This is a genomic window from Butyricicoccus sp. AM78-15b2TA (assembly GCF_027665985.1).
Classification (GTDB): Bacteria; Bacillota; Clostridia; order Oscillospirales; family Butyricicoccaceae; genus Agathobaculum; species Agathobaculum butyriciproducens.
Window position 1 is genome coordinate 1 of record NZ_JAQEHY010000010.1, and the last position, 57,671, is coordinate 57,671.

General features: G+C 54.2%; 51 protein-coding genes, 1 tRNA gene and 1 riboswitch (1 of these 53 running past the window's edge). Of the genes, 32 read left to right on the forward strand and 20 right to left on the reverse strand.

Translation table 11 applies throughout. The features are described from left to right. Positions 1-628: 628 nt before the first annotated feature. Positions 629-4,777, forward strand: a complete 4,149-nt coding sequence (locus PGS25_RS10020) for a hemoblobin-interacting domain-containing protein (protein WP_270418530.1) — start codon at positions 629-631, stop codon at positions 4,775-4,777. 41 nt (positions 4,778-4,818) lie between these two features. On the opposite strand, the gene PGS25_RS10025 is transcribed toward PGS25_RS10020, so the two are convergent. From PGS25_RS10025 to PGS25_RS10045, 5 genes are all read right to left on the reverse strand, one after another. Then, on the reverse strand, positions 4,819-5,268 hold the full coding sequence (locus PGS25_RS10025; RefSeq protein WP_270418532.1) for a low molecular weight protein-tyrosine-phosphatase: 450 nt from the start codon (positions 5,266-5,268) through the stop codon (positions 4,819-4,821). Between the two features lie 483 nt (positions 5,269-5,751). Beyond that, on the reverse strand, positions 5,752-7,110 hold the full coding sequence (locus tag PGS25_RS10030) for an MATE family efflux transporter (protein WP_118646646.1): 1,359 nt from the start codon (positions 7,108-7,110) through the stop codon (positions 5,752-5,754). A 119-nt stretch (positions 7,111-7,229) separates the two neighbouring features. Further along, positions 7,230-8,720: a Na+/H+ antiporter NhaC family protein gene (locus tag PGS25_RS10035; RefSeq protein ID WP_118753692.1), complete on the reverse strand. Its 1,491-nt coding sequence runs from the start codon at positions 8,718-8,720 to the stop codon at positions 7,230-7,232. A 140-nt stretch (positions 8,721-8,860) separates the two neighbouring features. Next, complete coding sequence (locus tag PGS25_RS10040) at positions 8,861-10,246, reverse strand: alanine/glycine:cation symporter family protein (RefSeq protein ID WP_270418535.1); 1,386 nt, start codon at positions 10,244-10,246, stop codon at positions 8,861-8,863. Between the two features lie 144 nt (positions 10,247-10,390). Further along, the gene (locus PGS25_RS10045; protein ID WP_270418536.1) at positions 10,391-11,590 is read right to left on the reverse strand and encodes a nucleotide sugar dehydrogenase; all 1,200 of its coding nucleotides are present in this window, start codon (positions 11,588-11,590) and stop codon (positions 10,391-10,393) included. 97 nt (positions 11,591-11,687) lie between these two features. Here PGS25_RS10045 and epsC point away from each other — a divergent pair, with 97 nt between their 5' ends. From epsC to PGS25_RS10060, 3 genes are read left to right on the forward strand one after another with little or no spacing between them, the layout of a single operon-like run. Next, a complete protein-coding gene (gene epsC, locus PGS25_RS10050) occupies positions 11,688-12,464 on the forward strand; it encodes a serine O-acetyltransferase EpsC (protein ID WP_270418537.1) in 777 nt (258 codons plus the stop codon). 52 nt (positions 12,465-12,516) lie between these two features. Next, complete coding sequence (locus PGS25_RS10055) at positions 12,517-12,876, forward strand: sulfite exporter TauE/SafE family protein (protein ID WP_117750623.1); 360 nt, start codon at positions 12,517-12,519, stop codon at positions 12,874-12,876. Then, the gene (locus tag PGS25_RS10060; RefSeq protein WP_118761403.1) at positions 12,873-13,232 is read left to right on the forward strand and encodes a sulfite exporter TauE/SafE family protein; all 360 of its coding nucleotides are present in this window, start codon (positions 12,873-12,875) and stop codon (positions 13,230-13,232) included. The genes PGS25_RS10055 and PGS25_RS10060 overlap by 4 nt, the downstream gene beginning before the upstream one ends. Before the next feature lie 35 nt (positions 13,233-13,267). On the opposite strand, the gene rnhA is transcribed toward PGS25_RS10060, so the two are convergent. After that, positions 13,268-13,705 carry a ribonuclease HI gene (rnhA, locus tag PGS25_RS10065; protein WP_110435770.1) on the reverse strand — a complete coding sequence of 146 codons (438 nt, stop codon included), beginning with the start codon at positions 13,703-13,705 and terminating at the stop codon, positions 13,268-13,270. Positions 13,706-13,957: 252 nt separating this feature from the next. Further along, positions 13,958-15,358, reverse strand: coding sequence for a sodium-dependent transporter (locus PGS25_RS10070; RefSeq protein WP_118479704.1), 1,401 nt, complete (start codon positions 15,356-15,358; stop codon positions 13,958-13,960). A gap of 270 nt (positions 15,359-15,628) precedes the next feature. On the opposite strand from PGS25_RS10070, the gene proC reads away from it, so the two are divergent. The 4 genes from proC to PGS25_RS10090 all read left to right on the forward strand — a co-directional run bounded on the left by proC (position 15,629) and on the right by PGS25_RS10090 (position 18,661). Next, entirely contained in the window at positions 15,629-16,435 is an 807-nt protein-coding gene (gene proC, locus PGS25_RS10075) for a pyrroline-5-carboxylate reductase (RefSeq protein WP_118479706.1), read from the forward strand. 139 nt (positions 16,436-16,574) lie between these two features. Next, complete coding sequence (locus PGS25_RS10080; RefSeq protein ID WP_117750626.1) at positions 16,575-16,892, forward strand: hypothetical protein; 318 nt, start codon at positions 16,575-16,577, stop codon at positions 16,890-16,892. Positions 16,893-16,973: 81 nt separating this feature from the next. Further along, complete coding sequence (locus tag PGS25_RS10085) at positions 16,974-17,843, forward strand: radical SAM protein (RefSeq protein WP_442865270.1); 870 nt, start codon at positions 16,974-16,976, stop codon at positions 17,841-17,843. Between the two features lie 218 nt (positions 17,844-18,061). Next, positions 18,062-18,661, forward strand: coding sequence for a zinc dependent phospholipase C family protein (locus PGS25_RS10090; protein ID WP_118360546.1), 600 nt, complete (start codon positions 18,062-18,064; stop codon positions 18,659-18,661). 92 nt (positions 18,662-18,753) lie between these two features. On the opposite strand, the gene gyrA is transcribed toward PGS25_RS10090, so the two are convergent. The 8 genes from gyrA to dnaA form a co-directional block, all read right to left on the reverse strand. Next, a complete protein-coding gene (gyrA, locus tag PGS25_RS10095) occupies positions 18,754-21,327 on the reverse strand; it encodes a DNA gyrase subunit A (protein WP_118360547.1) in 2,574 nt (857 codons plus the stop codon). A 58-nt stretch (positions 21,328-21,385) separates the two neighbouring features. Further along, on the reverse strand, positions 21,386-22,408 hold the full coding sequence (locus tag PGS25_RS10100) for a threonine aldolase family protein (protein WP_270418539.1): 1,023 nt from the start codon (positions 22,406-22,408) through the stop codon (positions 21,386-21,388). A gap of 11 nt (positions 22,409-22,419) precedes the next feature. Further along, positions 22,420-24,360, reverse strand: coding sequence for a DNA topoisomerase (ATP-hydrolyzing) subunit B (gene gyrB / locus PGS25_RS10105; RefSeq protein ID WP_270385074.1), 1,941 nt, complete (start codon positions 24,358-24,360; stop codon positions 22,420-22,422). A gap of 154 nt (positions 24,361-24,514) precedes the next feature. Beyond that, positions 24,515-24,775 (reverse strand): extracellular matrix regulator RemB, encoded by a 261-nt coding sequence (gene remB, locus PGS25_RS10110; protein WP_110435761.1) that lies wholly within the window; start codon positions 24,773-24,775, stop codon positions 24,515-24,517. Between the two features lie 269 nt (positions 24,776-25,044). Continuing rightward, a complete protein-coding gene (recF, locus tag PGS25_RS10115; protein WP_118564345.1) occupies positions 25,045-26,157 on the reverse strand; it encodes a DNA replication/repair protein RecF in 1,113 nt (370 codons plus the stop codon). Positions 26,158-26,233: 76 nt separating this feature from the next. Continuing rightward, positions 26,234-26,440: a S4 domain-containing protein YaaA gene (gene yaaA / locus PGS25_RS10120; protein ID WP_118360550.1), complete on the reverse strand. Its 207-nt coding sequence runs from the start codon at positions 26,438-26,440 to the stop codon at positions 26,234-26,236. Further along, complete coding sequence (dnaN, locus tag PGS25_RS10125; RefSeq protein ID WP_188886075.1) at positions 26,433-27,542, reverse strand: DNA polymerase III subunit beta; 1,110 nt, start codon at positions 27,540-27,542, stop codon at positions 26,433-26,435. The genes yaaA and dnaN overlap by 8 nt, the downstream gene beginning before the upstream one ends. A 426-nt stretch (positions 27,543-27,968) precedes the next feature. Then, complete coding sequence (dnaA, locus tag PGS25_RS10130) at positions 27,969-29,246, reverse strand: chromosomal replication initiator protein DnaA (protein WP_243022633.1); 1,278 nt, start codon at positions 29,244-29,246, stop codon at positions 27,969-27,971. Between the two features lie 547 nt (positions 29,247-29,793). Between dnaA and rpmH the strand changes: the two genes are divergently transcribed. The 14 genes from rpmH to PGS25_RS10200 all read left to right on the forward strand — a co-directional run bounded on the left by rpmH (position 29,794) and on the right by PGS25_RS10200 (position 43,122). Then, positions 29,794-29,928 carry a 50S ribosomal protein L34 gene (rpmH, locus tag PGS25_RS10135; protein ID WP_110435757.1) on the forward strand — a complete coding sequence of 45 codons (135 nt, stop codon included), beginning with the start codon at positions 29,794-29,796 and terminating at the stop codon, positions 29,926-29,928. A 306-nt stretch (positions 29,929-30,234) separates the two neighbouring features. After that, positions 30,235-30,579: a ribonuclease P protein component gene (gene rnpA / locus PGS25_RS10140; protein ID WP_110435756.1), complete on the forward strand. Its 345-nt coding sequence runs from the start codon at positions 30,235-30,237 to the stop codon at positions 30,577-30,579. Next, entirely contained in the window at positions 30,576-30,788 is a 213-nt protein-coding gene (yidD, locus tag PGS25_RS10145) for a membrane protein insertion efficiency factor YidD (RefSeq protein WP_117491172.1), read from the forward strand. Before rnpA ends, yidD begins: the two co-directional genes overlap by 4 nt. A 254-nt stretch (positions 30,789-31,042) precedes the next feature. Beyond that, complete coding sequence (locus PGS25_RS10150; RefSeq protein ID WP_158578290.1) at positions 31,043-32,050, forward strand: YidC/Oxa1 family membrane protein insertase; 1,008 nt, start codon at positions 31,043-31,045, stop codon at positions 32,048-32,050. A 3-nt stretch (positions 32,051-32,053) separates the two neighbouring features. After that, a complete protein-coding gene (gene jag, locus PGS25_RS10155; protein ID WP_270418540.1) occupies positions 32,054-33,094 on the forward strand; it encodes an RNA-binding cell elongation regulator Jag/EloR in 1,041 nt (346 codons plus the stop codon). A 15-nt stretch (positions 33,095-33,109) separates the two neighbouring features. Further along, on the forward strand, positions 33,110-34,471 hold the full coding sequence (mnmE, locus tag PGS25_RS10160) for a tRNA uridine-5-carboxymethylaminomethyl(34) synthesis GTPase MnmE (RefSeq protein WP_110435752.1): 1,362 nt from the start codon (positions 33,110-33,112) through the stop codon (positions 34,469-34,471). A gap of 374 nt (positions 34,472-34,845) precedes the next feature. Next, complete coding sequence (gene mnmG / locus PGS25_RS10165) at positions 34,846-36,732, forward strand: tRNA uridine-5-carboxymethylaminomethyl(34) synthesis enzyme MnmG (RefSeq protein WP_270418541.1); 1,887 nt, start codon at positions 34,846-34,848, stop codon at positions 36,730-36,732. Continuing rightward, on the forward strand, positions 36,729-37,433 hold the full coding sequence (rsmG, locus tag PGS25_RS10170) for a 16S rRNA (guanine(527)-N(7))-methyltransferase RsmG (protein ID WP_270418542.1): 705 nt from the start codon (positions 36,729-36,731) through the stop codon (positions 37,431-37,433). Before mnmG ends, rsmG begins: the two co-directional genes overlap by 4 nt. A 263-nt stretch (positions 37,434-37,696) precedes the next feature. Next, on the forward strand, positions 37,697-38,530 hold the full coding sequence (locus PGS25_RS10175) for a ParB/RepB/Spo0J family partition protein (RefSeq protein ID WP_243022086.1): 834 nt from the start codon (positions 37,697-37,699) through the stop codon (positions 38,528-38,530). A 606-nt stretch (positions 38,531-39,136) separates the two neighbouring features. Then, positions 39,137-39,913: a ParA family protein gene (locus PGS25_RS10180; RefSeq protein WP_110435749.1), complete on the forward strand. Its 777-nt coding sequence runs from the start codon at positions 39,137-39,139 to the stop codon at positions 39,911-39,913. Beyond that, positions 39,913-40,788 (forward strand): ParB/RepB/Spo0J family partition protein, encoded by an 876-nt coding sequence (locus PGS25_RS10185; protein ID WP_188886080.1) that lies wholly within the window; start codon positions 39,913-39,915, stop codon positions 40,786-40,788. The genes PGS25_RS10180 and PGS25_RS10185 overlap by 1 nt, the downstream gene beginning before the upstream one ends. Before the next feature lie 12 nt (positions 40,789-40,800). Further along, positions 40,801-41,370, forward strand: a complete 570-nt coding sequence (locus PGS25_RS10190) for a hypothetical protein (protein ID WP_270418544.1) — start codon at positions 40,801-40,803, stop codon at positions 41,368-41,370. A gap of 33 nt (positions 41,371-41,403) precedes the next feature. Then, positions 41,404-42,696, forward strand: a complete 1,293-nt coding sequence (gene serS / locus PGS25_RS10195) for a serine--tRNA ligase (protein WP_116705073.1) — start codon at positions 41,404-41,406, stop codon at positions 42,694-42,696. A gap of 33 nt (positions 42,697-42,729) precedes the next feature. Beyond that, the gene (locus tag PGS25_RS10200) at positions 42,730-43,122 is read left to right on the forward strand and encodes a thioesterase family protein (RefSeq protein ID WP_270418545.1); all 393 of its coding nucleotides are present in this window, start codon (positions 42,730-42,732) and stop codon (positions 43,120-43,122) included. 49 nt (positions 43,123-43,171) lie between these two features. Here PGS25_RS10200 and PGS25_RS10205 read toward each other — a convergent pair. After that, positions 43,172-43,255 (reverse strand) — tRNA-Leu (locus PGS25_RS10205). 800 nt (positions 43,256-44,055) lie between these two features. On the opposite strand from PGS25_RS10205, the gene PGS25_RS10210 reads away from it, so the two are divergent. The 4 genes from PGS25_RS10210 (at position 44,056) to PGS25_RS10225 (ending at position 48,193) form a co-directional block, all read left to right on the forward strand. Next, positions 44,056-44,313 carry a heavy-metal-associated domain-containing protein gene (locus PGS25_RS10210; RefSeq protein WP_116705072.1) on the forward strand — a complete coding sequence of 86 codons (258 nt, stop codon included), beginning with the start codon at positions 44,056-44,058 and terminating at the stop codon, positions 44,311-44,313. Between the two features lie 95 nt (positions 44,314-44,408). Beyond that, positions 44,409-45,299, forward strand: a complete 891-nt coding sequence (locus PGS25_RS10215; RefSeq protein WP_270418546.1) for an AraC family transcriptional regulator — start codon at positions 44,409-44,411, stop codon at positions 45,297-45,299. A 264-nt stretch (positions 45,300-45,563) separates the two neighbouring features. Further along, positions 45,564-45,875: a DUF6110 family protein gene (locus PGS25_RS10220; protein ID WP_116705070.1), complete on the forward strand. Its 312-nt coding sequence runs from the start codon at positions 45,564-45,566 to the stop codon at positions 45,873-45,875. 209 nt (positions 45,876-46,084) lie between these two features. Next, positions 46,085-48,193 (forward strand): heavy metal translocating P-type ATPase, encoded by a 2,109-nt coding sequence (locus PGS25_RS10225; protein WP_116705069.1) that lies wholly within the window; start codon positions 46,085-46,087, stop codon positions 48,191-48,193. A gap of 11 nt (positions 48,194-48,204) precedes the next feature. On the opposite strand, the gene PGS25_RS10230 is transcribed toward PGS25_RS10225, so the two are convergent. The 4 genes from PGS25_RS10230 to PGS25_RS10245 form a co-directional block, all read right to left on the reverse strand. Next, the gene (locus PGS25_RS10230) at positions 48,205-48,594 is read right to left on the reverse strand and encodes a hypothetical protein (protein WP_270418547.1); all 390 of its coding nucleotides are present in this window, start codon (positions 48,592-48,594) and stop codon (positions 48,205-48,207) included. Next, positions 48,569-48,994, reverse strand: a complete 426-nt coding sequence (locus PGS25_RS10235) for a GNAT family N-acetyltransferase (protein ID WP_110435740.1) — start codon at positions 48,992-48,994, stop codon at positions 48,569-48,571. Before PGS25_RS10235 ends, PGS25_RS10230 begins: the two co-directional genes overlap by 26 nt. A 30-nt stretch (positions 48,995-49,024) precedes the next feature. Continuing rightward, a complete protein-coding gene (locus PGS25_RS10240) occupies positions 49,025-49,771 on the reverse strand; it encodes a hypothetical protein (protein WP_270418548.1) in 747 nt (248 codons plus the stop codon). 266 nt (positions 49,772-50,037) lie between these two features. Continuing rightward, a complete protein-coding gene (locus tag PGS25_RS10245) occupies positions 50,038-50,244 on the reverse strand; it encodes a hypothetical protein (RefSeq protein WP_270418549.1) in 207 nt (68 codons plus the stop codon). 161 nt (positions 50,245-50,405) lie between these two features. Here PGS25_RS10245 and PGS25_RS10250 point away from each other — a divergent pair, with 161 nt between their 5' ends. From PGS25_RS10250 to PGS25_RS10275, 6 genes are all read left to right on the forward strand, one after another. After that, on the forward strand, positions 50,406-51,758 hold the full coding sequence (locus PGS25_RS10250) for an MATE family efflux transporter (RefSeq protein WP_118729249.1): 1,353 nt from the start codon (positions 50,406-50,408) through the stop codon (positions 51,756-51,758). An 87-nt stretch (positions 51,759-51,845) separates the two neighbouring features. Continuing rightward, positions 51,846-52,206, forward strand: a riboswitch (cobalamin riboswitch). Positions 52,207-52,370: 164 nt separating this feature from the next. After that, on the forward strand, positions 52,371-53,384 hold the full coding sequence (locus PGS25_RS10255; RefSeq protein WP_270418550.1) for a sirohydrochlorin cobaltochelatase: 1,014 nt from the start codon (positions 52,371-52,373) through the stop codon (positions 53,382-53,384). Positions 53,385-53,730: 346 nt separating this feature from the next. Beyond that, positions 53,731-54,627, forward strand: a complete 897-nt coding sequence (locus PGS25_RS10260) for a hypothetical protein (RefSeq protein ID WP_270418551.1) — start codon at positions 53,731-53,733, stop codon at positions 54,625-54,627. Further along, positions 54,624-55,769, forward strand: coding sequence for an ABC transporter substrate-binding protein (locus tag PGS25_RS10265; RefSeq protein WP_270418552.1), 1,146 nt, complete (start codon positions 54,624-54,626; stop codon positions 55,767-55,769). The genes PGS25_RS10260 and PGS25_RS10265 overlap by 4 nt, the downstream gene beginning before the upstream one ends. 16 nt (positions 55,770-55,785) lie before the next feature. Beyond that, positions 55,786-56,799, forward strand: coding sequence for a FecCD family ABC transporter permease (locus tag PGS25_RS10270; protein WP_270418553.1), 1,014 nt, complete (start codon positions 55,786-55,788; stop codon positions 56,797-56,799). 716 nt (positions 56,800-57,515) lie between these two features. Next, on the forward strand, positions 57,516-57,671 hold the beginning of the coding sequence (locus PGS25_RS10275; protein WP_270418554.1) for an ABC transporter ATP-binding protein. Its footprint extends 966 nt past the window's final position; 156 of the gene's 1,122 nt are visible here — the first part of the coding sequence; it begins with the start codon at positions 57,516-57,518; its stop codon lies beyond the right edge, outside the window.

Here is a 57,671-nt window from a genome sequence, read left to right on the forward strand (position 1 = left end):
TTCGTTGTTCTTAACCGCTCATCAACAGCTTATTTAGTATACCGCAGTATACGCCTAATGTCAACACTTTTCTTCAACTTTTTCAAAAAAATATTTTACAGGAAATTTGTACACTCTATACATACCTATATAAATATGTCTCCCCTGTACAAATGCCCTGAAAATAAAACATCACCTGCCGCTGTACGCCGACAAGCACGGAAAATAATGCAGCGCACCATCTTCCCTATGATATTTCAATATTCAGTTGTAATCTTTATCGCATATTACTAACTTCTATACCGTATTTTTATCATTTCCACAGAAATTATGTGCTACTTTGTGCCTTTTCCGCTGTAAACAATATGTATCGCACATACAAAAAATTTTTCCTTTATCAAAAATCACATCCAGAGTTAGCTTCTCCTAACTCACTGCAGGATTTTGTGTACTTTTTGTGTTGTTTATGTGATGCGGGCGTTCTTTCCTGTAAATATCAGGATTTGACAACACAAAATCTTTATGATATTTTATTACCTACTTATGAGTTAGCGTATGATAACTCATTGTGATCACGCTCCTTTCCTATGGAAAGGAAATTTTTTACCGGTATGGTTAGCCCAGTCTAACAACAAGGAGGAAAATATACTTGAACAAAAAACGTACCCTTGCGATGCTTTTGGCAGGAGCTATGCTCCTGCCAGCGAATGCATTCGCTACCTCGCCTGAAGATTTTACCGATTTCCCAACCGACTGGTCCGCAGCTGGACTGCGCAGCGCTGTACAGAACGGCCTGCTGAACGGCTCAAACGGCCAGATTAACAGCTCCGGCCTGCTGATCCGTGCCCAGATGGCTGCTATCGTCAACCGTGCCTTTGCCGCTCGCAAAACATCTGATCTGTCGGTTTACAGCGATGCAAACACTTCCGCATGGTATTATAATGATCTCGAACTGGCCGTTGCCATGCGCACATTTCAGGGTGCAAACGGCAAACTGAATCCCGAAGCGCCGATCACCCGTGAAGAGGCTTTTGTTGTCCTCGCGCGTGCATTTGCACTTGAAAGCGGCGATACGTCCGTTCTGAACAATTACACCGATGGTGCTTCTGTCTCTGCATGGGCACGGAGCAGTGTAGCTGCATTGATTGAAAACGGCTATGTCAACGGTGCAAATGGTAAGCTGAACCCGAAAAACAGCATCACCCGTGCAGAATTCGCCAAGGTCATCAGTGAGATGGCCAGCACCTACGCCGATGCAGACGATTCTCTGTCTTCCACGGTGGACGGCAGCGTTATTGTGCGTGAAAACGGCGTTTCCCTGTCCGGCAAGACCATCAACGGCGACCTTATCATTGCAGACGGCGTCAGCAGAATCGACCTGACGGGTGTTACTGTCACCGGCCGCATTGTACTGCGCGGCGGCGAAAGCGGTGTAACCTTCAAGGACACCAAGGCCGGCAAGGGCATTATCGCCAATACCGACATTGCGGTTTCCGGCTCGGTTGACAGCATCACAGTCGCACAGGGTGCTGCCATTACCGTAAACAGCGGCGCGTCTGTCGGTTCCATCAACGTCAACGCAGAAGGCGCAAAGATTACCGGTGCAGGCAAGGTTGAAACCGTAAAGGCGAACGCCGATAACGTAACCGTTACCACCACCGGCACCAAGGTGACTGCCGCAAACGGCGTTTCCGGCGTCAAGGCAGGCAATAAATCGGTTGCCGCAGGCAAAACCGAGACGGTCGGCGCGGCAGCTTCCGGTGGTGGTTCCTCTTCCGGCGGCGGTTCGTCCTCCGGCGGCGGCTCCTCTTCCGGCGGCGGTTCATCCTCTGGTGGTTCGGTTGCACAGCAGAGTCTGGTCGTACCCGAGCAGACCAAGCTCATCGACATGAACACCGTTCAGCTCGGCGCACTGGGTCAGTTCGTTGTTGTCCGCTTTGAGGACGGCAACACGCTGGATAACTGCACACTGACCGTTGACGGCACCGAAATCAACGCCGGCTGCTCCAAGGTTTCCACCGACGGCAGCATTGTCAAGTGGCAGTCCACCGTACTCGACCCGAGCACGCTGACCGTTACCAATAAGACCACCGGCAAGACCCAGACCGTCAGCCTCGGCGGCAAGAACACGGTAAAGCCGACCGTTTCCGGTGTACCAGTCGATTACTACTTCCTTGCAAACGGTCCGGTTTACGTCTGGGATTATCACCAGACCAACAAGGACGCCGCCGGTAAGGTGCGCTATAATCCGACCCACACCACCATTGACCTGAAAACCGCCTCCAATTCGGTACGTTTCTACTCTCCGGACGCTGTTCTAAGCGAATCCGACGATAATCTCTATCAAGTTTCCGGCGAAGTACAGCTTATGTTCAACTATGCCAACGGCACCGACGCGGAAAAGGCGTTTGTGGACGGCATTACGAGCGTTGTACTCGTGCAGGACGATGAAAGTAACAGCGTGCTCAATAGCAATTTGAAGTGGAGCCTCAACAAGGCGCTGCCGCACGGTGTTGACGGCGCTACCGTTGCGTGCATCACTGTCCCGCTCGGTCAGTCGAACTTCTTCTCGAACGGTCGCTACAAGCTGCGCGTGGTATCGAACGGCAATGCCGAGCTGTTCCCGATCCATGTGGTAAACGAGAAAACGCCGTCTCTGGTGCTGAGCGATACCGGCGCATACAGCGGCGTGAACACGCATTTTACGGTGAAGGATATGCTGTACGGCATCACCCAGCCGATTTACCGCGTAGAACTGCAGTATGCGGGCGATTCCGAGGTACAGGTGCTCAATAAGTTTGACGACTGGTATCTCATCGGCGATACCTTCGTGCTGTATAACGATACTACCAACCATCTGACGCACAGCGGAAAGTATACGCTGACCATCTACGCGAACGGCTTCAAGTCGTTCTCCCAGACCTTCTATGCCTACGGTGCAGATAAGCAGTCGGTTTCTCCGGCGGCGCGTGCCGCAGCGGCAGGCGTAGACGCGCTTTCCGCAGCGACCAGCGGCGGCGGCGGTGCCTCCTCGGATTCCGGTTCTGAAGGCGGCAGCAACACCATGAACGCAAATCTGGTATTCAGCGCCGACCTGCTGACCAACGCGAAGATCGTGGAAAAACTGGGTCTGGACAACGCCAATGCAGCCGCTATCTCCGAGCGCTGGGACAATATGCTCCATGACGCGGTTTATTATGAAGGCGCAGATAAGGTTTACACCAGCGCAGGCTTCTTCGCTGCCGCAAACACCGCGCGCACCGAGGACAAGCTGCTCACCTTTGCGGAGTATGTCACCTCTGAGAACGCAGAAACCACACGCAACCGTCCGTATGCGGTAAAGAAGGTGCTGGAGGATAATCTGCTCGGCGAAACGACTTCGTTCAGCGAGGCGTCCTCTTCCGCAGCTCCTGACCTGACTCTGGTCAAGGAAGTGACCAAGGACGGTCAGACAAGCTACCAGTCCATCAGCGAAGTAAATGAGGGTAAGGACGCAGTTCTGCTCGTTTCCGGCAGCAAGGCAGCGGCATATCTGGAAAAGCTGAAAGAGGATAACAACAGCCAGCTTTACCTCAATACCACCTCGGCGCTGAGCAAGGACGTATACTCCATCGACACCGAGAAGAACACCATCACCATCAAGGCTGATAAGCTGAAACTGGGTGATAATGACCTGAAGCTTGTTGTAGAAAACTATCAGCCGGTTAAGCTGACGCTGACGGTAAATAAAGTACAGGAAACTGTTTCTCTGTCTGCACCGAAGTCGATTGAACTCGGCAATGATGTTACGATCACCTGCAACAGCGCAGACCATGTAGATGGCGTTTGCGATTTCTTCAAGTATCTGAATAAGAATACCGCTGTTCGCATGACCGGTCCTGATGGCACGACTCGCAATGTACTGCCGGATGGTCAGGAAGGCTCTAATCTTGGTTGGAAGGTCAACGGCAATACGCTGACGATTGGTGCAAACCTGTTTAAAGAGACGCAGTTTAACAATGCAACCGGTACCTACACGCTGACTCTGGCTCCGGATTATTACACTGAGCAGACCGTTTCCTTTGAAGTAAAGGCTAAGGATAACTCTGGTAATACTGAGGTCACCACTAAGGATGCACCGACTCCGACAAGTGCTGAAAAAGATTTCTCCCGTGATTTCAAGATTACCTTCGGCATGAATAATGACGATTACATGAAAGCCATTACTTCAATTAAAGTAAACTCAACTTCTTACACCTCTGGTTCTGTATGGAACAACAATAAGTATTTTATTGCAGTTACCGATGGCTTGATTTCTCTCGGTAACTCCGCTTTCACCGAGGACAACAATATCGTTACCATCACCGCTACCGGCTATAAGGAACTGACGGTTACCATCACCAAGGACGGCAATCTGGTTGACAATGATAACAGCAACTCCGGCAATAATTCCGGTAGCAATCCCGGTGGCAACGGTAACGCAGGCGAAACTACTCAAAAAGATTATCCCAGTAACATGGGTTTCAATTATGGTGGTACACTCTATTTCGATCAGGGCGGTTCTAATGCAGCCGCAGAGCCTTACCTTAACAGTATTACCAAAATTACGCTGAATGGTAAAACACTTTCTCCGATGGATAGTTCCAGTTGGTGGATTAAAACCGGAGAATATAATGTAAAATCAAGTTCTACCGATAAATACATCGAATTTTACTCGCAGGACTTTTCCGAATCCGAGAACATTCTGGTTATTTATGCCGATGGTTACAAAGATATGACGCTCAAAGTCAACAAGGGCGGCAGTAAAATCATCGAGTAACCCCCAACAAAAAAGGAAACCCACCCGGGTTTCCTTTTTTCTTACCTATATTCCCTCAGCAGCGCCTGACACCCTTCCAGTAAATCCTCCCATACAACATCAAAATCGCCGGTATACCACGGGTCAGCGACCTCTTTGCCCTGTCGGTCGGTAAAATCCAGCAGCAAATACAGCTTGCCGTCCGGATCGCCGCCGCAAATGCGCTGCATGGTGCGCAGATTGGACCGGTCCATGCCAATCAGCAAATCAAACCTATCATAATCTGCGCGCGTCATCTGCCGCGCCGCATGCTGCCCGCACGGGATTCCCTGCTCAAGCAGCTTGCGCCGCGCCGGCGGATACACCGGATTGCCGATCTCCTCACGGCTGACAGCCGCCGATTCAATCTCCCAGTCATCCGCGACGTCTTCTCGCTTTACCAATTCCTTCATGATATATTTTGCCATCGGACTGCGGCATATGTTGCCGTGGCAGATAAAAAGTATCCTCACCCAAACGCCTCCTGCTGTTTTTCTCCATCATATCACACAGAGTCGCAATCGTCACGCAATTTCAAAACCCCGGTGCTCCCACCATTCCTGTGAACGGCATGCGCGCCTCGTTTTTTCCGTGCAAAACAGTACCCCGCCGAATGGAATTATACTCGCTTTCCATCCGGCGGGGTACTCAATTATGAGGAGTTGTTCTTCATATTGCGGAAGTTGCGACCCTGCAATTCGCCAGCCGGTATCGAAGCCGTTACTCGACGGTGCTGTCCGCGCCTTCCGCGTTGTCTGCTGTGCTTATACCATAGCAGATTTTCGATCAGCCGGAACGTCTTTTTCACGAAATGCAGTTTTAGGGGAATGAAATGCAGAAAGGCCCTGCCCTAAAGCGAGAAATTGTCAGCCGTGTCGTTATGCAGATTCTTAATAAACAGGCATGAAAAAAGGTTTCCCGATGGGAAACCCTTTCATTTACAATTTTACGGCCGGTTAGAATGTAGGCAGATTCTTTTTCCATGCGCCGGACTTATAGAAGAACACCGACAGACCCGAGCCGAGGAACCAACCGATCGGCCAGCTGAGCCAGATACCGTGCTCATTGCCGACCACATAGAACAGTGCAATAGACAGCACCACGCGGATAATCAGGTCGGAGAACGTCGTTACCATGAACGGACGCATTGCGCCGGCGCCGCGCAGGACGCTGTCGCATACGAACTTGGTGCATACGACCAGATAGAACGGCACAACCGTGAACAGGTAGCCTCGTGCGACATCAATAACACCGGAGGCACTGCCCGCCGGAACGAACAGGCTGATGATCTTGTTCGCAAACGGCAGATAGATCGCCATAAACACCACGGACAGGCCGAGCGAATACACCGCACCCCATTTGAGACCCGGACCGATGCGGTCCATCTTGCGGGCGCCGATATTCTGCGCAACGTAGCTCGACAGACCCGAAGCGAACGACATGCAGCAGGTCAGCGCAAACTGGTTGACGCGGTTTGCCGCCGAGAAGCCCGCGATGACGGTCGCACCGCACAGGTTGATGTAATACTGGATGACAACATTGCCGACCGATACGAAGCTCTGCTGTGCGATAGACGGCACGGCGTAGTTGGTCAGGCGGCGCAGCATTTCAGGTGCGAACAGCACGAAATGGTTGCCCGTATCAAACGAGCGCACGCGGCGCAGCAGCAGCACAAACGCCAGAATACCGGACGCGCCCTGCGCAATAAATGTCGCCCATGCAACGCCTGCAACGCCCCAGTGCAGACCGGCAACAAATACCATATCCAGAATGACATTACCGACCGAGGACAGTACAAGCAGGATCAGCGGCGTTCGGCTGTCGCCCATGGCATTGAAGATACCCGTACACACGTTATAGATAAACAGGAACAGCAGACCAAACACATACACGCGCAGATACAGTGAGCCGTCCGCAAAGATATTCTCCGGCGTGGACAGCGCATTCATAATGCCCGTCGTGCCGACAGCGCCGATCAGCGTCAGCAGCAGCGCTACCGCCGTAGTGGTGAGCAGTGCGGTCGAGATGGCGGTCTTCATGCGCAGATAACGCTTTGCGCCGAACAGCTGCGAGACGAGCACGCCAGTACCGATGTTGATACCGGTTGCGACCGCAACGAACAGCTGTGTGATCGGATAGCTGGCGCCGACGGCGGCCAGCGCCAGCTCACCGGCTTCTACAGTTTCGGCAAAACGGCCTACGATGATGGAGTCAGCCATCTGGTACAACTGCTGGAACGCGACGCTGAGCAGCAGCGGAATCGAGAACCAGAACAGCTTCTGTGACGTTTTTCCGACGGTAAGGTCAGTGGTCAAACGGGATACCTTCTTTCGGGAGTCTGCTTATCCGGTTTTGGCCGGATAAAATGGTTTTTTTTGCAATTTTATGCTCTCCCCGAAGGGAGAGCATAATTTTACGACTTTAATTGACGTTGTTACGCCTTTTTCTTCTGCCGTGCGGTAATAACCGCAATAGTGAGCACCAACAGTACCGCACCTACGCCAAGCGCCAGAATGCCGTTTCCGGTCACACCGCCGACGAGGAAGCCGACAAAGCTCATCGCCGCGATCATCAGCGCGTACGGCATCTGCGTGGAAACGTGATCAATGTGGTTGCACTGTGCACCTGCGGATGCGAGGATGGTCGTATCCGAAATCGGCGAGATGTGGTCGCCGCAGACCGCACCGGACAGGCAGGCTGCCACGGTCATGACCAGCATGGTGGACGGTGCATCGCCGAATACCGCAATAGCAATCGGAATCAGGATGCTGAACGTGCCCCAGGAGGTACCGGTCGCAAAGGCCAGACCGAGCGCGATGAGGAAGAATACCGCCGGCATGAACATACCGATGGTGGATTCCGCATTCACCACAGAGGATACGAAGCCGCCGATGTTGAGGTACTCGTCGCGGCACACACCGGACAGCGTCCACGCGAGCGTCAGAATCAGGATGGCCGGAACCATTGCCTTGAAGCCCTCGGTAAACGCCTCGCAGAACTGACCGAAGGACAGAACCTTGCGCGGAATGTACAGCACAAAGGTGAACAGCAGCGTGAAGAACGAGCCGAGCACCAGTGCGGTGGAAGAATCGCAGTTTGCGAACGCCTCAACGATGTTCGCGCCTTCCAGAATGCCGCCGGTGTACAGCATGCCCGCAATGCAGAGCACGATCAGTACGCTGATCGGCAGGATCAGGTCGTAAACCTTGCCCGAGCCGGCTACAACGTGAGTCTCCTCAATCAGAGAGAGATCATCATCCTTATGCGCAAGCTCGTACTTTTTCATCGGGCCGAAGTCGAAATCAGCAGCCATCAGCCAGATGAGGAACGCCAGCGTGAGCAGCGCGTACAGGTTCAACGGGATGGTCTTGAGGAACAGCGAGAAGCCGTCCAGCGTGCTCGATTCCGGCAGGGACGAGCCGACCGCCGCCGCCCACGAGGAGATCGGCGCGATGATGCAGACCGGAGCCGCCGTTGCATCGATGATGTACGCCAGCTTTGCCCTGGAAATGCTGTACTTGTCCGTCACCGGGCGCATGACCGTGCCGACGGTGAGGCAGTTGAAGTAATCGTCCACGAAAATGAACATTCCGAGGAACGAGGTCGCAAACGACGCGCCGCGCCGGCTGCGAATGGTTTTGACCGCCCACTCACCGTATGCGCGTGATGCGCCCGATTTTGTGATCAGTGAAACCAGAATACCGAGCAATACAAGGAAGATACAAATATTGATATTATCTCCCAATTTACTGCCCATGATGGTGAAAGTCGTCTCGACGGCTTTCAGCGGATGGAAGCCCGTATAGAGCAGCGCACCCGAAAGAATACCGATCATCAGCGAGGAGTAAACCTCCTTCGTGATCAGTGCAAGCGCGATCGCGATGATCGGCGGCAGCAGTGTCCAAACAGTTGCCGTAACGTCCATTCCTTATTTCCCCCTTATACACAGACAAATCATGTCCGCAATTCCATTCTATTTTATATGGATTTAACCGGATTTACAAGTGCTAATCCTGTTTTTTCCGTCCGAAAGGATATTTTTGTGCAACTTGCAATGGTTTAACGTCATAAATCGTGTTTATAGCGACACCATTCCGCAATCACCTGCCGCCGAAGTGCCAGCACGCCCGCCAGATTAGGCAGCGCCATCAGGCCGTTGAACGTGTCGCTGAGCGCCCACACCGGCTCAAGCCGCATCATGCAGCCCGCTGCCGCCGCCAGAAGAAAGGCCGCCTTGTAGACCGGGATTACCCGCTCCCCCATCAAATAGGCCGCTGCACGCTGCCCGTAATACGACCAGCCGAGCAGGGTCGAGAATGCAAACAGCGCGAGCGACACCGCAACGAAGCCCCCGCCGAACCGTCCGAATACGGTTGAGAACGCCTCTGCGGTAAGCTGTGCACCGGTTGTCAGCTGAGAAAGCAAAGGCGTTCCGGACGCGAGCGCGTAGCGACTTACGTCGTATACCCCGCTCGTGAGAATGACGAACGCGGTGACACTGCACATCACAATCGTGTCGAAGAACACCTCAAAAACCGCCCACATCCCCTGTTCACACGGCTCTTTTGCGTCTGCGGCAGCATGCACCATGACGGACGAGCCCAGTCCGGCTTCATTTGAAAATACGCCGCGCGACACACCCGCCCGGACGGCCTGCGTCATGCCGTAACCGAGCACGCCGCCCGCGCCTGCCCTTGTATCGAACGCCATCGAGCAAATCTGCGCGAACGCCTGCGGCAGATTCGCTCGATGCACCCACAGCACAACGACCGCGCCGCCCATGTAGAACAGCGCCATGAACGGCACGAGTGTTTCCGTCACGCGGGACAGCCGTTTGAGGCCGCCGAGAAGCACCGCGCCGAGCAAAACCGCTGTCACCGCGCCGACGATCCCGCTCGGTATGCCGAACGAGCCGGAAAGTCCCTGCGCGATTGAGTTGCACTGGCTCATGTTGCCGATACCGAACGATGCCAGCACACAGAACAGCGCAAAGGCTCCCGCCAATAGCGGACTGCGCAGACCGTTTTTCAGGTACAGCATGGCTCCTCCGCGCCAGCTGCCGTCGCTTCCCTTTTCACGGTAGAGCATGCCGAGCGTGTTCTCTGCGAACGCGGTCATCATGCCGACAAATGCGCTTACCCACAGCCAGAATACCGCGCCCGGACCGCCGAGCGTCAGCGCGGTTGCCACACCGGCGATGTTGCCCGTGCCGACCGTCGCGGCAAGCGCAGTGCACATGGCCGCAAACGGAGAAACGCCGCCGCTTGTCCGTCTTGCAGCACCGGTAAAGCAGGAAAACAGTGTTTTCCGCAGCCAGAGCATGCAGTACCGCACCTGAAAAACTCCGGTCACCGCCGTGAAGTACAATCCGGTGCCAAGCAGCAGAATCAGCATGGGCGCGCCCCATATCAGGCCGCGCAGCCGCTCATTTACTTGTAAGATATCGTCCATCGGCATCCCACCTCTCCCCTGTTCCGCATTATATGAACCGGATTTCAGCGGCAGAACGCCCATAATGACTCATTTCTAACGACTAATTCCTACTTCAAACAACAGAAAGCCGCCCAGACAGGCGGCTTTCTGTTATTTGCGAAATTATTCCATCAGACCAACGCAGTCGAAGTACGGCTTCTCTGCGATCTTGTCCTTATTCTCCTTGAACAGCGTGTGACCGAGTGTGATGACCAGATAATCTGCCTTGAGAACCTCCTCGAACGATACGTTCGGGATGTTCTGCACATCAGTGTCCTTGGCAAACGGCTCGCACGCGATAACCTTTACGCCCTTTTCCTGCAGAATGTGGCACAGCTCGATGGACGGCGACTCACGCAGATCGTCAACGTCCGGCTTGTAGGACAAGCCAAGCACGCCGACCGTGTCGGTTACCTTCTTCATTCTGGCTACAACCTTGTCAGCGACGAAGTGCGGCTTGTTCTCGTTGCGCTCGCGTGCCGCAAGGATAACCTTAGCCTCCGCCGGGAACTGCTCATAGATAAACCACGGGTCAACTGCGATGCAGTGGCCGCCAACGCCGACACCCGGGGTCAGGATGTTAACGCGCGGATGGCAGTTTGCCAGCTTGATCAGCTCAAATACGTCAATGCCCATCTTGTCGCAGATAACGGACAGCTCGTTTGCGTAAGCGATATTGACATCACGGAAGGTATTCTCGGTCAGCTTGCACATTTCGGCGGTCAGGTCGTCGGTCTTGTGAACGACACCCTTCTCAAGCACCTTCTCGTAGATGGATGCCGCCATTTCAGCAGCCTCCGGCGTGCGGGCGCCGACGATGCGGTCATTGTTCTTCAGCTCGTACATCATGTTGCCCGGGATAACGCGTTCCGGACAATGTGCAACGTGAATCTCATTCATCGGAATGCCGGATTCCTCGCTCAGTACACGCGCGAGCATCTCGGAGGTGTGCGGCGGCACGGTGGACTCCAGAATGACCAGATTGGACGGCTCGAGCACCTTGCCTGCCATACGTCCTGCAGACTCTACAAAGCGCAAATCAGCCTTGTGGCTGCCGTTCTCGTCCTTAAAAAACGGCGTCGGCACCGAAATATAAAATACATCGGACTTGCCAAGCTCTTCGGAAAAATGCAGATGACCGTGTGCAACAGCCTTTTCAAAGGCTTCCTGCAGACCCGGCTCTACAATATGGATATGACCGCCCTGCAGGGTTTCGATGGTCTTTTTGTTTACGTCAAAGCCGCAGACCTCAAAACCTGCCTCAGCCAGCGTGATCGCCGTCGGCAGGCCGATATAACCCAGTCCCATGACAGTAATTTTCATAATTTTCGTACCTCGTTCAGCATAATCTTCTTACATTATACCACTTTTTTCACGGAATTCAACGTAGTGTTTGAATTTTCACCGAAAAGAGTCTATAATGATACTATCGTTCGTTTATGCAAGTATCATAAACGGCAATCGGAACCTTTTATCTTCCGATTGCATATACTGCTTTATACCCCTAAAGTTTGGAAGGGATACTATGATTTTTAAGGGATTGCTCGAGGATGCACGCTCGATCCGGGACCGTGACCCGGCAGCACGCACCACATTGGAAGTTGTTTTGCTCTATCAGGGCTTTCATGCCCTGTTTTACCACCGTCAGGCGCATTGGCTGTACACGCACAAGCATTTCTTTCTTGCGCGTGCACTGTCGCAGTTTGCACGGCATATGACCGGTATTGAGATCCACCCGGGCGCCAAGATCGGCAAACGCCTGTTTATTGACCACGGCATGGGCATCGTTATCGGTGAAACCGCCGAGATTGGTGATGACTGCACGATTTACCACGGTGTAACGCTCGGCGGTACCGGTCATGACACCGGCAAGCGTCATCCGACCATTGGCAACAACGTGCTCATTTCGACCGGCGCGAAGGTTCTCGGACCGTTCAAGGTGGGTGACAACAGCCGTATCGGCGCGAATGCTGTCGTACTGCAGGAGGTTCCGCCGGATTCCACGGTTGTCGGCATCAAAGCGCGCGTTGTCAAGATTGCCGGTCAGCGTGTCGGTCCGTCTCCGGCGTATGCACTCGACCAGGTCAATCTGCCGGATCCGCTTGCACAGGAGCTGTGCCGTCTGCAGAACCGTGTTTACGCCAACGAGCAGAAGCTCAAAAAGGAAGAGGAACGCGAGCGCGAAGCCGACAAATAATACACATAAAAACAAGCCCTTCGGTGCAAACTGTCACCGGAGGGTTTCTTTTATGAAAATTTCAGTGAAATATGCGGTCACAGGTGCACTTTCCGGTGCAGCAAACGGATTTTTCGGGGCGGGCGGCGGGTTATTTCTCGTACCGCTGCTGATTTCCTGGTGCGGCATGGAGCAGAAGCGCGCGTTTGCGACCTCAGTCGCGGTAATTTTCCCGCTGTGTGCGGTCTCGGCGGTCATTTACTGGCTGAAGGGTGGTCTGCCGATTGCGCAGGCGGTGCCGTATCTGCTCGGCGGCGCGGCAGGCGGCGTGCTGGCCGGAAAGCTATTCGGCAGGGTAAAGGCGGACTGGCTGCGCCGTGCATTCGGCGTGTTGATTCTCTATGGCGGCATCCGTGCCGTCCTGCTGCTGTGAGCGCGGTACTTGCGGTCGCAATCGGTCTGCTGACCGGTATTTTAAGCGGCTTTGGCATTGGCGGCGGCTCACTTTTGCTGCTGTATCTGACACTTTTTGAAGGGACAGGGCAGTATCAGGCGGGCGGCATCAACCTGCTGTATTTTCTCTCGTGTGCGCCTGCAGCGCTGATTTCGCACCGCAAAAACGGACTCATCGAAAGGGAAGCGGTCAAATGCTGCGTACCGGCAGGCGTGGTGACCTCGGTCCTTGCGGCGCTGCTTGCCGCAAGAGTGGACACCGATCTGCTGCGGCGTGCTTTCGGTGTAGTTTTACTCTATATCGGCGTAAAAGAGACCTTTTTACGCAAAAAATAACACCTTCCTCACCAAATGTGAAGAAGGTGTTGCTTTTACTTATACTTCTGATACTCGCCGACGGCAAGTTCGTCACAGCGGTTGTTATACGGATTATCCGCGTGACCCTTGACCCAATGGAACCGCACCTCGTGTTTATCCAGCAAATCGAGCAGACGACCCCAGAGTTCCGGATTTTTTGCGGGTTTCTTATCGCTTTTAACCCAGCCGCGCGCACGCCAACCCTTGGCCCAGCCTTTGGTAATGCCGTCAACAACATATTTGCTGTCCGAATACAGATCGACCGAGCACGGCTCCTTGAGGGTCTCGAGGGCGGTAATTACACCGAGCAACTCCATGCGGTTGTTCGTGGTGGACGGCTCGGAGCCGGAAAGCTCCTTTTCCGCCTTACCGTACTGCAGGATTGCACCCCAGCCGCCGGGACCCGGATTGCCCGAGCACGCGCCATCCGTGTAAATGGTTACAGTTTTCATTGGTTTTCTCCTGTGAGAGTGTTAGGCAATACCGCATAATTGAACAAGAGCGATTTGCGATCAAATTTTGCGTACTGATGAGGCGCGAATTTGCAGCAATACTTGCCGTATTGCAAGAAATCTCGGCAGCGCGGACGGAACTCGCGCAAGGAACCGAAGCCAAAATCAGGGCGCAAAATTTCCGCAAAGCGCCGCGGCAGCGCGACCGGAGCCTGCGCAAGGAGCCGCGGCTTTAATTGTGCGGTGTTGCCTTTAGATAGTGAAAAGGTGGAATACCTTTGTTGCCAACTCGGAGGCTAGGATCGCTGCCAGCATCACCGGAGCCACCCAGCGCACCATAACGCGGTGCAGCTTTTCGCGGTGGAACGAACCGGCGCCTTCCTTTACCTCGTTTGCGATGACCTTGGTGCCGACTACATGACCAATCAGGATGCAGGTGAGCAGCGCCACGATCGGCATGAGCACGGAGTTGGAAATAAAGTCAAAGAAGTCGAGGAACTGCATGCCAATAACGGTAATCGTTGCCCACGGACCATAGCCAAGACAGGACAGCATGCCAATGAGCAGGCAGCTTGCCGTAATAACGATGGTAGCCGTCTTGCGCTTCATGTGTGCCTTGTCCATCAGCACGGAAACCAGTGTTTCCATCAGCGAAATGGAGGAGGTCAGCGCCGCAAACAGCACAAGCAGGAAGAATACTGCGCCGATAATGGTGCCAAACTTCATGGAGTCGAATACCATCGGCAGAGTGATGAACATCAGACCCGGACCGCTGTTTACCTGAGACGGATCGCCGCCGTTAAACGCGATAACCGCCGGAATGATCATCAGACCGGCCACAAACGCGAACAGCGTGTCGAAAATCTCAATTTGGGTGACAGAGTGCTCAAGCAGATTTTCCTTCTGCATATAGGAGCCGTAGGTGATCATAATACCCATTGCCAGCGACATCGAGTAGAACATCTGTCCCATCGCGCCAAGCACGGTAGATACCGAAAACTGCGAGAAATCGGGCAGAATATAATATTTCAGACCCTGCAGTGCACCCGGAATGGTCAGCGAGTAGATTGCGATAACGATCGCCAGAATGGCGAGAATCGGCATCATGATACGGCTCGCCTTCTCGATACCCTTTTCAACACCGAAGATAACGACAATGGTGGTCGCCAGCACGAACAGGATGAACCACGGGGTCGGTCCATTTAAGCTGAAAATCGTCGAGGACAGCGAACCCGCATCGTAGCCAATGAAACTGCTGAAAAATCCGCCGTTGTCGGCCGCCTCCAGTGCGTTGCCGCTGATAAAGGTGAACAGGTATTTCATAACCCATCCGCCGATAACACAGTAATACGGCGTGATGATGAACGGCACGAACGCCGCCAGCCAGCCGAGGAATCCGAACCGCTTATCAAGCGCCTTGTACGCACCGATACAAGACAGACGGGTCTTTCGTCCGATGGCAATCTCGGTAATCATCAGCGAAAAGCCGAACGTCAGCGCGAGAATGAGATACACCAGCAGGAAAATACCGCCGCCGTACCGTGCCGCCAGATAGGGGAATCGCCAAAGGTTGCCCAGACCTACCGCCGAGCCTGCCGCCGCCAGCACGAAACCAATTCGGCTGGAGAAGCTGCTTCTCTTTTTTTGTTCCATGTTTTGTGTTTTACTCCCTTACATACAATATCTTTTAGCCTGTTCGAAATGACAGCCATAATGAAATAAAAGTATTTTTATTGTACCATATCCGAAAGTTTTTCACAAGCTGTTTGCAGGAAAAGTCCATTGTGCTATAATATCTTTTATCGGATATGATCGTTTTATCTGCCATAATTTGAAAGAAACGGCAGCATTCCCTCCGCAGAGCGGGCTGCTTTCTATCATTTAAGCATATATGAAAATAAACCATAAATGAGGTGTATTGACATGAAAAAATACAAATTCGGTGTTCTCGGTGCCGGCAACATGGGTACCGCCATCGCGGAAGGCGCAGTGCGCGCAGGCCGTTTCACGCCTGAGCAGGTTCTGATGTTCAACCGCAGCGAGGAAAAACGCGCCGCTCATGCAGCCAAGGGCTACGCCGTCACAGGTGACTATACCGAGGTCTACGCAGAAAGCGAGATCGTGCTGCTGGCCGTCAAGCCGCAGAATTTCGACGAAATCCTGCCGAATCTGGCGAAATTTGAAGGGGAAAAGCCGCTTGTCGTATCCATTGCCGCAGGCGTGACCTTCGCCAAGCTGGAGGGTGCGCTCGGCGCGGACACCGCAATGATCCGCGTGATGCCGAACACACCGCTTATGCTCGGCGAGGGCGCAACCCAGCTGGTTAAGAATGCGGCCGCAACCGACAAGCAGCTGTCCGAACTCTGCGAACTGTTCAACACCATGGGCGTTACCGTCACGTTTGAGCAGGAGAACATGCTCAACGAGGTCATTCCGTATGCCGGTTCGGCTCCGGCGTACCTGTATGCCTATGCGGACGCGTTTGTGCAGAGCGCGAAGCAGCACGGTATCAACGAGGACGACGCGCTGACGCTCATCTGTCAGACCATGATCGGCTCGGCCAAAATGCTGCTGCGCCGTGATAAGACGCCGGCAGAGCTGATCCGCGCGGTGTGCTCGCCCGGCGGCACCACCATTGAGGGTATGAAGGTGCTTGAGGACCGCGATCTGTACGGAATCGTGTCGGAAGCCTGCGATAAATGCATTAAGCGCGCCTATGAGCTCGGCTAAATGTGCCATTAGCATTGACTTTACCCCGTCCGTATGGTAAAGTATAGGCAAAGCACTTAATCGGCATTTACGCTGTATTTTGTTTAATTGATTTTTATTATGACAATAGTTCCGCATCATTTGAGAGGGAGTGGATACCGTGAAAAATTCTACCAAGGTGAAAGCAGGTCTGCTGCTGACCAGCCTTGCCTGTGCAGCCGGTGCTACCGCAGCGCTTGTCATGCTTCAGAAAAAGCGTGAAGAGGAAGTTTACCACGAGGCTGAACTGAAGGCCATGGATGAGCTGGAGGAAATGATGCGTGCCGAGTCCGACTGTGCCTCCTGCGCATGCGCAGAGGAGTGTGCGGATACTTCGGTATATCAGGACGCATTTGACGATGCGCCCAAGGCAGCTGAACCGGCGGCTGAGGAGCCGCAGGCTGAGGCCGAGGAAGAGCCGGAAGCCGAAGAGGACTAACCCAATGTTACCAGCAAACGGACGGAATACTCCGTCCGTTTTGTTTATCCAAATAGCTAAAATAAGGAGTTTTTACCCATGATTGAATACGAAGGCAGAGTTTTTCGTCCGCCCTCTGAGGCATACAGCCTGATTGTGCAGGTCACCATCGGCTGCAGCCATAACAAGTGCACCTTCTGCGATATGTACAAGGAAAAGCGTTTCCGCGTACGCAAGCTGGAGGAGGTCAAGGCTGATTTTGATGAAGCACGCCGCATGTACCGCCGTGTCGGCCGTATTTTTCTGGCAGACGGCGATGCGCTGATGTGCCGTCCCGAGCACATGGCCGAAATCCTGCGCTACATCAAGAAGGTATTTCCGGAGTGTGAGCGCGTTACCAGCTATGGCTCTCCGGCGTCCATTCTGTGCAAAAAGCAGGAAGATTTGAACATGCTGCACGATTTAGGTCTGGAGATGATCTATCTGGGTCTGGAATCCGGCTCGGATGAGGTACTGCGCCGCATCAACAAGGGCGAAACCGCCGATGAGATCGTTCGTGCGGGTTTGATGGTCAAGGAAGCCGGCATGAAGCTGTCCGTTACCTGCATTGCGGGTCTCGGCTCGCTGGAGCTGAGCGAGGAGCACGCCATCAAGACCGCAGAAGCACTCTCCCGCATGAAGCCGGAGTACATTGGCCTGCTGACCCTGCTGTTTGAGCTGCCGACACCGCTCATGCGCGACTGGCAGGAGGGCCGTTTCTACCTGATGAACCCGATTGAAATCGCGCACGAAACTCTCATCCTGCTCGAGCATATCGACTCTGAGGGCAGTGTTTTCCGTGCAAATCACGCGTCTAACTACGTTAATCTGGCGGGCACGCTCAATCAGGACAGGGAAGCCATGTGTGCACGTCTGCGCAAGGCACTTGAGGGCAAAATCAAATTCAAGAGCGAGCAATACCGGGCAAGATAACCAATTTAATGCAACTTAAATTGTGATAATCCGCAAAATTGTTAACATTCTGTGTTGTTTGCGTTACAATTTTCAAAAAAGCGAGACAATGTGCAAAAAGTGTGCTATACTAGCTTTAATCGTGAAAAGCGGAGAGGATGCTTTTCGGGTGTTAAGAAGTTGTTAATTTAATATTTACTGTTAGTATTAACATATGTTCCGTCTTGGAGGACTGATAAATGGATTCCGTATCCCACATTCGCGTTGCAAATCTGCTGATGGATTACGTTGAGCAGACCTGCGGCGTGACCTTTGATCAGAGCGGTTTTATTTACGGCAATCTGAAACCGGATCTGACCGGTACTTACCTCACCAAACGCCATAACCCGTCCATTATGATGGATGAGGTGATGGAAAAAATCCGCACTTTTACGCACAAGTATACCATCGGGCGTACCAACGGACGCGAGCTGTCGGTCGATCTCGGCGAAATCTGCCACTACATGACCGACTTTTTCACCTACCCGCACAACGACGATATCTACGAGCACAATCTGCTCGCACATTATGTTTATGAAAAGCGCGTTGCACTGGTAATTCGCCGCCGTATGACCGAAGATAAGTTTGAGAAATGGGCAAGTCCCATCATTCCGCCCACGACCGTGGACACACTCGTGAACCGCATTTCAACGATGCACGAGGCCTACCGCACTTCGACTAAGCCGCATGGCATCAACGACGATTTGCAGCATATCTGCATCGCTACCGCTACCGTGGTGCTGTCTATCATCAGCATCGTTTACGAGCAGGTCGAGGATACTGCAGTCGCTACCGCGTAAAACTGTATAAGTCAAAAAACCGCCTTTACAGGCGGTTTTTCTGTTTTTTCAGGCACAAAAAGACGAGTCCAAACGGACTCGTCTTTTGCTGTTTATTCTTCGGTGGACTCTGCGTTTTCAGCGGATTCAGAGGTTTCTTCCTCGGCTTCTGCCGGGTCTTCCTCCTCCTTGTCCGTGCGGGCAATCGAGATAACCTTCACGTCCTCACCGGTGCGCATTACGATAACGCCCTGCGAGCCGCGGCCGCATTCGCGGATCTCCTCAACGCCGGTACGGATGATAACGCCATCATCGGTGATGATCATAACGTCGTTTTCGCTGTCTACAACCGCGATGCCTGCCACCAGACCGGTCTTTTCGGTCAGGTTATGCAGCATCATGCCGCCGCCGCCGCGATGATGCACGGTGAACTCCTCGACCGGGGTACGCTTGCCGTAGCCGTTCTCGGTGATGGAGAGCACATATGCGTCCTTGCGGGCACGCGCCGCACCGATAACGTAATCGCCCTCGGCCAGCTTGATGCCGCGCACGCCGGTAGCCACACGGCCCATTGCACGAACCTCGTTCTCATCAAAGCAGATAGCCTTGCCCTCGTGGGTGGCGATTAGGATGTTCTGCTCGCCGTCAGTCAGGCGAACGTCAACCAGTGCGTCGTCCTCGTTGAGGTTGAGCGCACGCAGACCCGCGCGGCGGATGTTCTGCAGGTCGCTCAGCACGATGCGCTTTGCAATACCCTGACGGGTGACGAAGAACAGGAACTTATCGTCCGCAAACTCCTGAATCGGGAACATTGCGGTGATTTTTTCGCCGTTTTCCAGTTCCAGCAGGTTAACAATGTTCATGCCCTTAGCCGAACGTCCGGTCTCCGGAATCTGATAGCCCTTCAGCTTGTAAACCTTGCCGCGATCCGAGAAGAACAGGATGGTATCATGCGTGGACGCGGTGAAGATATCCTTTGCGAAGTCCTCCTCACGGGTGCTCATCGCAGAAACACCGCGGCCGCCGCGGCGCTGTGCGCGGTAAACCGAGGTCGGCTGGCGCTTGATATAGCCGAAGTGGGTGAGGGTGTACGCGCAGTCCTGCTGCTCGATGAGGTCCTCAATGTCGATCTCGTCGGCCACATTCTCAATGCGCGTATGACGCTCGTCGCCGTACTTCTGCTTGATCTCCTGCAGTTCCTGCTTGACAACAGCAAGAATATTCGCATCGCACGACAGAATTTCCTCAAAGCCTGCAATGCGGCTCTCGAGGTCCTTGTACTCGTCGTTGATCTTCTCCTGCTCCAGACCGGACAGGCGGCCCAGACGCATATCTACGATGGCCTGCGCCTGCGGCTCGTCGAGGTGGAACTCGAAGTGCTCCGAGCCGTCCACGATGCCGAGCAGCGCAATCTGATCAATCCAGAACGGCTCTGCCATCAGGTTTTCCTTGGCTTCAGCTTCGTTCCTGGAAGCGCGGATGATGGCAATAATACGGTCGATATTGTCGGTTGCGACCTTGAGGCCTTCCAGAATGTGTGCACGGTCGCGCGCCTTCTTGAGATCAAAACGTGTGCGGCGCTCGACAACGTCCTTCTGGAAGCCGATATACTGATCGAGAATCTGGCGCAGCGTCAGCACACGCGGCTGCAGCTTGCCGCCCGCACCCGGCACGAGCGCGATGTGGATCATCGAAATGGTATCCTCAAGCTGAGAGTAGGTGAACAGCTGATTGAGGATGACCTGCGCGTTCGCGTCACGGCGGATATCGACCACAATCTGCATGCCTTCACGCGAGGAATGGTCCTGGATATTCGTGATACCCTCCACGCGCTTATCCTTGACGAGATTTGCCATAGACTCGACCAGACGCGCCTTGTTGACCATGTACGGAATCTCGGTGATGATAATCTGGCTCTTGCCGTTCGGCAGATCAACAATTTCGGTCTTTGCGCGAACCTTGATCTTGCCGCGGCCGGTTGCATAAGCTGCACGGATGCCGCTGCGGCCCATGATAACGCCGCCGGTCGGGAAGTCCGGGCCCTTGATAAACTGACAGATCTCGTCCATCTCGGCTTCCGGATGGTCGATGACATAGCAGGTACCGTCAATGACCTCGGAAAGATTATGCGGCGGGATGTTGGTCGCCATGCCGACCGCGATACCGGACGAGCCGTTCACCAGCAGGTTGGGGAAGCGGGAAGGCAGTACGACCGGCTCCTGGCGCTCCTCATCGAAGTTCGGCTGGAAATCGACCGTGTTTTTCTTGATATCCGCCAGCATGTAGTTTGCCAGCTTGGCCATGCGGGCCTCGGTGTAACGGTAAGCTGCCGGAGGGTCGCCGTCCACGGAACCGAAGTTGCCGTGACCGTCGATCAGCGGATAGTGCAGCGAGAACGGCTGCGCCATACGCACCATCGCGTCGTAAACCGATGCGTCACCGTGCGGATGGTAGCGGCCGAGCACATTACCGACGGTCGTTGCCGACTTGCGGTAGGGCTTATCCGAGGTCAGGCCGTCCTCGTACATGGCGTACAGGATGCGGCGGTGTACCGGCTTGAGGCCGTCGCGCACATCCGGCAGCGCGCGGCCGACAATAACACTCATTGCATAGTCGATATAACTTTTCTTCATCTCACGTTCGAGATCGACCTGCATGATTTTCTGCTGTTCGTATTCTTGACTCATATTTTAATTTTGCCTCCAAAAGTGTTGGCTTTCAGCCGAAAACGACTGTTTTTATCGCTTAGAGGATACTGAGAAGCTCGTCCACCTGCTCCTCGGTCGTGGCCCAGCTGGTCGCCAGACGGATGACCGTATGCTCCGCGTCGTATTTCTCTATAAAGCTGTAAACTACCTTGCTTTGCAGCTCGGGCAGTCTGCTGTTTTCCACGATGATGAACTGCTGATTGGTGGGGGACTCGAGCGCAAAGCGATAGCCCTTGGCCTTGAGCCCGTCGCGCAGCTTGATGGCGAGTTTGACCGCCGGTGCACAGATTTCCTCATACAGCCCGTCGGTGAACAGGGCATCGAACTGCAGCGCGTTCAGACGGCCCTTTGCGATCATTGCGCCGCGGCGCTTGACCATCGTGACAAACTGGCGCGGCATATTTCCGTGCGTGAACACAACGGCTTCGCCGCAGAGTGCGCCGCATTTGGTGCCGCCGATGTAGAACACATCAGTGAGCTTTGCGATGTCTGCCAGCGTCACATCGGTATCCGCCGTGAGGCCGTAGCCGAGGCGTGCGCCATCCAGAAACAGCGGCATGGCAAACTCCTTGCAAACGGCAGAAATGCGCTCCAGCTCGTTTCTCGTGTAAAGCGTGCCGTATTCAGACGGATGGGAGATGTACACCATGCCGGGAAATACCATATGGTCATGGCTTGCGTCCGCGTAAAAGGTCTGAACATATTCGCGGAGATCGTCCGCATCCAGCTTGCCGTTCTTATGCGGAACGGTCAGCACCTTGTGTCCGGTGGACTCGATGGCACCGGCTTCATGCGTGTTCACATGCCCGCAGGAGGACGCCACAACGCCCTCATACGGACGGAGCAGCGTATCAATGACGACCATGTTGGTCTGTGTGCCGCCCGTCAGAAAATACACCTGAGCGTCCGGGCAGTCCACCGCCGCTTTAATCTTTTCTGCCGCCGAAGCGGTAAATTTATCGTTGCCGTAGCCGGAAACCGGCTCCATATTCGTCTGTGCCAGATGTTCTAAAACCTTGGGGTGTGCGCCATAACCGTAATCATTTTCAAAAAACAGCATAGTTTTCTCCCTTATACGTCCAAATTCATTACATATTTTGCATTTCGCTCGATAAATTCGCGTCTGGGTTCTACCTTTTCGCCCATCAGGAGCGCAAAGGTTTCATCGGCGGCTGCCGCGTCCTCCATCGTAACCTGCAGCAGTGTACGGTGCTCCGGGTCCATGGTGGTCTCCCACAGCTGCTGCGGATCCATCTCGCCGAGGCCCTTGTAGCGCTGTACGCGCACATTTTCGCCCATTTCAGCGATGCAGTCGCGCTGCTGCTCCTCGGTGTAGGTGTAGCGGACATCCTTGCCCTTTTCGTTCTTGAACAGCGGCGGCTGTGCGATGAACACATGGCCGTGCTCGATCAGCGGGCGCATGAAGCGGAAGAAGAACGTCAGCAGCAGGGTGCGGATATGGCTGCCGTCCACATCGGCATCGGCCATCAGGATGATCTTGCCGTAACGCAGCTTTGCGAGGTCAAAATCATCACCGAAGCCTGCGCCAAACGCGGTAATCATCGGAGTCAGCTTGTCGTTGCCGTAAACACGGTCGAGACGCGCTTTTTCGACGTTCAGCATCTTGCCCCAGAGCGGCAGGATCGCCTGATGGCGGCGGTCGCGGCCTTCCTTGGCGGAGCCGCCTGCGGAATCACCCTCGACGATGTAGATTTCGGTGTAGGTCGGGTCCTTTTCAATGCAGTCCGCCAGCTTGCCCGGCAGGGAAGCCGAATCCAGTGCAGACTTGCGGCGGGTCATCTCGCGCGCCTTCTTTGCAGCCTCGCGGGCACGCGCGGCGGTCTGCGCCTTTTCAATAATGGTGCGGGCCACCTGCGGGTTCTCTTCGAAGAAGGTCATCAGCTTCTCGGAAACCATCGCGTCCACCAGCGCACGCATTTCGCTGTTGCCCAGCTTGGTCTTGGTCTGGCCCTCGAACTGCGCTTCCTGCAGCTTGACCGAGATAATCGCGGTCAGACCCTCACGCGCGTCCTCGCCCTTGAAGGACTCATCGTCCTTGAGCAGCTTGTATTTCTTGCCGTAATCGTTGAGTACACGGGTAAGAGCGGCCTTAAAGCCGGTCTCGTGCGTACCGCCCTCGGTGGTGTTGATGTTGTTGGCAAAGGACAGCATCAGCTCGCTGTAGCTGTCGGTATACTGCATGGCAACCTCGGCCATCGAGGTATCGCGGCTGCCCTCCATGTAGATCACCTGATCGTGCAGCGGCGTCTTCGTGCGGTTGAGGTGCTCCACGAACTGACGGATACCGCCCTCGTAGTGCATGACCTCCTCGACCGGCTCATCATCGCGCTCGTCGCGCAGCGTGATCTTGAGTCCGGCGTTCAGGAACGCCTGCTCGCGCAGACGCTTTTCGAGTACATCGTATTCGTAGACCGTAGTCTCGAAGATCTCCGGGTCCGCGTGGAAGCGGATGGTCGTGCCGGTTTCGCTCTCACACGGCGTATCGCGCATCTTGACGGTCGTTACACCGCGCTCAAAGCGCATGTAGTGCTTGGTATGGCCATCGCGTACCTCGGCCTCCAGCCAGTCAGACAGCGCGTTTACAACGGACGAGCCAACGCCGTGCAGGCCGCCGGATACCTTGTAGCCGGAGCCGTCGAACTTGCCGCCTGCGTGCAGGACGGTGAGTACAACCTCGAGCGTTGGGATGCCCATCTGCGGGTGAATACCGCAGGGAATACCACGGCCGTTATCGGCAACGCGGATGATATCGCCCTTTTCAATCGTAACTTCGATGTGCGTGCAGTAGCCTGCCAGCGCCTCGTCGATCGAGTTATCGACGATTTCGTACACCAGATGGTGCAGACCGCGTGCCGAGGTAGAGCCGATGTACATACCCGGGCGTTTGCGGACAGCCTCCAAGCCTTCGAGTACCTGAATCTGATTTTCATCATAGGTCTCGGTAACCTTCAGGTCGAGCACTTCGTCCTTGATTTCGATTTCTTCACTCATATCGTTAAATTTCCTTTCCAGAAATTGCGGGAACAAAATAATTGAGAATTGAAAATGGAAAATGCCGCTATCCTTGCGCGGTTATGCTTTTATTAAATCACAGCGCACCGCGCCGAACCTTCATTCTCCATTACCCATTCTCAATTTTCAATTATCAAACGGCGTAGCCCTTTTCCGCACGTCTTTGAATCGCCTGCGGAGAAAGCTGCGTCAGGTACAGGGTCTCACCGAGGGCGTTTTCGCACAGCACAGCCGCGCGCGGCAGATCGTCGTACAGCTCGATGATCCGTCCCTCGTCCTGCAGGCGTTCAAGCAGCAGGCGCGTGCGCTTGGATGCGGTCGCCGTGTCCATATCGAACACCGCAACTACGCTCTGCAAGGGCACGATGTAGTCCTGACCTAAATGTAAATACATTCTATTCCTCCGGAATAATTAGAAATTAGTAATGCGTAATTAAAGTCCTGCGGATTTTCTATCCGTTTCAACAATCGCGCCGTGCGCGACACCCCAATTCCTAATTACTAACTGGATTTAATTATACCACTTTTTTCACTAATTGTGTACCCTAAACCTAAGGAAAAACAAATATTTCTCTGTTTTTTTGAAAGAAAACAAGGGCACGGCAGGGAATTTCGAGGTGGTATCTGTTCCCGCCGTGCAATAGTTTGTAAAAATATGTGATTTTAGTGTGTTTCTGCGGATTTTTTGCCGTTTTGGATGTGGAAAACCGCGCCTGCACGCAGCTTTTCCGAGATGCCATCCTCGCAGCAGGTGATCATGACCTGACCCGCCGATATGCGGTTGAGCACAAAGTCCTGACGGCGGCGGTCAAGCTCGCTGAGCACGTCGTCGAGCAGCAGCACCGGATACTCGCCGTCCTCGTCGAAGAATAGCTCACGCTCGGCGAGTTTAAGCGATAATGTGCAGGTCCGCACCTGTCCCTGCGAGCCGAAGGAAGCGGCACTGCGGCCATCCAATAACAGCTCCAAGTCATCCTTATGCGGACCGGAAAGACAGCTTTTGGCCGCAATCTCGGCGGTTTTATGGCTGAACACATGGTCGATAAGTTGCTTTTCGATTGTCCGTGCGTCTGCAAACGGGTCGGTGACGCTCGACACGGTCTTGTACACACCGGAGAGCACCTCGTGCGGCGCGATATCTGCATAGACGGCAGCCGCAGCTTTCAGCAGCTTGCGGCAGTAATACGCACGGTAACGGATAATCTGCGCGCCGATATGCGCCATGCGAAGCGAGAAATCCTCCCACATGGAGAGCAGGGAAGGCTTTTCTTCACTGTCGCGCAGAATGCGCGTTTTATGCTCGTGCAGACGGTTGTACTCCTCGAGATAGCGCGCATAGTTTGGCCGCATCTGGCACAGCGCAGTATCGAGAAACCGGCGCCGAGCCGCCGCTCCGGCGCGGACAAGCATCAGGTCCTCCGGGCAGAACAGTACGGTTTTGAGCAGTCCCTGTGTGTCTGACTGGCGTTTCTGCCGCACACCGTTTTTATAGATTTCCATCGCTTTTGCGCGGGAAAACCGCAGTTCAAGCGAGATATCGCGCTCCTGCGCGACAAAATCAGCAAAGATAAAGGCATGATTCTCTCCGAACCGCAGCCCCTCTTTTTTTTGGGCCGTGCGGAACAGCCGCATGGTCGAGCAGGCCGCTGCCGCTTCGAGCAGGTTGGTTTTGCCCTGTCCGTTTTCGCCGCAGATCAGGTTGACCGCCGGATCGAACGCAAACGATTCCTCCGCGTAGTTGCGGAAATTCTGCAGTTTTAACGACTTGATGTACATGGACTTCTCCGTATTGAACATTTTGTATAATAATGAACGCGCAAAATCGCGTTTATTATCGTACATAGTGTTTATTTTATTTGATGCATACCTGCTCGCCGTCCAGCTCCACCGTGTCACCGGAACGCAGCTTTTTGCCGCGCATGGTGCAGATTTCGCCGTTTACCAGCACTTCGCCCTCGGCAATGCGGATCTTCGCTTCGCCTCCGGAGCTTACCAGGTTTGCAAATTTGAGCAGTGCATCAAGTTTGATAAATTCGGTTTCAATTTTAATTTCAGTCATTGGCTTTCAGTCTCACAGGCAGTACAAGATAGGTGTATTTATCGCCTTCCATCGGCGAAATGATCATCGGGTTGAGCGCTCCCTTGAGCTGCAGCTTCACCTGCTCATCGCCGGCCGCGCGCAGCGCCTCCAGAATGTAACGGTTGTTGAAGCCGATCTCAAGGTTCTCGATCGAGCCGTCAAACGGGCATTCATCATAACTCTTGCCAATCGCGGTCACGCACGACATCTGCACATACGAGCCGTCAAAGTGGAAGCGAATCGGGTTTTTCAGCTTCTCCGACACGATCAGAGAGACACGCTCGATGCACTGGATCAGCTCCTGGCGATCCGCCGAAACCTCGTGCTCGAACTCCTTCGGAATGGCCGCACGGTAGTTGAGAAACTCGCCGTCGATCAGACGAGTAATGAGAGTCGTGCCGCCGATACGAAACAAAATGTTCTTGGAATCCGGGAAAATCTCGACAATATCGTCATCATCGTCCAGAATTCGTTCGATCTCGCGCAGGGACGTACCCGGCACAACAAACTTCATATCACCGGGAACGCCCTCGACGGTCTCGCGGCGTACAGACAGGCGGTAGCCGTCAACGGCCACGACGTTCAGGCGGCTGCCTTCGATTTCAAACAAGCAGCCGGTGTGGATGGGCTTGGATTCGTTATCCGAAACTGAGAAAATGGTCTGCGCGATCATGCTCTTGAGAATGGGCTGCGGCAGAGAAAGGCCCTTGTCGCTGGCCACATCAGCCAGAGCCGGATACTCGTCGGCCTCGCTGGCCATCAGGTTGAACACCGAACGGCCGCACTTGATGGTGGTCATCAGCTTGTCGTCGGTCTCAAGGTAAACCACGTCCTGCGGCAGCTTGCGAACGATGTCACAGAACAGGCGGGAATTCAGTACGATTCTGCCGGGCTCTACCACATCGACCTGCGCGGTCGTGCGGATGCCCATGGACAGATCGTAGCCGGTGATGGTCAGGGTGTCTGCATCGGCTGCCAGCAGCAGACCTTCGAGCAGCGGCATCGAGCTTTTGCCGGTTACTGCGCGGGAGGCGATGTTGAGCAAATTCAGCAGGGTTTCTTTTTCACAGGAAAACTTCATAGTTGCTCCTCTCAAAACTGGAAATAAAACAAAGAGTCAATTTATGCAGCGCTTGCATATTTATAAATATACGCCAACGAATACTGTGCGATTGCACACACCTCTTAATGACTGTGTCCTCGACACACGAACAGCCTTCAGCAGGCATTGCCAGCGGCGAGAAAGATCACATAGAATAGAAGGATAGGATATAGTATTCGTAGTAGTACCTGGGGAAATTGGGGAAAACCCGAAAATCCTCAGGTATGGCGCGGGAAATGTCGTACACAGGAGGTTGTGGATGAAAAATAAACGATACACAGTGAAAATAACCCTGCTATTTATCCACAGAGTTATCCATGTGGAATCCACAGGTTGATTGGGGATAATTAGACTGTGCATTTTTAGGCTGTGGAAAAGTCGTTTTGCACGAATGCACGGTAAAGATCAGCCGTCGCCGCGGATATTATTATGCAGCTTTTTGATGACGTCCTCGGTTTCGCGGGAGTTCTTGCGCTCCTCCTCGATCTTGTTGCAGGCGTGCATGACGGTGGTATGGTCGCGCTTGAATATCTTTGCAATATCGGGGAAGGAGTATTCAAGCTCCTGCCGGATCATGTACATTGCCATCTGCCGCGGGTAGGCCACATCCTTGGAGCGGTTCTGCGAGATCATCTGTTCGACCGGGATATAGAAGTAGTTCGCTACCGCTTCCATAATGCGCTCCGGTGTCGGATTGAGACCCGGATTCTCGGTGCGCAGCGCGTCGATCGCGTTTTCCGCGAGCGAAACCGTGATGCGTTCGCCCATCAGCTCGTGCATGGCCTTGATTTTTTTGACTGCGCCTTCGAGCTGGCGAATATTTGCCTGAATATTCTCTGCAATGTAGTTGGATACGTCATCGGGCAGTTCAACGCCCATTTTGACCGCTTTATCACGGATAATAGCGATTCTGGTCTCAAAATCAGGCGGCTGAATATCAGCCAGCAGACCCCATTCAAAACGGGTCTTCATGCGGTCCTCGAGCGTGTTGATTTCCTTCGGCGGACGGTCAGAAGTGAGCACGATCTGCTTTTTTGCCTCATAAAGCGCGTTAAAGGTATGGAAAAATTCCTCCTGCGTGCGCTCCTTGCCGGCGATGAACTGCACGTCATCCAGCAGCAGCAGGTCAACCATGCGGTACTTGTTGCGGAACGCCTGTACGTTGCCTTCCTGGATGGCGGTGATCAGCTCGTTGGTGAAATCCTCACCCTTTACATATATAATGCGGTATTCCGGATGGGTGCGGCGCAGCACGTTTGCGATCGCGTACATCAGATGCGTTTTACCCAGACCTGAGTTGCCGTAGATAAAAAGCGGGTTGTTCTCTGCCGCCGGGCGCTGCGAAACCGCAAGTGCAGCCGCATGCGCGAATTTGTTGCTCGAACCAACGATAAAACGCTCAAATGTGTAGTCGTCATACGGAGAAGTGCTCGTGCTCGGCGCGGTGTATTCGCCGGTCACCACAACGACCGTGATCGGGTCGCCGGTCAGGTTGTGCAGCACATCCTGCAGAGGAGCGATAAATTTGGACTCGATAAATTCTTTCTTAAAGGGCACCGGAGAGTGCAGCACCAGCCGATTATCCCCAAAGGAAACGACCGTTACGTCGTCAAACCAAGCGGAAATGGTGGAAGGAGGGAAGTCCAGCTGCTCGAGCGCCATCTCCAATATATTGTTTGCCATAGGGCGCCTCCTGTCGATAATGATTCTATTTTATAATAGCATATTTTATCCACAAGTTCAATGCGTCGATGTGGATAACTGTTCGGCGGTGTGCCGCGTGGCAGCGTGATTTTGAACAGCCGAACCGGTTTATTTACTTTGCGGAATTTAAAAAAATCGGCTTTTTTTACGTCAAAAAAATCGAGAATTAAAGCCGATTGGGAAAAATGCACGGCGTTTTTTATGAAAACTGCGGAATTTCTGCAAAAATTCATCGAGAATAGACGGATTTTCCGCGAAAATCCGAAAATCCACAGATTGCTGAAAACCGAGATTCCGCAAGCTATTGAGCATATGTTTCTACTTATCCACAACATGTTGACAACCTGTGCAAACTGCTGAAATTCGTTCCGAGGGTCGGAAAAAATACTTGACAAAATCGAACCTATATAGGATAATAAATATCGTATCCTATTATGCAGACAGGCAGCGGCATATGCCCGCGTCTTGCGCCGGACCTATGCCGGTGCCCATCTGTAAATTTTAGAACAGGGAGGTGCACAAAGTTATGAAGAGAACGTTCCAGCCGAAGAAGCGTCAGCGCTCCAAGGAGCACGGCTTCCGTAAGCGTATGTCCACGTCCAACGGCCGCAAGGTACTTGCACGCCGTCGCGCTAAGGGTCGCGCTAAGCTGTCTGCTTAATGACAGCCTGTAAAGGGAGTATTCAGACTTCCTGAAAATTCGCGCCAGCGGCGCAAAAGAGTTCGTAACGAGCCGCATTCGTGCGGCTCGTTTTTTCGTTTACGGGCAACACCACTCCAGCAATCGCTGTCTGAAGCGGTGTCATTCTGTTTAGGGTGCAGTCCATGCAGCGAAAATACGGTATTCAGGTTCGGATTTTACTGACCGAAACGAACGAAACAGTAAAATCAGCTTTGCAAACCATCAGATGCAAAGAAAAAATACGTTTTTTTCGAGGGCATCAGGAAAAAACGGGAGCATCAGAAGATGAAAAAAACAGTATCCTTAAAGGAAAACCACGAATTCCGCCGATTGTATCATCGTGGCGTGTCCACGGCAGGAAAACACGTTGTGATCTACTGCCGCAGGAACAAGCTCGGCTACAACCGGCTGGGGCTCACCGTCAGCGCCAAGCTGGCGTGTGCGGTGAAAAGAAACCGCATCAAGCGTTTGTTTCGTGAGGCGTACCGTCTCAACGAGGACAAATTTGCCGACGGCATCGACCTTGTGCTGGTCGCACGGGTACGGGCCGTAGGCGCAAGCTATCAGGAAATCGAAAAATCGCTGCTGCGTGCCTTGAAGGACAACAAGGTTGCGGCAGCTCGGACATGAAGCGGCTGCTGCTGGCGATGATCCGGTTTTATCGCCGGTATATTTCTCCAAACAAACCGCCCTGCTGCCGGTATATCCCGACCTGCTCGCAGTATGCGATCGAGGCTATCGAGAAATACGGTGCACTCAAGGGCGGCTGGCTGGCGTTTAAGCGCATCTGCCGCTGCAATCCTTTCTCTAAGAGAGGACCCTATGACCCGGTTCCTTAATTCGTCCGAAACCACGCTTTCGGACGAGAAGGACATACCACGTCAAACGCGGATATGTCCCGGGCGAAAATCTGCGCGTCGCTCTGCGGCACACAGATTTTCTTTCTTGTATAAATTCCGAGGCACATGTCCCCGGAATTTATGGAAATTCGGAGAATTTCCGATGAAATACCGCCTTACGGCGGTAAAGTGGGGATTTTGCTTTGCAAAATCCTTTTCACTGTGTCATTTTACAATTTAACATGGAGGTTTTTATGACCCTGGATCAACTTTCTAACCTGATCAAAGATCCGAAACTGTTCGGTATTTTGATCGTTCGACCGTTCGGCCTGCTCCTGCAGTGGCTGTACAGCATCGTGCAGAACTACGGTATCGCCGTTATCCTGTTCGCGCTGCTGGTAAAGCTGGTCTGCATCCCGCTGACCATCAAGAGCAAGAAGAGTATGCTCGCCATGAGCGCGATGAACGCCGAGCTCCAGCAGCTGCAGAAGAAGTACGCGAACAACCGTGTCAAGCTCAACGAGGAGATGCAGAAGCTGTATGAGAAGCACGGCGTCAGCCCGATGAGCGGCTGTCTGCCCAACCTCATCCCGCTGCCGATCATGATGGGTCTGTACTACGCGGTTCAGCAGCCGCTGCAGTACATCGTCGGCCTGAGCCGCGAGACAGTTATCGCATTGGCGCAGATGATCGGTCTGGATCAGCTTGCGGGCGCAAACTACACCGTTCAGATCCTGATCGCCGAGAAGCTGAACGCTTTCGTGGACGGAAGCGGCCATTTCTCGGATGCTGTTACCAACTGCCTGCAGAGCGGCGAGACCATTTTCCCGCTGGATTTCCACTTCTTTGGTCTGAATCTGGCTGATACACCGTCTATCTCTCATCCGAGCATTATCTGGATTATCCCGATCCTGTCCGGTCTGACCGCATTCCTGTCCTCCTACATCATGCAGAAGATGCAGGGCACGCAGAACTCTGCGGCAGCAGGTCAGATGAAGATGCTCAACTTTATGATGCCGCTGATGTCGCTGTACTTTGCGTTCATCCTTCCGGGTGCGATCGGCATCTACTGGATCTTCAATAACGTATTTACCTGCGTACAGGAGATCATCCTCACCAAGACGCTCCGCGGCAAGCAGGAGGCCAAGCAGGCTGCTGAGGCTGCCCGCATCGAGGCAGAGAAGCAGGCCAAGCGTGAAGCACACAAGGCTGCACAGAAGCAGCAGTCCCAGAACGCAAAGAACAAAAAGGGGGACAAGTAAATCATGCAGAAGTTTTTTGAGGCTACCGGTGAAAACCGTGACGCAGCAGTCGAGAATGCTCTCAAGCAGCTCGGTCTGGAGCGTGACGACGTATCGGTAGAGGTACTCGAGATCGGCAAAAAGGGCTTTCTGGGTATCGGCGCAACGCCGGCACGCGTGCGCGTAACCTACGAAGCACCGGACATTCCGGCGGCAAAGCCGGAGGTTAAGAAGGAGGAGCGCAAGCCTGCGCCCAAGACCGAACCCAAGCAGCAGGAGAAGCCTGTTGTCAAGGCAGAAAAGCCGGCTCCGAAGCAGGAGAAACCCGCAGAGAAGCCGCAGAAGCTGTCCATCACCACGGATGATAACACGCCGCGTCTGGTAAAGGCTGCTCCGGCAGACTTTGTACCGGAAAAGCTGGAGTTTGAGCGTCCGCCGCGCCGTGAGCGCAGCGACCGTCCGCGCCGTGACCGCGGCGACCGCAATGGCCGTGACCGCCGTCCGCGCCGCCCGCGTGAGGACCGTCCGATCACACCGTCCGTTCCCAAGGAGCGTGAGCTGATCCCGGTTTCCGAAGCAGGCATGCAGCAGGCGGAAAAGCTGGCTACCGATTTTGTAACCGGTCTGCTGGCAAAGATGGGCGTTGAGGGTCAGGTTAAGACCCTGCCGCAGGTAGAGTGCGACCAGCTCCGTCTGGAGATTTCCGGTCCGGATATGGGCCCGATCATCGGCCGCCGCGGCGACACGCTGGATGCCATCCAGTACCTCGGCTCTCTGGTGCTGAATAATGCACTGGATGAGCACGTTCGTCTGTCTGTCGATACCGAAAACTACCGCGAGAAGCGCGCGGAAAGCCTGGAGCGTCTGGCCCGCAAGATGGCGATGAAGGTCGTTAAGGCGCATCGCTCCATGACGCTTGAGCCGATGAACCCGTATGAGCGCCGCATCATCCATGCCGCGCTGCAGGACTTCAACGGTGTGACCACTTATTCGACCGGCACCGAGCCGGGTCGCCGCGTTGTTATTGCGCCGGATAACAGCTATCGCAACCGTGACCGCGGTTAAATCGGGGTATTCGTTATGAACGATACGATTGCCGCAATTTCCTCCTCCGGCGGACCGATCGGTTTGATCCGCGTGTCGGGTGAACGCGCAATCGAAGCGATAAATGCCGTTTTTCAGGCGAAGAACGGCAAGCCGCTTACGGAAGCACCCTCGCAGAAGCTGGTTTACGGCACGCTGACGGACAAGTCCGGCAATGTGATCGACTGCTGCTACGCTGTCGCGCTGCACGCACCGCACACCTATACGGGTGAAACGATGGCGGAGCTGCAGTGCCACGGCTCGACAGCCGTGCTGTGTGCCGGCCTGGACGCTCTGTTCGCGCAGGGCGTGCGGCAGGCAGAGGCAGGTGAGTTTACCCGCCGTGCCTTCTTAAACGGCAAAATGGGCCTTTCTGAGGCTGAAGCCGTGCATGATCTGATCACCGCGCGCACCGCAGAGGCGGCGCAGAATGCGGCGGCACAGGTCATGGGCGCGGTTGGCTCTCCCGTGCAGCAGATGCGCGATGAGCTGCTCGGCATGGTGGCGCATTTCCACGCGGTCGTGGATTTCCCGGACGAGGACATTGATCCGGTGCTGTTCGAGGACGCCGCGGCGCTGCTGCACCGCACGACAAGCCGTCTGTACAGCATGGCAGAAAGCTATGAGCGCGGCCGTATTCTTAGAGAAGGCGTACCGTGCGTTATCCTCGGAAGGCCGAACGCCGGCAAGTCCACGCTGCTGAACACGCTGCTCGGCCGCGAGCGGGCGATCGTGACCGATATTCCGGGCACGACCCGCGATCTCATCGAGGAGAATGTCAAGGTCGGACAGATTCTGCTTCGCGTGACCGACACCGCCGGTCTGCGCAACACGGACGATCCGGTGGAGCAGGCGGGCATCGACCGGGCGATGGCGGAGGCTTCGGCTTCCTCGCTCATCCTGGCTGTGTTCGACGGCTCCAAGCCCATCAGTGACGAGGATATGCTCGTGCTGGCACGCTCGGCAGGCCACCGCGCGATCGCGGTTGTGAACAAGGTCGATCTGCCGCAGCAGCTGGATGAAAAGCTGCTGAAAAAGCACTTCCTGCACATCGTGCCGCTTTCTGCGAAAACCGGTGACGGACTGGATAAGCTGCTCAATCTTATCCCGCGAACCGTGGGTCTGGGAGACGGCGCGTTTGACGGTGCGCTCATCACTAACGCAAGACAGGCGGCGGCGCTGGCGCGTGCTGCCGAACGCTGTGAAGCAGCGCTGTATGCGGCGCAATCCGGTATGACGCCGGACGCGGTCGTGATGGACGCCGAGGGCGCGATTACCGCACTGGGCGAGATCACCGGCGAAACCGTGACCGATGCCGTTGTCACCCGCATTTTCAGCGACTTCTGCGTCGGAAAGTGATGCTGCTGCAGCTGTTATTAAGAGAAATTGCACTTAAAATTCAGAGAGGACGTTTGCAATCTGTGCAAACGTCCTCTTTTATTTTGCCCTGAAATCGTGTATGATATATACTGTATGTCCGCAAGTAAAAATGAGGTAAAAACCACTTGTGCACAACTTCTATCCGGCGGTATACGAGATATAGTGGATAACCCGGAAAATTGCCCTATATTCAACTACTTATTGTAATAATAAAATGAAAATAAAACTGTGTGTATAAAAATGTGGTCAAAAACTCACAAGTTATCAACAGTATCCACAGAGTTATCAACAGTTACGCACAGGTTTCACACAACCGAAATCACAGGAATTTTTTGAAAGGGGAGAGAGCGCCAATGACGGTTTTTTCGGCAGAGAGCTTTGATGTAGCGGTGATCGGCGCCGGTCATGCCGGTATTGAGGCGGCGCTGGCTGCAGCACGTTTGGGTGCAAAAACAGCGTGTTTTTCGATCAATTTGGACGCCGTAGGCAATATGCCGTGCAATCCGGCGATCGGCGGCACAGCTAAGGGACACCTTGTACGCGAGATAGATGCGCTCGGCGGTGAGATGGCGCGTGCGGCTGACGCGGCCTGCATCCAGTACCGCATGCTCAATCGCGGCAAGGGTCCGGCAGTGCACTCGCTGCGTGCACAGGCCGACCGCATTAAATACAGAGAGTATATGAAGCACACGCTTGAGCGGCAGGAAAACCTGTTTCTTATGCAGGACGAGATCGTGTCCGTTGAGGTGGAGAATGGTGCCGTTTCCGCGGTTGTTACCGCCATCGGCGCACGACATCCGGTCAAGGCGGCTGTCATTGCGTCCGGCACATTCCTCGGCGGACGTGTGATCATCGGCGAGTACACCCGTGAATCCGGTCCGGACGGCATGGCGGCAGCCAAGCCACTCACCGAGTCGCTGCGCGGTCTGGGACTGCGGCTGCAGCGGTTTAAGACAGGTACGCCGCCGCGCATCAATCGCCGTTCAATTAATTATACCGATCTGGCGGAGCAGGCCGGTGAGGATGAGATCATCCCGTTTTCGTTCGATACCGACCACCCGCCGGACAATCGCGCGGTGTGTTATCTGACCTACACGACCGCGAAAACACATGAAATCATCCGCGCAAATCTGAGCCGTTCGCCGCTGTACGGCGGTCAGATTGAGGGTGTAGGACCGCGCTATTGTCCGTCTATCGAGGACAAAGTGGTGCGCTTTGCGGATAAGCCGCGCCACCAGCTGTTCCTTGAGCCGATGGGTCTGGACACCGAGGAGGTCTATGTGCAGGGCTTCTCGTCGTCCATGCCGTTCGACGTGCAGCGCGAGATGCTGCGCTCGGTCAAGGGATTGGAGAACGCGGAGATTATGCGGCCGGCGTATGCCATCGAGTATGACTGCATTGATCCGCTGGAGCTGCGGCCGACGCTCGAGACCAAAAAGGTGCCTGGACTGTACGGCGCAGGCCAGTTCTGCGGCTCGTCCGGCTATGAGGAGGCGGCGGCGCAGGGACTGGTTGCGGGCATCAATGCTGCGCTCAAAATCAAGGGTGAGAAGCCGCTTGTACTCGACCGTGCGGACGGCTACATCGGTACGCTGATTGATGATCTGGTGACGCGCGGCACGAGCGAACCCTACCGCATGATGACCTCACGCTCGGAGTATCGCCTGCTTCTGCGGCAGGATAACGCAGATGAGCGTCTGGTGCCAATTGGTGTTCGAGTTGGCTTAAATCCGCCGGAACGCGGAGAAAAAGTGCGTAAAAAGTACGAAGCCGTGCAGGCAGAGATCGACCGCACAGCCTCGGTCGGCGTTGCGCCGAGCGATAAATTGAACGGCTTTCTTGCGGGCAAAAACTCCACACCGCTCAAGGCGGGCTGCAAGCTGATCGACCTGCTGCGCCGTCCGGAACTCAGTTATGCGGACCTTGCAATGTTCGATCCTGAGCGTCCGGAGCTGCCCGCTGTTATCCGTGAGCAGGTGGAAATCCGCGTCAAATACGCGGGTTATATCGAGCGCCAGATGCGCGATGTGGAACAGTACCGCAAGCTGCAGAGCCGCCCGCTGCCGCTCGATCTGGACTACAACGAGGTGGACTCACTGCGACTGGAGGCACGCCAGAAACTGAACGCCGTCAAGCCGCTGAATTTCGGTCAGGCGGCCCGTATTTCGGGCGTTTCACCGGCGGATATCACGGCGCTGATGATCTACATTGAGACCCATAAAAAGGAGGAAAAGGCATGACCGAACGCGAGCTTTTGACAGCCGGTCTGCGCGAACTGGGTATCGCAGAGTGTCCGTCTGCAGCGGACAATTTACTACGCTATTCCGAGATTCTGCGTGAGAAAAACAAGGTTATGAATCTGACCGCCATTACCGATCCGACAGAAATCGTGACCCGGCATTTCCTCGATTGCGCGGCACTTGCACCATATATGCCGCAGGATGGACGCGTGCTCGATGTGGGAACGGGAGCCGGTTTTCCGGGCATGCCGCTGGCGATGCTGTGCCCGCAGACCGAGTTTGTGCTGCTCGATGCGCTGCGCAAGCGCATTGATTTTCTAAATGAAGTCATTGCCGAACTGGGCCTGACCAACGTCACGGCGGTGCATGCCCGTGCGGAGGATTACGCCAGAGACAACCGCGGCACGTTTGATCTGGCGGTGTCGCGTGCGGTAGCCGATCTGCGCGTGCTGAGTGAACTTGCGCTGCCGATGGTCAAGGTCGGCGGTGCGTTCCTCGCCATGAAGGCCGAGGACTGCACAGAGGAAGTCGAAGCAGCGGCAAACGCCCGCACGATTCTCGGTGCGCCGGACGCTGAAGTGCTGCACTACACTGTGCCGTTCGATGAGGTTTCCCGCGCCATCGTGCGCCTGCAGAAAACGCAGGTAACACCGGAAAAGTATCCGCGCCGCTTCAAGAAAATACAGACTTCGCCGCTGTAAATCAGGCGAGAAATATACGGAAAGTACCCCTCTGTACGGAAAATTACAGAGGGTATTTTTTGCCCGAAAATAGGGAAAAATTATAGATATCAGATATAATTTGTCATATTTTCGTTGAATTTTGCAGATTACGCGGTCGATTTTACTTGTCAATATGTAATTATATGGTAATCTATTACCAAGGGCGACATTTCTGCTGGTGGTGCGGCAGAGATAAGCGCGAATGAAATGAACGAATAAGACGAATTGGAGAGTGGTTAACCATGATGTCTGTATTAACGCTGGTTTCCGGCAAAGAAGATCGCACGCTGCGGCGTATTCGGGTGAGTGAGATTGCGCGCAATCCCAATCAGCCGAGGAAATATTTTGATCCGGAGGCAATTGCGCAGCTGGCAGAGAGCATTCGGCAGTACGGCGTACTTAATCCGCTGACCGTACGGCGTGCGCCCGGAGGCGGTTACGAGCTTGTGGCAGGGGAGAGAAGGCTGCGCGCGGCGCGTGTTGCGGGGCTTAACGATGTACCGTGTCTGCTGATTGCGGCGGATAACGAGGATTCCTCGGCAATTGCGCTCGTGGAGAACCTGCAAAGGCGTGATCTGGATTTTTTCGAGGAAGCCTACGGTTTCAAGCGTCTGATCGATCAGTACGGACTGACGCAGGAGGAAGCCGCGCGTAAAGTAGGGAAAACACAGTCTGCGGTGGCGAATAAGCTGCGTCTGCTGCGGCTTTCTCCGCAAAATATGGAATTGATTCGCAGTGCGAACCTTACAGAGCGGCACGCGCGCTGTCTGCTGCGTCTGCATGATGATGAGGAACGGATGAACGCAACGCACTATATTATCGAGAACGAATTAAACGTCAGCCGATCGGAGGAGTATATCGAGAACCTGCTGGAGCAGAAAAAGCATCCGGAGTTAGCGGAGCCGCCGCATAAGGATAATGTTGTGCGGCTTATTAAGGATGTGCGGTTTTTCCTGAATACGCTCAATCGGGCGGTCGGCGTAATGGTGGACGCTGGAATCGGTGCAACCGTAGACCGGCAGGAAAACGAGGATGGAATTACGCTGACAATCAATATTCCGCACGCAAAGAGCTGATGTTTCACGTGAAACACTTTTGTTCCACAGGAGGGCGGATTTTGTTTCACGTGAAACATTTAATGGTCGCTTGTGAAGCGAACCTGACTTGCCTGCCCGGCAGGGGCACAAGAGGGTAGACACCTACGGTTTCCACCCTCTTGTGAAGCACCCCTTTCCCTTTAGGAAGCACGGCGAAAATCGGAGAGCGGCGACTGCTGCGAAAAAGGGGAACGGCAGTTGGATTACTCTTGTATGACTTTCGTAGACTATTCGCAGTTCACAGATAAACTACTGCTACATATGTCGGCTATTCTACGCAGGCGCGACATGACAGTGTCGCGCAAGCTTTTTACGTTCTGTTACGGACAGCACTTCTGGGTAAAGTTGGAGAAAGTCGGAAAGCGTGTAGAAGTATATATAATAAGGTAAGAGAGCCGAACGGCTCTCTTTTGTTTCACGTGAAACAAAAGTCGGTTAATTTACCAGTTGTATCCTGTAAAACGGCAAAATACTTGATGTTTCACGTGAAACAGCTGTAAAAATACTGCGATTGCTTTGCAATTAAAAGTGCAATGTGATATAATGAAATCCGTAGAAAAAAACCATGGACGAGAGGAAATGACTATGGGGAAGATTATCGCGTTTGCCAATCAAAAGGGCGGCGTGGGAAAAACTACAACCGCTATCAACCTCGCGGCAGCGTTGTCGGAGCGCGAAAAGCGCGTTCTGCTGTGTGATTTCGATCCACAGGGCAATGCAACCTCCGGTTTTGGCGTGGATCCGCGCTCACTGGAAACCTCGATTTACGACCTGATCGTAGCCGACCAACCGGATGTCAAGAGCGCCATCGTATCGACTAAGTGGGTTGATCTGCTGGGCGCGAATGTTAATCTGGCGGGCGCTGAGTTGGATTTGATTGGAATGTCCGATCGAGAGTATCGTCTGAAAAACGTACTCGATCAGGTGAAGGACGATTACGACTATGTATTTATCGACTGTCCGCCGTCACTCGGTCTACTGACTCTCAACTGCCTGTGTGCAGCCGACAGCTTTCTGGTGCCGCTGCAGTGCGAGTATTACGCGCTCGAAGGTCTGAGTCAGCTGATGACGACCGTGCGCATGGTAAAGAAGGCGCTCAACCGCAAGCTGGTGATGGAAGGCGTGCTGCTGACTATGTTTGACGGACGTACCAATCTGTCGATTCAGGTGGTTGAGGAAGTGAAAAAGCACTTCCCGGGCGAGGTGTTTTCGGCTGTTGTGCCGCGCAACGTGCGTTTGAGTGAAGCGCCGAGCCACGGCAAGCCCATAACGGCATACGACAGAATGTGCCGCGGCGCAGAGGCTTATCTGGCTCTCGCGGACGAGATTCTGAAGAAAAATGACCGAAAGGGGAGAAGCTGATGGCAGGCGCAAAAATGGGTCTGGGCGGCGGCTTGTCCAACCTTTTCGGCAGTGATACCAGCGATTTAATGGAAGAAAGTCTGGATAACGGCACAAAAAAACTGCCTTTGGCAAAAATCGAGCCGAATCCCGATCAGCCGAGGAAGGCCTTTGATCAGGTATCTCTGGACGAGCTGGCAGAGAGCATTCGCCTGCACGGCGTCATCACACCAATCACAGTGCGCAAGGGCGAGAAGGACGGCTACTACCAGATCATTGCAGGTGAGCGCCGTTGGCGTGCAGCACGTCAGGCAGGCCTGGAAGACATTCCTGCGATGGTGCTTGAGGCCGAGGAAGACGAGGTCATGGAGCTGGCACTGATCGAAAATCTACAGCGGCAGGACCTGAACCCAATCGAAGAAGCCGAAGGTTATGAGCGTCTGATGAAGCAGTTTGGACTGACGCAGGAGCAGGTTTCCAAGCGCGTGGTCAAGTCACGTTCGGCGGTAGCAAATGCACTGCGTCTGCTGGCTTTGCCGACCGAGGTGCGTACGATGGTCAGCGAAGGCGAAATCTCCGGCGGTCACGCGCGGGCAGTCCTTGCGGTAAACGAGGAGGATAAGCGCGTAGAGGCAGCCAGACAGATGGTCGGCCTGTCGGTCCGTCAGTCGGAGGCGCTGGCCAAGCGCATGAACAAAAAACCGGTCGAAAAGCCAGAGCAGCCGCCTGAGGTTTCCGTGGACTACATTGCCGAGCTGGAGAAGGAGCTGGAGGGCGTCCTCGGACGCAAGATCAGCATTCAGCAGGGCAAGCACAGCGGCCAGCTGACGTTGGAATACTACGGCGCAGAGGATTTGGAGCGGCTCAGTGAAGCACTCCGAAACCTGCGTGTATAAAGGAGGCAAGCAATGGACGAGCAGAATAAGCAGCCGGAACAGAACAAACCGGAGAAAAAGCTCAGCCGCACCACGCTGACCTTTTATATCGTCGGACTGTTTTCTGTAGCAATTGCGCTGATTCTGATCAGCTATGTGGCGCAGTCGCGTGCGGACAAGCAGGTCAAAAACCTGAGCTCGCAGCTGACACAGCAGCAGACCGTGGCACAGGGCGCAACCCAGAAAGTGGAAGATTTGCAGAAGCAGTACGATATGCAGAATACTGCACTGGATAAGGTGCGCAAGACGCTCGACAGTGAGCAGGCGGCAACCGATGTAGTCGGTGCGACCGAGCAGCGTATGGAGGAGCGTGAGGTGTATCAGTACCTTGCGCAGATCGGCGTTTCTCTGGCGGCTAAGCAGACCGCGGATGCCCGCAAGACCTACGACGAAATGCTGACGAAATACAGCGAGGAGCGTTTGCTGGGCAGCAGCGAGGATGGCTTTGATGAGAACATCAGCAAACTGTTCCAGTCGGCCAAAGCGACACTGGAGCAGGCTGAGCAAGCGCAGGATGCAGAGCCGAACGACACGGAAGAATAACACGTATATAATGTAAAAGGAGATATAGACACAATGCTGGATATCAAATTTGTCCGCACCAATCCGGATGCGGTAAAGGAAAACATCAAGAAGAAGTTCCAGGACGAGAAGATCCCGATGGTTGACGAGGTCATCGAGTTTGACGCGAAGTACCGTGCAGCCAAGACCCGCTGTGACGAGCTGCGTGCACAGCGCAACAAGAAGTCCAAGGAGATCGGCGGTCTGATGGCCAAGGGTCAGAAGGAAGAGGCCGAGAAGATCAAGGCTGAGGTAAAGGCAATGGCCGATGAGATGACCAAGCTCGAGGAGGATGAAAAGACCTTCGCTGAGGAAGTCAAGAACCGTATGATGGTTATCCCGAACATCATTGACCCGTCCGTTCCGATCGGCAAGGACGACTCCGAGAACGTTGAGATTGAAAAGTTTGGCGATCCGGTCGTCCCGGATTTCGAGGTTCCGTATCACGTTGATATTATGGAGTCCTTCGACGGCATCGACCTCGATGCTGCACGCCGCACCTCCGGCAACGGCTTCTACTACCTGAAGGGCGATATTGCCCGTCTGCATTCCTCCATCCTGTCCTACGCACGCGACTTCATGATCGACCGCGGCTTTACCTACTACATTCCGCCGTTCATGATCCACGGTGATGTCGTTAAGGGTGTTATGTCCTTTAAGGAAATGGAGAACATGATGTACAAGATCGAGGGCGAGGACCTGTACTTGATCGGTACCTCCGAGCACTCCATGATCGGCAAGTTCATCGACACCATCAACGATGAGGAAACCCTTCCGCAGACCCTGACCAGCTACTCTCCGTGCTTCCGTAAGGAAGTCGGCGCACACGGCATCGAGGAGCGCGGCGTATACCGTATTCACCAGTTCGAGAAGCAGGAAATGGTTGTTGTCTGCAAGCCGGAAGAGAGCAAGATGTGGTATGACAAACTGTGGCAGAACACGGTTGACTTCTTCCGTTCGATGGACATTCCGGTTCGCACGCTCGAGTGCTGCTCTGGCGACCTGGCTGACCTGAAGGTTAAGTCCTGCGACGTAGAGGCATGGTCTCCGCGCCAGAAGAAGTACTTCGAGGTCGGCTCCTGCTCCAACCTCGGCGACGCACAGGCTCGCCGTCTGGGCATCCGTGTCCGCGGCAAGGAGAATCCGAAGGAGCTGTACTTCGCACACACGCTGAACAACACCGTTGTTGCACCTCCGCGTATGCTGATCGCATTCCTCGAGAACAACCTGCGTGAGGACGGCTCGGTTGCAATTCCGAAGCCGCTGCAGCCGTATATGGGCGGCATGACTGAGATCCGCAGAAAGTAATTTACCTTACTATAGAAAAAAGGAGAGATTCCAATGCAGGTTGGTATTAAGGGTGAGAAGAAGTTCATCGTAACCAAGGATCAGCTGGCATGCAATGTAGGCAGCGGTCTGGTATCCGTGTTTGCCACCCCGATGATGATCGCAGCTATCGAGAACACTGCAGCAGGCAGCGTAGCCGGTGAGCTGGAAGAGGATAAGACCACGGTCGGCACGCTGGTAAACGTAAGCCACGTTGCCGCTACGCCGGAGGGCATGGAAGTCCGCATCGAGACCGAGCTGACCGAGATCGCGCCGAACGGCAAGATGCTCACCTTCAAGGTTGCCGCATATGATGAGGCAGGCCTGATCGGTGAGGGCACGCACCAGCGCGCTATCGTAGCGAAGGAGCGCTTTGAGCAGAAGGCACAGAGCAAGCTGTCCAAGTAAAAATAAGCAAAAGAAAAACGCTGTGGAGAGATTCCACAGCGTTTTTTGTTGGTGCGGGTAACAGGACTTGAACCTGCACGTCGAGGACACCAGAACCTAAATCTGGCGCGTCTGCCAATTCCGCCATACCCGCAGATAAGATTAGTATACCCTTTTTACGGGTATTTGTCAATCTTGATGATGTGCTCATCGGGAGTGGGGCGCTTGCGAAGCAAGGGAATCTGCGCTGACGCCGCGCGGGCGCACAAGAGGGTAGACACCTGCGGTTTCCACCCTCTTGAGAATCACCCCTTTCCCGTGGATAGCCTGGCGCAGATTACCGATATGTGACCGCTCCGAAATATGGGGAACGGCAGAGGATTTTTTCTTCCGTATCTTTCTCAACCTGTTCGCAGGGTCAGATAGTATTCTGCTACACAGACCGGAAAGTCTGCGCAGGCGCGACATAACAGTGTCGCGCAACTCTTTGGCGCGTTGTACCGCACGGCACCTGCGGATTAGGCATTTGGTACAATTTATCCTCGTAGGTGCTGTCTATCATAACGCGCTAACGAGTTGCGCGGCACGGTTATGCCGCGCCTGCGTAGAGTAGCTCGTCTGTGTAGCAGAACGGTATCCAGCACTGCGTATAGGTTTCGGCATGGGAGCACACTGTGCTCCCCTACGGAAGAAAAAATCCTCTGCCGTTCCCCATTATCGAAGAGGTCGCCGGTCTCTGGTTTGCGCCAGACTAAGAAATAAAGGGAAACGGGAGTTAAGAGGGTAGAAACCGCAGGTGTCTACCCTCTTGCCCCTGCCGCGGGTGCGGCGAATCCTGCATGAGCAAACTCCTACGCAAAACTAAGGATTCCCCCTTGCAATCTGCGATATTTCGTGATATATTGTTAGTTAGTAAAAGCTAACCAGCTCGGGTACAAAAGGAGCATTACACCCATGTTGAAAATTACTCTCGGCGTTGACGGCATGATGTGCGGCATGTGCGAAAGCCATGTCAACGATGCGGTTCGCAAGGCATTTCCTGTGAAGAAGGTCACTTCCTCTCACGGCAAGGGGCAGACGGTTATCCTCACTGAGCAGGATCTCGATGAGCAGGCTGTCCGCGATGCGGTAAACGCTACCGGCTACACCGTTACGTCCTTTTCCAAGGAGCGATATGAGAAAAAGGGACTGTTTTCCTTTCTGCATAAATGAGCAGAGTAAGGCCGCTTTGCAGCGGCTTTGCTTTTCAACACAGGTTAGCAAAATCTAACCTAATAAACCGATATATACCAACGGAGGAAATCGCAGTGCTGGAAACTCTGCTCAAACCGAATACCGGCGCATCGCTGTCCGGCTGCGTACGCTGGACCCAGCCGATGGATGGCGTGCGCGTGTGCGATTTTGACTGCGCGCTGACCGTGCCGCCGGCCATGCCTGCGGAGCCATCCGAGGTGCCGTGCGAGGTGCTGTTCTGCCGGCAGGGCGGTCTGCGGCTGACCATGACCAATGGGCGGCAAGTGTTCCTGCGTGAGCACGAGGTACTGCTGCTGCTCGGCGCAAGTGTGCAGAGCCTTTCGGTCGCGGACGGATTGTTCAGCGGTGAGCTGGTGCTCATCGAGCAGAGCGCAGCGGCACCGTGCCGTCTGACGGTCAACGCAGCACGAATCAAAGCACGAGTCACTCCGCATATGGGCTGCGTAGTGCTGCGCAGCGCGGTGTGGATTGATAGTCTGGCTGCGGCACTGCAGTCCGTTCCGGAGCGGGACAGAGCCGCCTACAGTGCAATCAAAGCCATTGAGCTGCTGTACCTCATCAGTACAGACAGTCCGCTGCTGACGATACCGCAGGAATCCGTCTCCCGCGATCACTATCTGACCGATACAGTGAGGCAGGTACAGGAGTATATGGTATCGCACCTGTCCGACCCGCTTACGATCGACCAGCTGTCTGCACGGTTCCGCATTTCGCCGACCGCCCTGAAGGATATATTTCGGCAGACCTATGGTCGTCCGATCCACCAGTATCTGCTTGAAAAGCGGGTGCAGCATGCTGCCGAACTGCTGCATCGGAGTCCGCTCTCCATCGTGGATATTGCGGCGGCGGTCGGCTATAACAGCGCCAGTCAGTTCGGTGTGGCGTTCAAGCGCCGCTATCAGCTGACGCCCTCGCAGTACCGCCGACAAGCTCGAAAAAGTTAGCAAAATGCAACTATTTTGATGATAAAACTAAAAATTAGCGGCAACAAACTGCGAAAATGTCCGATTCCGTGCGTTTCATGTCTAAAGCTGTGCGACAAGCAGGAAAAATTGTGATATGATAATCGCAAACAAAAAAACACACCATGTTTGGAGGTGTACTGTATGAAGCAGCATCGTTTTTGGGCATGGGCCGCGTTGTTCTGCATGGTAATGACGATGATTACCGGCTGTAAGCGCAAGTGAGATTGATAGGAGGAACATATTATGAAGAAGATTTACAAGGACATCGCCGTATTTGTTGGTGGCACTCTGTTCGGTTCCGCAGGTATCAAGCTGCTGAGCAGCAAGGATGCTAAGAACGTATATACCCATGCTACCGCAGCGGTTCTTCGCATGAAGGATACCGTTATGAATACCGTTGACTGCGTTAAGGAGAACGTCGGCGACATCCTCGCTTCCGCAGAGGAGATCAACGAGAAGCGCGCTGCTGAGGCAGAGGCTGCTGCTGTTGAGGATGCAGACATTGAGGTTGAGCTGACCGATGAGGACCCGACTGCTGCTCCGGTTGAGGCATAAGAACCTGTCGCCAAACCGTGGTTTGGCGAACAGGAAGAACGGACTGTGAGCCGTTCCAAAGTCGCCCGAAAGTTCCCATTCGGAAGCTTTCTCCCTCTTAGGGAATGAAAACCGAGGCACATGTTCCCGGTTTTCATGGGACGAATATCAAAGAGGGGCAGAGCCCCTCTTTTCCTATCTACCGGAAGTAAGCTGGAGGTAATTTTACTATGAAAGCATTCATTGAACACGAAAGCCGCGGACGGCTTCGTGTGCGCATGAAGCAGTACCGCATGACGCTGGAGCAGGCTGATCTGCTGGAGGCGTATCTGCAGAATCAGCCGGGTGTACTCAACGCAGCCGTGCACGAGCGCACCTGCTGTGCTGTCATCCGCTACATCGGTGACCGCGAGAATATCATCCGCGCGATCGCTCAGTTTAACTATACTGCACCGTCTGTTACGGCGCTGACGCCGACCCACAGCGGCCGTGCGCTCAACCGTGAGTATCAGGAAAAGCTGGTTGGCAAGGTTATTACGAAGTTTGCCTGCACGCTGTTCCTGCCAACGCCGCTGCAGATAGCACGCACGATCTGGCTGTCGCTGCCGTTCCTCGGCCGCGGTCTCAAGCGCCTGATTCACAGAGAGCTGAAGGTTGAGCTGCTCGACGCACTGTCCATCGGTGTTTCGATGGTACGCCGGGACTTCTCCACGGCAGGCTCGGTTATGTTCCTGCTCGATATTGGTGAGCTGCTCGAGGAGTGGACGCACAAAAAGTCGGTTGACGATCTGGCACGCTGTATGTCGCTCAACGTAAAACGCGTATGGCTCAAAACCGATGACGCAGAGGTACTTGTACCGCTGTCAAACATCGCTGTCGGTGATCACATTCTGGTTCGCATGGGCAGCGTCATCCCGCTGGACGGTGAGGTTGTTGAAGGCGAAGTCATGGTTAATCAGGCATCGCTTACCGGAGAATCCATGCCGGTTGCAAAGCGTCCGGGTACGCAGGTTTATGCCGGCACGGTCATCGAGGAAGGTGACTGCGTGATCGAGGTCACCCAGTCCTCCGGCGAGAGCCGCTACGACAAGATCGTTTCCATGATCGAGCAGTCCGAGCAGCTTAAGAGTGCTGCTGAGAGCCATGCCGCTAATCTGGCGGACAAGCTGGTGCCGTACACGCTGGTCGGCAGTGCGCTCAGCTATGCACTGACCCGCAATGTCACCCGTGCACTGTCCGTGCTGATGGTTGATTTCTCCTGTGCGCTCAAGCTGGCTATGCCGCTGGCGGTTCTGTCCGCCATGCGTGAGGCAAGCATGTATCATATCACGGTCAAGGGCGGCAAGTTCCTCGAGGCTGTCGCGCAGGCAGATACCATTGTATTCGACAAGACCGGTACGCTGACGCACGCCTGCCCGGTGGTTGCCAGGGTTATTCCGTTCGGTGGTCGTTCCGAAGACGACATGCTGCGCGTTGCAGCCTGCCTGGAGGAGCATTTCCCACACTCCATGGCGAACGCCGTTGTCCGCGCTGCGCGTGAGCGCAATCTGGCACACGAGGAAATGCACTCGCAGGTTGAGTATATCGTAGCGCACGGCATTTCCAGCATGGTTGAAAACAAGAAGGTCGTTATAGGCAGTGCACACTTTATCTTCGAGGATGAAAAGTGTACGGTTCCGGCCGGTGAGCAGGAGAAGTATGATGCACTCCCGCCCGAGTTCTCGCACCTGTATCTGGCCATCGGCGGTGAGCTGGCGGCCGTTATCTGCATCGCAGACCCGCTTCGTCCGGAGGCCCGCGATGTGATGAAGGCGCTGCGCGCCCTCGGCATCAAGCGCACAGTTATGCTGACCGGCGACAGTGAGCGCACGGCAGCGGCTATCGCGGCTGAGGTCGGCGTGGACGACTACCGCGCTGAGGTTCTGCCGGAGGACAAGGCAAACTTTGTCGAGCAGGAACGCGCGGCAGGCCATACGGTTATCATGCTCGGCGACGGTATCAACGATTCTCCGGCGCTGTCGGCGGCTAACGTTGGCGTAGCCATCAGCGACGGCGCTGCCATCGCCCGTGAGATTGCGGACATCACCATCGCAGCCGAGAATCTGTTTGAGCTGGTTGCTCTGCGCCGTATCGCACAGGGTTTGATGAGCCGCATCAACTCCAATTACCGCTTCGTAATCGGCTTTAACGGTTCACTGATCGGTCTGGGCGTTGCCGGCGTGCTGGCTCCCGCAACCTCTGCGATGATGCACAACCTGTCTACGCTGGGCATCAGCCTGCGCAGCATGACCAATCTGATCGATTCTTCCGAGACGACCCGTCTGCTGGAGAGCAAGTAATTTTAATAGAGTTAGAGTGGAGAGTGAAGCGCTTTCCACTCTTTCTTTTTGCGATTCAGGTATAACAAAACCCCGTCTTTGACGGGGAGTTGAGGCTGTCGAAAAACTATCGTTTTTCGAGCAGCCTCTCGATCGAAACCACGCTTTCGATCGAATGCTGAAGAAAAACCGAGGTACACAAGGTGAATTGCCGCATAGCGGCAAGAGAGGGTGGTCTGGACCACGCCCCGGTTTTTATGAATTTGCTGCGCAAATTCTATTTTATGCGTGCTGTCGCACGAAGCACAAAATAGAAATCTGACTTTTTCGACAAGCTGAAACCCCCGTCTTTGACGGGGTTTTGTGTTTCTATAACTGTTTGAAAAACTGTAGTTTTTACTTCTGCTGCCACGCCATTCCATAATCTTTTTCCCCGGTAGCTTCATCCAGGCCGCTGTACTGAATTTCAAATCCTTCTCTTTGATAAAAAGATATTGCTGGTGTGTTTTTTTGATATACATTCAAAATCAGTTTGCTTCTTGTATTCTTTACATAATTCAGCAGTATTTTACCGATACTCTGCGACTGCATTGCCTCAGAAACAAAAATGCCTTCAATATATTCACCATTCAGCCCGATAAATCCTTGTATCTTCTGATTGTCCTCATAGACATAGACAGTTGCCTGCAACAGCAGTTCTTTCACAAGCTCCAAATTACTTTTCCAATATTGGGCAGGGATAAAATAATGTGCCTTTATATTGGTATCCAGCCATATATCGGCAACTTGATTGATATCTGCTTTTCGTAATTCTCTAATCATAGCGGGGGGACTCTCCTGCAAATTTGATTGTTACACAATAGAAGGTAATGTCAGATACGTTACCGGATGTGGAAACGTAAACAGCGGGCGCTGTTCGCCGCTGGCGTTGATCAGCGTGAGAGAAAACATGTGCAGATCATCCGTCGGCAGCGGCACAAGCTGTGTCCACTCGGTGCGGATAAACCGGTTCGGACCGGTTTCGGTCAGCGTGTAAGTTCCATTATGGTATGCAAGGAACAGGGGCTGTCCCAGAGTAGGCTGCATTTCCAGAGAAATGGAAGCATTCCGATCTCGATGGATTGCAAAAAAGCGCGTCAGCAGCGCATACGGCGGCTTGAGCTTGTTCTGTCCGGTCAGGCGCAGTGTACCGCAGTCGCGCCAGCGCGGCACGGAACAGATATGCCGGGCGTCCCACTCGGTCACCGGATCAAAAATGTGCTGTCCAATGTCGGAATCGGACATAAACCATTCGGTGTAGGGGAGACCATAGGCGTTTTCGCCGTCCGCGGAAAACAAAACCGAATAGGTGAATTCGTTGGTCTGTCCGCACGGCTGCAGGTGATACTTTGTTCCATCGAACGTCAGAGAGCCGGTTTCACCGTTCGGTGTGCGCAAGGTGAGCGTGCTGGGTTCGTCTGCTTCGGCAAGCTCATACAGTACAGAATCATCTATGACCTCACGGTCGGAGGAGATTGTCAGCGTGTCGAAATCAGCCGCCATAGCGGGATAAGCACATAGAACCAGCGCCAAAACGGCAGATAACAGGCGTTTTTTCATATAATCGTCTCCTTGGATGCTGCTTTATCTGCAATCACTTTCTTTTCGCTTTCTGATTCTTTATTTTCCTTTCCAATAATTTCTTTGTTTGATCAAACTGGAATTGGTCAAGCTTTTGACTTAGGGCAATACCGCATAATTGAACAAGAGTGATTTGCGAGTAAATTTTGCGTACTGACGAGGCGCAGTTTTGCGGTAATACTTGATGTATTACCGTGAAACTGCAACAAAGTCAGGGCACAAAATTTCCGCAAAGCACCGCCGCTTTAATTGTGCGGTGTTGCCTTAGAGCATTTCCAAGTTACAAATGCAAGAATACCGCAGATTACAGCAACTCCGATGCATACGGCTCTCGCAATATTGCTCAAATCCAAGAAGCCACTTCCTGAACCTGTAATAGCACAGGCGATTGCTAAAATGGTTATGAGAGCAAAAACAATACTAATCACTTTCAGAATGACACCTTTTTCCATGCAATCACGCTCCTTTATCAAATCCTAATTTATCATTCTACTGTGACTTCACTATACCATGAATGCGTCCGAAACACAATCACCCATTGACACCACCGATATTCCGATAGATAATATAGGTAATAGAGAAACTTTACGCAAGAAGGGAAGTGCTTTAACGAATGAAACGCAGCTACGAGATGGACCTGTGCAGCGGTCCGCTGCTGAGCAAAATCCTGCTGTTTTCGCTGCCGCTGATTCTTTCGGGTGTGCTGCAGCTGCTGTTCAACGCGACCGACATTGTCGTAGTCGGCAAATTTGCGGGCAGCAATGCGATGGCGGCGGTCGGCTCGACCACCTCGCTGTTCAACCTGCTGGTCAACTCATTCATCGGTATTTCGGTCGGTGCGAACGTGCTTGTCGCGCGGCATTACGGCGAGCGGGATTATGACGGTGTGCAGCAGACCATCCAGACGGCGCTGCTCACCGGCTTAATTGGCGGCACGATACTGATCGTGCTCGGCGTTGTGCTCGCACGTCCCATGCTGACGCTGATGGCTACGCCGGATGAGGTTATCGACCAGGCCGTGCTGTACATGCAGGTGTACTTCATCGGCATGCCGGCAACCATGATCTACAACTTCGGTGCCGCCGTGCTGCGTGCCGTGGGCGATACCCGGCGTCCGCTGTACTTCCTGATGGCGGCAGGCGTGATGAACGTCCTCGGCGACCTGCTGTTTGTGTGCCTGCTCGGCATGGGTGTTGCCGGAACTGCGATCGCCACCGTGCTCAGCCAGTGTGTCTCTGCGGCGCTGACCGTGCTGTGCCTTGTAAAATCGGACGGCATGTGCCATCTCGACCTGCGCCGTCTGCACTTCCACATGGATAAGTTCCTGAGAATCATGCAGGTCGGTCTGCCTGCCGGTATGCAGAGCGTTATCTTCAATATCTCGAACGTACTCATTCAGTCCTCGGTCAACAGCTTCGGCGCAGTAACGGTTGCTGGCAACACGGCAGCCGCCAACATTGAGGGGTTTGTGTACATTTCGATGAACGCGCTCTATCAGACCTCCATCAGCTTCACCAGCCAGAATCTCGGTGCAAAGAATTATCACCGCATCGACCAGACACTCGTGCGCTGCATGTGCATTGTCACACTGATCGGTCTGGTGCTCGGAAACGGCGCGCATCTGCTCGGCAATCATCTGCTGCACATCTACTCGGATGATCTGGAGGTCATCTCGTTCGGTATGCAGCGCCTGTCGGTCATCAGCGTCACCTACTGCCTGTGCGGCATGATGGATGTGCTCGCGGGCACAATACGCGGTCTGGGCTATTCCATGCTGCCAATGATCGTTTCGCTGATTGGCGCATGTGTGTTCCGTATCATCTGGATTTTTACGGTCTTTCGCGTGCAGCATACGCTGTTCATCCTGTATGCGTCCTACCCGATCTCGTGGATACTGACCATCCTGGCGCACTTTGTGTGCTACCTGATCGTGCGGAAAAAGGTTTTCCGGCCGCAGGAGACATGAGAGCGCGTTTTTCTTCGGAAAACGGTTGTAATTGACGGTTAAATATAGTATAATACTCGTGCAATGCGGGAATTTCCCGCGCAATAAGTAAATAAGCGAACAGTCGGTGCCGCTGTCTGCAAAGGAGCAGCGGGTAAAAGGGAAGCAGGTGAAAATCCTGCACGATCTCGTCACTGTAAGCGGGAAATGGACTGCCATTTACGTCACTGATATTACGGTATCGGGAAGGCGGCAGTTCTAAGGCAACATCGCATGATGAAAGCTGCGGCGCTTTGCGGAAATTTTGTGTTCTGACTTCGTTGTGATTTCACGGTAATACATCAAGTATTACCGCAAAACCACGCCTCGTCAGTACGCGAGAATTTACTCGCAAATCGCCCTTGTTCAATTATGCGGTATTGCCTTAAGAGCCGCAAGTCAGGAAACCTGCCGGTCTGTTGGTACGGGAAGCTGCTTCCGGGTCACGAGTTATTGATTGTACTGATACCGCATGATTTTTGATTCAAGCAGTCCCTTTCATCATATATTGATGGGGGGACTGTGTGTTTTCCGTACCCTTTTTCTTTCAAAGTGTGCGCTTTCGCTTTGCAAGCAAAACGAAGGAGGAAAACCATGAGCAAAGTAAGCAAACTGAAGAAGCTCGGCATTATGCTGATCGTTTCCGGCATGCTGATGTCCATGCTGACCGCTTGCGGCGGCAGCAAGACCGCAGCTGAGGATGACACGAAGGACAATAACACCACTGCACAGACCGATGCGCAGGATCAGACCGATCCGGACGAAAACTATGAAACGGGTGACGCTTCCTTGGACGATCCGCTGAATCAGGATGAAATTGGCGATACCGAGCTGCTCGTAGTCAGCTTCGGCACCAGCTATAACGACAGCCGCCGTGAGACCATCGGTGCCATCGAGAAGGCTATGCAGAAGGCGTTCCCGGATTACGCGGTACGCCGCGGCTTCACCAGCCAGATCATCATCGACCATGTAAACAAGCGTGACGGCGAGAAGATTGACAACGTAACCGAGGCACTGGACCGCGCCGTAGCTAACAAGGTCAAGACTCTGGTTGTTCAGCCGACCCATCTGATGAACGGCCTGGAGTACAACGACCTCAAGGATGAGCTGGCAGGCTATTCGGATTCCTTCGAGAAGATCGTGCTCGGTGAGCCGCTGCTGACCTCTGACGACGACTTCCAGAAGGTTATGAATGCCATCGTAGACGCAACCAAGGAGTATGACGACGGCGAGACCGCAATCTGCTTCATGGGTCACGGCACCGAGGCGGATTCCAACAGCGTTTACACCAAGATGCAGGAGACCCTCAAGGCCGCAGGCTACGACAACTACTTTGTCGGCACTGTTGAGGCAACTCCGTCCCTCGATGACGTAATCGCAGCCGTTAAGGCAGGCGGCTATAAGAAGGTCGTTCTGCGTCCGCTGATGATCGTTGCAGGCGACCATGCCAATAACGATATGGCAGGCGACGAGGACGGCTCCTGGAAGACCGAGTTTGAGAAGGCAGGCTTCGAGGTAACCACCGTAGTTGAGGGCCTTGGCTCTGTGCAGGCAATCCAGGATCTGTTTGTTGCACACGCACAGGCAGCGATTGATTCCCTGAAGTAAATCAAGTAAACAGCAGGGTCCGAGCCGTGGAATGCGGACGGACCCTGTTTTTGTGAGATTTTGATTGTCGATTTTTGGTATGCAGAATTGAAAATGGAGAATGGAAAATTATACCTAGAGTGAAGAAAATGCGATAGGTGTCATTCGCAGGTGCTGTGAGTAACAACGCGTAAAAGAGTTGCGCGACACGGTTATCCCCCAGGGGACTCTCTCTTGCCCTTCGGGCAATTCACCTTGTGCCCCTGCCGGGTAGGCAAGATTCCGTTCGCTTCTCAAGCGCAAATGCCCCGAATGGCAGCCATTCATCAAAATCCCGTTTATATCGCAAAACAAAGGAGAAACCACAATGAAGAACAAAAAAGCACTGTTAAGCGCCGTATTTGCGGCATTCATGCTCCTGTCCGCCTGCGGCGGCAGCACCCAGCAGGACACCTCCGCGCAGGACAGCAGCACCACCTCTCAGGTCGCTTCTGCGTCCGATATGGCCGGTGTCGAGGACGTTGTTGAGGACGGTATGACGCCGATCACCGGCGACAAAGTGAAGGACGGTACCTACGATGTAACCGTCGATTCCAGCTCCAACATGTTCAACGTCACCGCGTGCGAGCTGACCGTCAAGAACGGCGAAATGACCGCTAAGATGCACATGGGCGGTACCGGTTATCTGTACGTCTATATGGGCACCGGCGAGGAGGCTGCCGCTGCCGAGGAGGCCGACTACATTCCGTTCACCGAGGAAGCCGACGGCACACACAGCTTTACCGTTCCGGTTAAGGCGCTCGATGAGGGCATTGACTGCGCAGCCTTCAGCAAGAAGAAGGAGAAGTGGTACGACCGCACCCTGGTGTTCCGTGCGGACTCTTTGCCGGCAGACGCACTGGCAGACGGCGTAATGACCACCGCTGAGAGCCTGTCTCTCGCAGACGGCACCTACACCGCTGACGTAACGCTTTCCGGCGGCTCCGGCCGTGCAAGCGTGGAATCTCCCGCAGCGCTGACCGTTTCGGGCGGCAAGGTGACGGCTAAGATCATCTGGAGCAGCAAAAACTACGATTACATGAAGGTGAACGACGAAAAGTACGATGCTGTGATCGAAAATGAGCACTCCACGTTTGAAATTCCGGTTGCGGGCTTTGACTGGGCGATGCCGGTCGTAGCCGACACCACCGCAATGAGTGAGCCGCACGAGATCGAGTACACGCTGCGTTTTGACTCTGCGTCCATCGCTCCGGCAGCAAAATGAGAAGAATTACAGCATGGTGCCTGAGTGCGGCACTGCTGCTCGGCGGTCTGTCCGGCTGCGGAACTGCCCGGCAATCGACCGCACAGACGCAGGCGGCGGTCTCGTGGAGCGACATGCAGTCGACCGACAGCATGGATTTGGAGTATGCCGAGTGCTTCTCGGTCGATCACTATGACGGCGGCTATTCGCTCATTACCGTGAAGGACGACGCACGTTATCTGGTCGTTCCGGAAAACGCGTCCGTGCCGGACGGTCTGGACGCAGATATCGTGGTGCTGCAGCAGCCGCTGGACAGCATTTATCTGGTTTCCTCAAGTGTCATGGACCAGTTCGTTGCACTGGATGCGCTGGACAGCATTTCACTGTCCGGCACCAGGCAGGACGGCTGGTACATCGATGAAGCCAAGCAGGCGATGGCGGACGGCAAGATCACCTATGCGGGCAAGTACAGCGCGCCGGATTACGAGACCATCTACTCCGCTGACTGCAATCTTGCTATTGAGAACACCATGATCTACCATACGCCTGAGGTCAAGGAGCAGCTCGAAAAGCTGGGTATTCCGGTGTTTGTCGAGCGTTCCAGCTACGAGCCGCACGCACTCGGCCGCATGGAATGGATCAAGGTGTACGGCACGCTGCTCGGCTGCGAGGACAAGGCGGAAAAGCTGTTTGCGGATAAGGTGGACGGCATTGTGGACATCCTGCAGAAGCCGGCAGCCGGCAAGACGGTTTCGTTCTTTTACATCACGTCAAACGGTGCGGTCAATGTTCGCAAATCCACGGATTATATCGCGGAGATGCTCAGTCTGGCAGGAGGAAAGTACATTTTTGATGATCTGACGGACGATACGGCAAAGTCCACCGTCAATATGCAGATGGAAAGCTTTTACGCCGGAGCCAAGGACGCGGACGTGATGATCTACAACGCCACCATCGACAGTGAGCTGCAGACGCTTGACCAGCTGCTGGAAAAAAGCCCGCTGCTTGCGGACTTCAAGGCCGTGAAAACCGGCAATGTGTGGTGTACGGAGAAGAACTTGTACCAGTCCACAATGGAGCTGGACGAGCTGATCCGCGACTTCCATACCGTCATTGCAGACGGCGATCCGTCCACCCTGAAATACTTACACAAACTGTCCTGAAAGGAGAGGATTTCCCATGAAACCGCAGCCTAAAATGCGTTATGCGGGCGCGTTTGCCATGCTGCTGGCACTGCTGGCCGTGCTGTTCGTGTGGAATGTCAACTCGGGCAGCCTGCACCTGTCAGTGCGAGAGGTCGCGCAGATTCTGCTGACGCACAGCGGCGACAATGCGGTCATCGTGTGGGAGATTCGCCTGCCGCGTATCTTCGCGGCCATTCTGCTCGGCGGTGCGCTGTCGGTCTCCGGCTTTCTGCTGCAGACCTTTTTCGCCAACCCGATCGCGGGACCGTTCGTGCTGGGTATTTCCTCGGGCGCCAAGCTGACGGTCGCGCTGACGATGATCGGCGCGCTGTCCTGCGGACGCGTGCTCGGCTCTGCTGTCATGATAACAGCTGCCTTTGCGGGAGCTATGCTCTCGATGGGCTTTGTGCTGCTCATCGCGCAGCGCGTGCGGCAGATGCCGCTGCTGGTCGTGAGCGGCGTGATGATCGGCTATATCTGCTCAGCGGTGACGGATTTCGTCATTACCTTTGCCGAGGATTCCAATATTGTCAACCTGCATAACTGGTCGATGGGCAGCTTTTCGGGCATTTCCTGGGATAATATCCGCGTGATGACGCCGGTGGTGCTGGTGTCGCTCGTGAGCGTGTTCCTGCTGTCCAAGCCGATCGGTGCGTACCAGCTCGGAGAGGGGTATGCCCGCAGTATGGGCGTCAACATCACCGCGTTCCGCGTGGTGCTGATCCTGCTGTCGAGCGTGCTCTCGGCGTGTGTAGCGGCGTTTGCCGGGCCGATCTCGTTCGTCGGCATCGCGGTTCCGCATCTTGCGAAAAGCCTGTTCGGCACGGCAAAGCCGATCCTGATGATACCGGCGTGCTTTCTCGGCGGTGCGGGATTCTGTCTGCTGTGCGATCTCATCGCGCGGACGGTGTTTGCACCGACGGAGCTGAGTATCAGCACCGTGACCGCCCTGTTTGGTGCACCGGTCGTCATTTATATTATGGTGCATCGGAAGTCCTCCAGAGGGTGAGTCTGCGTCCTCACGCAGAGGGAGTGGGAGCCAACCCTTGGCTTGGGGACCAAAAGGATAGACACCAAGGTTTCTATCCTCTTGGAACTCCAGTTTCCTATTGTTAGATAGTCTGGCGCATATCAGAGACCGGCGACCGCTTCGAAAAGGGGGAACGGCAGACGATTTTTCCTATCGTAGGGGAGCACAGTGTGCTCCCATGTCGTAACATATTCGCAGTGCCAGATTCCTTGCTGCTACACAGGCAGTTTAGTCTCCGCAGGCGCGACATAACCGTGTCGCGCAACCCGTTTGCACGTTATACCAGAAGGCACCTGCGAATTTCTCGTTTGATACCATTTATCCTGTGTAGGCCCTGCCTATCATAACGCGCTAACGAGTTGTGCGGCACTGTCATCCCCCAGGGGACCCTCTCTTGCCCTTCGGGCAATTCACCTTGTGCCGCACCCAGCGTAGATGAACCCGCATGTGTAGCAGTATGTTATCTGTGAACTGCGAAAAGGCGGAGAAAGGCACGAAAGAGTAACCCGACTACCGTTCCTTTGCGAGTCTCAGCTCTGCAAATTTCGCCGTGCTATCCCAAAAGGAAACGGGATTCATAAGGGTGGAAACCTTGGTGTCCACCCTTATGCCCTTCGCTGTGGGAACGGCGCCCCTGCCGGGTAGGCAAGATTCTCTTGCTTCGTAAGCAATCATGTTAAAGAAGAAGGTACAAAATGTCCCATCCTTTTGTCGAAACAAAAGAAATGACCGTCGGCTACCGCGGTGTGCCGCTCATCCGCGACATCGCCCTGAGTGTTCACCGCGGTGAGATTTTAACGCTCATCGGTCCGAACGGCTCGGGTAAATCGACCATCCTCAAAAGCCTCATT

Bases quoted from the DNA above. Each gene is read 5' to 3' on its own strand.
- PGS25_RS10035 (WP_118753692.1), bottom strand. From the start codon at position 8,720: ATGGACGTTACGGCAACTGTTTGGACACTGCTGCCGCCGATCATCGCG.
- PGS25_RS10040 (WP_270418535.1), bottom strand. From the start codon at position 10,246: ATGGACGATATCTTACAAGTAAATGAGCGGCTGCGCGGCCTGATATGG.
- PGS25_RS10045 (WP_270418536.1), bottom strand. From the start codon at position 11,590: ATGAAAATTACTGTCATGGGACTGGGTTATATCGGCCTGCCGACGGCG.
- epsC (WP_270418537.1), top strand. From the start codon at position 11,688: ATGATACTATCGTTCGTTTATGCAAGTATCATAAACGGCAATCGGAAC.
- PGS25_RS10055 (WP_117750623.1), top strand. From the start codon at position 12,517: ATGAAAATTTCAGTGAAATATGCGGTCACAGGTGCACTTTCCGGTGCA.
- rnhA (WP_110435770.1), bottom strand. From the start codon at position 13,705: ATGAAAACTGTAACCATTTACACGGATGGCGCGTGCTCGGGCAATCCG.
- PGS25_RS10070 (WP_118479704.1), bottom strand. From the start codon at position 15,358: ATGGAACAAAAAAAGAGAAGCAGCTTCTCCAGCCGAATTGGTTTCGTG.
- proC (WP_118479706.1), top strand. From the start codon at position 15,629: ATGAAAAAATACAAATTCGGTGTTCTCGGTGCCGGCAACATGGGTACC.
- PGS25_RS10090 (WP_118360546.1), top strand. From the start codon at position 18,062: ATGGATTCCGTATCCCACATTCGCGTTGCAAATCTGCTGATGGATTAC.
- gyrA (WP_118360547.1), bottom strand. From the start codon at position 21,327: ATGAGTCAAGAATACGAACAGCAGAAAATCATGCAGGTCGATCTCGAA.
- PGS25_RS10100 (WP_270418539.1), bottom strand. From the start codon at position 22,408: ATGCTGTTTTTTGAAAATGATTACGGTTATGGCGCACACCCCAAGGTT.
- gyrB (WP_270385074.1), bottom strand. From the start codon at position 24,360: ATGAGTGAAGAAATCGAAATCAAGGACGAAGTGCTCGACCTGAAGGTT.
- remB (WP_110435761.1), bottom strand. From the start codon at position 24,775: ATGTATTTACATTTAGGTCAGGACTACATCGTGCCCTTGCAGAGCGTA.
- recF (WP_118564345.1), bottom strand. From the start codon at position 26,157: ATGTACATCAAGTCGTTAAAACTGCAGAATTTCCGCAACTACGCGGAG.
- yaaA (WP_118360550.1), bottom strand. From the start codon at position 26,440: ATGACTGAAATTAAAATTGAAACCGAATTTATCAAACTTGATGCACTG.
- dnaN (WP_188886075.1), bottom strand. From the start codon at position 27,542: ATGAAGTTTTCCTGTGAAAAAGAAACCCTGCTGAATTTGCTCAACATC.
- dnaA (WP_243022633.1), bottom strand. From the start codon at position 29,246: ATGGCAAACAATATATTGGAGATGGCGCTCGAGCAGCTGGACTTCCCT.
- rpmH (WP_110435757.1), top strand. From the start codon at position 29,794: ATGAAGAGAACGTTCCAGCCGAAGAAGCGTCAGCGCTCCAAGGAGCAC.
- rnpA (WP_110435756.1), top strand. From the start codon at position 30,235: ATGAAAAAAACAGTATCCTTAAAGGAAAACCACGAATTCCGCCGATTG.
- yidD (WP_117491172.1), top strand. From the start codon at position 30,576: ATGAAGCGGCTGCTGCTGGCGATGATCCGGTTTTATCGCCGGTATATT.
- PGS25_RS10150 (WP_158578290.1), top strand. From the start codon at position 31,043: ATGACCCTGGATCAACTTTCTAACCTGATCAAAGATCCGAAACTGTTC.
- jag (WP_270418540.1), top strand. From the start codon at position 32,054: ATGCAGAAGTTTTTTGAGGCTACCGGTGAAAACCGTGACGCAGCAGTC.
- mnmE (WP_110435752.1), top strand. From the start codon at position 33,110: ATGAACGATACGATTGCCGCAATTTCCTCCTCCGGCGGACCGATCGGT.
- mnmG (WP_270418541.1), top strand. From the start codon at position 34,846: ATGACGGTTTTTTCGGCAGAGAGCTTTGATGTAGCGGTGATCGGCGCC.
- rsmG (WP_270418542.1), top strand. From the start codon at position 36,729: ATGACCGAACGCGAGCTTTTGACAGCCGGTCTGCGCGAACTGGGTATC.
- PGS25_RS10175 (WP_243022086.1), top strand. From the start codon at position 37,697: ATGATGTCTGTATTAACGCTGGTTTCCGGCAAAGAAGATCGCACGCTG.
- PGS25_RS10180 (WP_110435749.1), top strand. From the start codon at position 39,137: ATGGGGAAGATTATCGCGTTTGCCAATCAAAAGGGCGGCGTGGGAAAA.
- PGS25_RS10185 (WP_188886080.1), top strand. From the start codon at position 39,913: ATGGCAGGCGCAAAAATGGGTCTGGGCGGCGGCTTGTCCAACCTTTTC.
- PGS25_RS10190 (WP_270418544.1), top strand. From the start codon at position 40,801: ATGGACGAGCAGAATAAGCAGCCGGAACAGAACAAACCGGAGAAAAAG.
- serS (WP_116705073.1), top strand. From the start codon at position 41,404: ATGCTGGATATCAAATTTGTCCGCACCAATCCGGATGCGGTAAAGGAA.
- PGS25_RS10200 (WP_270418545.1), top strand. From the start codon at position 42,730: ATGCAGGTTGGTATTAAGGGTGAGAAGAAGTTCATCGTAACCAAGGAT.
- PGS25_RS10210 (WP_116705072.1), top strand. From the start codon at position 44,056: ATGTTGAAAATTACTCTCGGCGTTGACGGCATGATGTGCGGCATGTGC.
- PGS25_RS10220 (WP_116705070.1), top strand. From the start codon at position 45,564: ATGAAGAAGATTTACAAGGACATCGCCGTATTTGTTGGTGGCACTCTG.
- PGS25_RS10225 (WP_116705069.1), top strand. From the start codon at position 46,085: ATGAAAGCATTCATTGAACACGAAAGCCGCGGACGGCTTCGTGTGCGC.
- PGS25_RS10230 (WP_270418547.1), bottom strand. From the start codon at position 48,594: ATGGAATGGCGTGGCAGCAGAAGTAAAAACTACAGTTTTTCAAACAGT.
- PGS25_RS10235 (WP_110435740.1), bottom strand. From the start codon at position 48,994: ATGATTAGAGAATTACGAAAAGCAGATATCAATCAAGTTGCCGATATA.
- PGS25_RS10240 (WP_270418548.1), bottom strand. From the start codon at position 49,771: ATGAAAAAACGCCTGTTATCTGCCGTTTTGGCGCTGGTTCTATGTGCT.
- PGS25_RS10245 (WP_270418549.1), bottom strand. From the start codon at position 50,244: ATGGAAAAAGGTGTCATTCTGAAAGTGATTAGTATTGTTTTTGCTCTC.
- PGS25_RS10250 (WP_118729249.1), top strand. From the start codon at position 50,406: ATGAAACGCAGCTACGAGATGGACCTGTGCAGCGGTCCGCTGCTGAGC.
- PGS25_RS10255 (WP_270418550.1), top strand. From the start codon at position 52,371: ATGAGCAAAGTAAGCAAACTGAAGAAGCTCGGCATTATGCTGATCGTT.
- PGS25_RS10260 (WP_270418551.1), top strand. From the start codon at position 53,731: ATGAAGAACAAAAAAGCACTGTTAAGCGCCGTATTTGCGGCATTCATG.
- PGS25_RS10265 (WP_270418552.1), top strand. From the start codon at position 54,624: ATGAGAAGAATTACAGCATGGTGCCTGAGTGCGGCACTGCTGCTCGGC.
- PGS25_RS10270 (WP_270418553.1), top strand. From the start codon at position 55,786: ATGAAACCGCAGCCTAAAATGCGTTATGCGGGCGCGTTTGCCATGCTG.